This window comes from Nonomuraea sp. CA-218870, from assembly GCF_050936535.1.
Classification (GTDB): Bacteria; Actinomycetota; Actinomycetes; order Streptosporangiales; family Streptosporangiaceae; genus Nonomuraea; species Nonomuraea corallina.
In genome coordinates, this window is sequence record NZ_JBNJMN010000001.1 from 1 (window position 1) to 55723 (window position 55723).

General features: G+C 71.8%; 52 protein-coding genes and 1 pseudogene (1 of these 53 cut by a window edge). 30 read left to right on the forward strand and 23 right to left on the reverse strand.

The window, feature by feature from the left end; all coding sequences use genetic code 11:
• Positions 1–194 precede the first annotated feature (194 nt).
• Both ACQEUU_RS00005 and mgrA read left to right on the forward strand, forming a co-directional pair.
• Positions 195–2243: a S9 family peptidase gene (locus tag ACQEUU_RS00005; RefSeq protein WP_433058445.1), complete on the forward strand. Its 2049-nt coding sequence runs from the start codon at positions 195–197 to the stop codon at positions 2241–2243.
• Positions 2240–3238, forward strand: a complete 999-nt coding sequence (gene mgrA / locus ACQEUU_RS00010; RefSeq protein ID WP_433058448.1) for an L-glyceraldehyde 3-phosphate reductase — start codon at positions 2240–2242, stop codon at positions 3236–3238. The genes ACQEUU_RS00005 and mgrA overlap by 4 nt, the downstream gene beginning before the upstream one ends.
• Here mgrA and ACQEUU_RS00015 read toward each other — a convergent pair.
• Positions 3207–5639 (reverse strand): flippase-like domain-containing protein, encoded by a 2433-nt coding sequence (locus ACQEUU_RS00015; RefSeq protein WP_433058450.1) that lies wholly within the window; start codon positions 5637–5639, stop codon positions 3207–3209. The genes mgrA and ACQEUU_RS00015 overlap by 32 nt on opposite strands.
• A gap of 116 nt (positions 5640–5755) precedes the next feature.
• Between ACQEUU_RS00015 and ACQEUU_RS00020 the strand changes: the two genes are divergently transcribed.
• A complete protein-coding gene (locus tag ACQEUU_RS00020) occupies positions 5756–7768 on the forward strand; it encodes a molybdopterin-containing oxidoreductase family protein (protein ID WP_433058452.1) in 2013 nt (670 codons plus the stop codon).
• On the opposite strand, the gene ACQEUU_RS00025 is transcribed toward ACQEUU_RS00020, so the two are convergent.
• On the reverse strand, positions 7746–8513 hold the full coding sequence (locus tag ACQEUU_RS00025) for an alpha/beta hydrolase (RefSeq protein ID WP_433058455.1): 768 nt from the start codon (positions 8511–8513) through the stop codon (positions 7746–7748). The genes ACQEUU_RS00020 and ACQEUU_RS00025 overlap by 23 nt on opposite strands.
• Before the next feature lie 69 nt (positions 8514–8582).
• On the opposite strand from ACQEUU_RS00025, the gene ACQEUU_RS00030 reads away from it, so the two are divergent.
• Positions 8583–9125 carry a PadR family transcriptional regulator gene (locus tag ACQEUU_RS00030; RefSeq protein WP_433058458.1) on the forward strand — a complete coding sequence of 181 codons (543 nt, stop codon included), beginning with the start codon at positions 8583–8585 and terminating at the stop codon, positions 9123–9125.
• On the opposite strand, the gene ACQEUU_RS00035 is transcribed toward ACQEUU_RS00030, so the two are convergent.
• Both ACQEUU_RS00035 and ACQEUU_RS00040 read right to left on the reverse strand, forming a co-directional pair.
• Positions 9104–9502: a GNAT family N-acetyltransferase gene (locus ACQEUU_RS00035; RefSeq protein ID WP_433071681.1), complete on the reverse strand. Its 399-nt coding sequence runs from the start codon at positions 9500–9502 to the stop codon at positions 9104–9106. The genes ACQEUU_RS00030 and ACQEUU_RS00035 overlap by 22 nt on opposite strands.
• A gap of 114 nt (positions 9503–9616) precedes the next feature.
• Positions 9617–10030: pseudogene (locus ACQEUU_RS00040) on the reverse strand (GNAT family N-acetyltransferase); the annotation flags it as partial.
• An 81-nt stretch (positions 10031–10111) separates the two neighbouring features.
• On the opposite strand from ACQEUU_RS00040, the gene ACQEUU_RS00045 reads away from it, so the two are divergent.
• Positions 10112–10558 carry a hypothetical protein gene (locus ACQEUU_RS00045; protein WP_433058461.1) on the forward strand — a complete coding sequence of 149 codons (447 nt, stop codon included), beginning with the start codon at positions 10112–10114 and terminating at the stop codon, positions 10556–10558.
• Between the two features lie 4 nt (positions 10559–10562).
• On the opposite strand, the gene ACQEUU_RS00050 is transcribed toward ACQEUU_RS00045, so the two are convergent.
• Both ACQEUU_RS00050 and ACQEUU_RS00055 read right to left on the reverse strand, forming a co-directional pair.
• On the reverse strand, positions 10563–10940 hold the full coding sequence (locus ACQEUU_RS00050; RefSeq protein ID WP_433058464.1) for a VOC family protein: 378 nt from the start codon (positions 10938–10940) through the stop codon (positions 10563–10565).
• A gap of 32 nt (positions 10941–10972) precedes the next feature.
• Positions 10973–11791, reverse strand: coding sequence for a class I SAM-dependent methyltransferase (locus ACQEUU_RS00055; protein WP_433058467.1), 819 nt, complete (start codon positions 11789–11791; stop codon positions 10973–10975).
• 91 nt (positions 11792–11882) lie between these two features.
• Here ACQEUU_RS00055 and ACQEUU_RS00060 point away from each other — a divergent pair, with 91 nt between their 5' ends.
• Together ACQEUU_RS00060 and ACQEUU_RS00065 are read left to right on the forward strand one after the other, a co-directional pair.
• A complete protein-coding gene (locus tag ACQEUU_RS00060) occupies positions 11883–13688 on the forward strand; it encodes an acyl-CoA dehydrogenase (RefSeq protein ID WP_433058470.1) in 1806 nt (601 codons plus the stop codon).
• 138 nt (positions 13689–13826) lie between these two features.
• On the forward strand, positions 13827–14051 hold the full coding sequence (locus ACQEUU_RS00065) for a hypothetical protein (protein WP_270158895.1): 225 nt from the start codon (positions 13827–13829) through the stop codon (positions 14049–14051).
• Here ACQEUU_RS00065 and ACQEUU_RS00070 read toward each other — a convergent pair.
• The 4 genes from ACQEUU_RS00070 to pdhA all read right to left on the reverse strand — a co-directional run bounded on the left by ACQEUU_RS00070 (position 14048) and on the right by pdhA (position 17936).
• Entirely contained in the window at positions 14048–14341 is a 294-nt protein-coding gene (locus ACQEUU_RS00070; RefSeq protein ID WP_433058473.1) for a Dabb family protein, read from the reverse strand. The two genes, ACQEUU_RS00065 and ACQEUU_RS00070, sit on opposite strands and share 4 nt — an antisense overlap.
• 76 nt (positions 14342–14417) lie before the next feature.
• Positions 14418–15851, reverse strand: a complete 1434-nt coding sequence (locus ACQEUU_RS00075) for a dihydrolipoamide acetyltransferase family protein (RefSeq protein ID WP_433058476.1) — start codon at positions 15849–15851, stop codon at positions 14418–14420.
• Positions 15852–15867: 16 nt separating this feature from the next.
• Positions 15868–16848 carry an alpha-ketoacid dehydrogenase subunit beta gene (locus tag ACQEUU_RS00080; protein WP_433058479.1) on the reverse strand — a complete coding sequence of 327 codons (981 nt, stop codon included), beginning with the start codon at positions 16846–16848 and terminating at the stop codon, positions 15868–15870.
• A complete protein-coding gene (pdhA, locus tag ACQEUU_RS00085; RefSeq protein WP_433058482.1) occupies positions 16845–17936 on the reverse strand; it encodes a pyruvate dehydrogenase (acetyl-transferring) E1 component subunit alpha in 1092 nt (363 codons plus the stop codon). Before pdhA ends, ACQEUU_RS00080 begins: the two co-directional genes overlap by 4 nt.
• 227 nt (positions 17937–18163) lie before the next feature.
• Between pdhA and purS the strand changes: the two genes are divergently transcribed.
• The 5 genes from purS (at position 18164) to purL (ending at position 22747) form a co-directional block, all read left to right on the forward strand.
• Positions 18164–18409: a phosphoribosylformylglycinamidine synthase subunit PurS gene (purS, locus tag ACQEUU_RS00090; protein WP_270154519.1), complete on the forward strand. Its 246-nt coding sequence runs from the start codon at positions 18164–18166 to the stop codon at positions 18407–18409.
• Between the two features lie 216 nt (positions 18410–18625).
• Positions 18626–19012: an ATP-binding protein gene (locus ACQEUU_RS00095; protein ID WP_433058485.1), complete on the forward strand. Its 387-nt coding sequence runs from the start codon at positions 18626–18628 to the stop codon at positions 19010–19012.
• A gap of 60 nt (positions 19013–19072) precedes the next feature.
• The gene (locus tag ACQEUU_RS00100) at positions 19073–19693 is read left to right on the forward strand and encodes an L-threonylcarbamoyladenylate synthase (RefSeq protein WP_433058488.1); all 621 of its coding nucleotides are present in this window, start codon (positions 19073–19075) and stop codon (positions 19691–19693) included.
• Between the two features lie 121 nt (positions 19694–19814).
• Positions 19815–20498 (forward strand): phosphoribosylformylglycinamidine synthase subunit PurQ, encoded by a 684-nt coding sequence (gene purQ, locus ACQEUU_RS00105; RefSeq protein WP_433058491.1) that lies wholly within the window; start codon positions 19815–19817, stop codon positions 20496–20498.
• A complete protein-coding gene (gene purL / locus ACQEUU_RS00110) occupies positions 20495–22747 on the forward strand; it encodes a phosphoribosylformylglycinamidine synthase subunit PurL (RefSeq protein WP_433058494.1) in 2253 nt (750 codons plus the stop codon). The genes purQ and purL overlap by 4 nt, the downstream gene beginning before the upstream one ends.
• Before the next feature lie 53 nt (positions 22748–22800).
• On the opposite strand, the gene ACQEUU_RS00115 is transcribed toward purL, so the two are convergent.
• Complete coding sequence (locus ACQEUU_RS00115; protein WP_433058497.1) at positions 22801–23604, reverse strand: hypothetical protein; 804 nt, start codon at positions 23602–23604, stop codon at positions 22801–22803.
• A gap of 201 nt (positions 23605–23805) precedes the next feature.
• On the opposite strand from ACQEUU_RS00115, the gene ACQEUU_RS00120 reads away from it, so the two are divergent.
• From ACQEUU_RS00120 to ACQEUU_RS00130, 3 genes are all read left to right on the forward strand, one after another.
• Positions 23806–25824 carry an adenylate/guanylate cyclase domain-containing protein gene (locus ACQEUU_RS00120; RefSeq protein WP_433058500.1) on the forward strand — a complete coding sequence of 673 codons (2019 nt, stop codon included), beginning with the start codon at positions 23806–23808 and terminating at the stop codon, positions 25822–25824.
• A gap of 33 nt (positions 25825–25857) precedes the next feature.
• On the forward strand, positions 25858–26520 hold the full coding sequence (locus ACQEUU_RS00125; RefSeq protein WP_433058503.1) for a Crp/Fnr family transcriptional regulator: 663 nt from the start codon (positions 25858–25860) through the stop codon (positions 26518–26520).
• Between the two features lie 67 nt (positions 26521–26587).
• Positions 26588–28027: an MFS transporter gene (locus ACQEUU_RS00130; RefSeq protein ID WP_433058506.1), complete on the forward strand. Its 1440-nt coding sequence runs from the start codon at positions 26588–26590 to the stop codon at positions 28025–28027.
• A gap of 4 nt (positions 28028–28031) precedes the next feature.
• Here the strand turns inward: ACQEUU_RS00130 and ACQEUU_RS00135 are convergent, their stop codons facing one another.
• Complete coding sequence (locus tag ACQEUU_RS00135; protein WP_433058509.1) at positions 28032–29903, reverse strand: ABC transporter ATP-binding protein; 1872 nt, start codon at positions 29901–29903, stop codon at positions 28032–28034.
• A 34-nt stretch (positions 29904–29937) separates the two neighbouring features.
• Positions 29938–31983 (reverse strand): PhoX family protein, encoded by a 2046-nt coding sequence (locus tag ACQEUU_RS00140; RefSeq protein ID WP_433058512.1) that lies wholly within the window; start codon positions 31981–31983, stop codon positions 29938–29940.
• 124 nt (positions 31984–32107) lie between these two features.
• Here ACQEUU_RS00140 and ACQEUU_RS00145 point away from each other — a divergent pair, with 124 nt between their 5' ends.
• A complete protein-coding gene (locus tag ACQEUU_RS00145) occupies positions 32108–32554 on the forward strand; it encodes a sterol carrier family protein (protein WP_433058515.1) in 447 nt (148 codons plus the stop codon).
• A gap of 10 nt (positions 32555–32564) precedes the next feature.
• On the opposite strand, the gene ACQEUU_RS00150 is transcribed toward ACQEUU_RS00145, so the two are convergent.
• Positions 32565–33773, reverse strand: a complete 1209-nt coding sequence (locus tag ACQEUU_RS00150) for a hypothetical protein (protein ID WP_433058518.1) — start codon at positions 33771–33773, stop codon at positions 32565–32567.
• A 796-nt stretch (positions 33774–34569) separates the two neighbouring features.
• On the opposite strand from ACQEUU_RS00150, the gene purF reads away from it, so the two are divergent.
• Positions 34570–36006 (forward strand): amidophosphoribosyltransferase, encoded by a 1437-nt coding sequence (purF, locus tag ACQEUU_RS00155; protein WP_433058520.1) that lies wholly within the window; start codon positions 34570–34572, stop codon positions 36004–36006.
• Positions 36003–37028: a phosphoribosylformylglycinamidine cyclo-ligase gene (gene purM, locus ACQEUU_RS00160; protein ID WP_433058523.1), complete on the forward strand. Its 1026-nt coding sequence runs from the start codon at positions 36003–36005 to the stop codon at positions 37026–37028. The genes purF and purM overlap by 4 nt, the downstream gene beginning before the upstream one ends.
• Here purM and ACQEUU_RS00165 read toward each other — a convergent pair.
• On the reverse strand, positions 37019–37627 hold the full coding sequence (locus ACQEUU_RS00165; protein WP_433058526.1) for a CGNR zinc finger domain-containing protein: 609 nt from the start codon (positions 37625–37627) through the stop codon (positions 37019–37021). The two genes, purM and ACQEUU_RS00165, sit on opposite strands and share 10 nt — an antisense overlap.
• 85 nt (positions 37628–37712) lie before the next feature.
• On the opposite strand from ACQEUU_RS00165, the gene ACQEUU_RS00170 reads away from it, so the two are divergent.
• Positions 37713–38591: an alpha/beta fold hydrolase gene (locus ACQEUU_RS00170; RefSeq protein WP_433058529.1), complete on the forward strand. Its 879-nt coding sequence runs from the start codon at positions 37713–37715 to the stop codon at positions 38589–38591.
• 97 nt (positions 38592–38688) lie between these two features.
• Here the strand turns inward: ACQEUU_RS00170 and ACQEUU_RS00175 are convergent, their stop codons facing one another.
• Complete coding sequence (locus ACQEUU_RS00175) at positions 38689–38910, reverse strand: DUF3073 domain-containing protein (protein WP_270154503.1); 222 nt, start codon at positions 38908–38910, stop codon at positions 38689–38691.
• Between the two features lie 153 nt (positions 38911–39063).
• Positions 39064–40143 (reverse strand): Glu/Leu/Phe/Val family dehydrogenase, encoded by a 1080-nt coding sequence (locus ACQEUU_RS00180; RefSeq protein WP_433058532.1) that lies wholly within the window; start codon positions 40141–40143, stop codon positions 39064–39066.
• 106 nt (positions 40144–40249) lie between these two features.
• Between ACQEUU_RS00180 and ACQEUU_RS00185 the strand changes: the two genes are divergently transcribed.
• From ACQEUU_RS00185 to ACQEUU_RS00210, 6 genes are all read left to right on the forward strand, one after another.
• The gene (locus ACQEUU_RS00185) at positions 40250–41113 is read left to right on the forward strand and encodes a hypothetical protein (RefSeq protein WP_433058535.1); all 864 of its coding nucleotides are present in this window, start codon (positions 40250–40252) and stop codon (positions 41111–41113) included.
• Positions 41114–41435: 322 nt separating this feature from the next.
• Entirely contained in the window at positions 41436–41639 is a 204-nt protein-coding gene (bldC, locus tag ACQEUU_RS00190) for a developmental transcriptional regulator BldC (RefSeq protein WP_013133571.1), read from the forward strand.
• A gap of 382 nt (positions 41640–42021) precedes the next feature.
• The gene (locus ACQEUU_RS00195) at positions 42022–43071 is read left to right on the forward strand and encodes a LacI family DNA-binding transcriptional regulator (RefSeq protein WP_433058538.1); all 1050 of its coding nucleotides are present in this window, start codon (positions 42022–42024) and stop codon (positions 43069–43071) included.
• Between the two features lie 120 nt (positions 43072–43191).
• On the forward strand, positions 43192–43440 hold the full coding sequence (locus tag ACQEUU_RS00200; RefSeq protein ID WP_148035189.1) for a hypothetical protein: 249 nt from the start codon (positions 43192–43194) through the stop codon (positions 43438–43440).
• A gap of 55 nt (positions 43441–43495) precedes the next feature.
• The gene (locus ACQEUU_RS00205; RefSeq protein WP_433058542.1) at positions 43496–44347 is read left to right on the forward strand and encodes an N-acetylmuramoyl-L-alanine amidase; all 852 of its coding nucleotides are present in this window, start codon (positions 43496–43498) and stop codon (positions 44345–44347) included.
• Positions 44344–45936, forward strand: a complete 1593-nt coding sequence (locus ACQEUU_RS00210) for a beta-N-acetylhexosaminidase (RefSeq protein WP_433058545.1) — start codon at positions 44344–44346, stop codon at positions 45934–45936. Before ACQEUU_RS00205 ends, ACQEUU_RS00210 begins: the two co-directional genes overlap by 4 nt.
• A gap of 4 nt (positions 45937–45940) precedes the next feature.
• On the opposite strand, the gene recD2 is transcribed toward ACQEUU_RS00210, so the two are convergent.
• The 4 genes from recD2 to ACQEUU_RS00230 all read right to left on the reverse strand — a co-directional run bounded on the left by recD2 (position 45941) and on the right by ACQEUU_RS00230 (position 50448).
• A complete protein-coding gene (gene recD2, locus ACQEUU_RS00215; RefSeq protein WP_433058548.1) occupies positions 45941–48115 on the reverse strand; it encodes an SF1B family DNA helicase RecD2 in 2175 nt (724 codons plus the stop codon).
• Between the two features lie 66 nt (positions 48116–48181).
• Entirely contained in the window at positions 48182–48736 is a 555-nt protein-coding gene (locus ACQEUU_RS00220) for a GNAT family N-acetyltransferase (protein ID WP_433058551.1), read from the reverse strand.
• Positions 48733–49791, reverse strand: coding sequence for a quinone-dependent dihydroorotate dehydrogenase (locus ACQEUU_RS00225; protein WP_433058554.1), 1059 nt, complete (start codon positions 49789–49791; stop codon positions 48733–48735). Before ACQEUU_RS00225 ends, ACQEUU_RS00220 begins: the two co-directional genes overlap by 4 nt.
• A gap of 6 nt (positions 49792–49797) precedes the next feature.
• Positions 49798–50448, reverse strand: a complete 651-nt coding sequence (locus ACQEUU_RS00230; RefSeq protein WP_433058557.1) for a response regulator — start codon at positions 50446–50448, stop codon at positions 49798–49800.
• A gap of 19 nt (positions 50449–50467) precedes the next feature.
• Here ACQEUU_RS00230 and ACQEUU_RS00235 point away from each other — a divergent pair, with 19 nt between their 5' ends.
• From ACQEUU_RS00235 to ACQEUU_RS00250, 4 genes are all read left to right on the forward strand, one after another.
• Complete coding sequence (locus tag ACQEUU_RS00235) at positions 50468–50854, forward strand: tautomerase family protein (protein ID WP_433058560.1); 387 nt, start codon at positions 50468–50470, stop codon at positions 50852–50854.
• A 40-nt stretch (positions 50855–50894) separates the two neighbouring features.
• Positions 50895–52274 carry a dihydrolipoyl dehydrogenase gene (lpdA, locus tag ACQEUU_RS00240; protein ID WP_433058563.1) on the forward strand — a complete coding sequence of 460 codons (1380 nt, stop codon included), beginning with the start codon at positions 50895–50897 and terminating at the stop codon, positions 52272–52274.
• Between the two features lie 103 nt (positions 52275–52377).
• Positions 52378–53607, forward strand: coding sequence for an acyltransferase family protein (locus ACQEUU_RS00245; protein WP_433058566.1), 1230 nt, complete (start codon positions 52378–52380; stop codon positions 53605–53607).
• Between the two features lie 106 nt (positions 53608–53713).
• Complete coding sequence (locus tag ACQEUU_RS00250; RefSeq protein ID WP_433058569.1) at positions 53714–54112, forward strand: hypothetical protein; 399 nt, start codon at positions 53714–53716, stop codon at positions 54110–54112.
• Here the strand turns inward: ACQEUU_RS00250 and ACQEUU_RS00255 are convergent.
• Positions 54097–54678, reverse strand: coding sequence for a hypothetical protein (locus ACQEUU_RS00255; protein WP_433058572.1), 582 nt, complete (start codon positions 54676–54678; stop codon positions 54097–54099). The genes ACQEUU_RS00250 and ACQEUU_RS00255 overlap by 16 nt on opposite strands.
• A 162-nt stretch (positions 54679–54840) precedes the next feature.
• Here ACQEUU_RS00255 and ACQEUU_RS00260 point away from each other — a divergent pair, with 162 nt between their 5' ends.
• Positions 54841–55317 carry a hypothetical protein gene (locus ACQEUU_RS00260; protein WP_433058575.1) on the forward strand — a complete coding sequence of 159 codons (477 nt, stop codon included), beginning with the start codon at positions 54841–54843 and terminating at the stop codon, positions 55315–55317.
• Here ACQEUU_RS00260 and ACQEUU_RS00265 read toward each other — a convergent pair.
• Positions 55302–55723 carry the 3' portion of a hypothetical protein gene (locus tag ACQEUU_RS00265; RefSeq protein WP_433058578.1) on the reverse strand. The gene runs 73 nt beyond the window's last position, so the window shows 422 of its 495 coding nt (coding positions 74–495); the start codon falls outside the window, past its right edge — the gene reads right to left on this strand; the stop codon is at positions 55302–55304. The two genes, ACQEUU_RS00260 and ACQEUU_RS00265, sit on opposite strands and share 16 nt — an antisense overlap.

Here is a 55723-nt window from a genome sequence, read left to right on the forward strand (position 1 = left end):
CGGGGCGTTTCATTTCTCTTCTATCCTCGCACCCTCTCGAATCCGTGTCAAATTGACTCGAATCTCTGAAAAGTGGAGAAATGTCGCCGGACCGCGCCGGCTCCATAAGATTAGCAGCGCCCCGGAGTGCTCAAGCCGCCCTCGCCCGCCCCGGCAGGCCACAAAACGATCACGGCCGACCATAGACTCCCCACGTGAGCAGCAATCCGCCTGTGGCGAAGAAGATCCCGGCCGAGCGCGTCCATCACGGCGACACCGTGATCGACGAGTACGCGTGGCTGGCCGGCAAGGACGACCCCGACACGATCTCCTACCTGGAGGCCGAGAACGCCTACCTGGAGCAGGAGACCTCTCACCTGACGGAACTGCGCGACAAGCTGTTCCTGGAGATCAAGAACCGCACCCAGGAGACCGACCTGACGGTGCCGAGCCGCAAGGGCGCGTGGTGGTACTACACGCGCACCGAGGAGGGCAAGCAGTACGCGGTGTCGTGCCGGGTGCCCGCGGACAGCGAGACCCCTCCCGACATCACCCCCGGCGAACGCCTGGAGAACGAGCAGGTCATCGTCGACGGCAACGAGCTGGCCGGTGACGGCCCGTTCTTCGCCATGGGCACCAGCTCGGTGTCTCCCGACGGCACGATGCTGGCCTACTCGACGAACTACAGCGGCGACGAACGGTTCACCCTGCGGTTCAAGGACCTGCGGACCGGCGAGCAACTGCCCGACGAGATCGAGGGCATCTTCTACGGCGGCGCCTGGTCGGCCGACGGCTCGACGTTCTTCTACACCCGGGTGGACGACGCCTGGCGGCCCTACCAGGTCTACCGGCACACCCTGGGCACCGGCGAGGACACGCTCGTCTACCAGGAGGACGACGAGCGGTTCTGGGTGGGCGTCGGGCTGACCCGGAGCGAGCGCTACCTGGTGCTGGGAGCCGGCAGCAAGATCACCAGCGAGGTGCGCATCCTGGACGCGGCCACGCCGTCCGGCGAGTTCCGGCTGGTGCGGCCCAGGAAGACCGGCGTCGAGTACGGCGTCGAGCACGCCGGCGACTTCTTCTACGTGCTGCACAACGAGAACGCGCGCAACTTCGAGCTGGCCACCGCGCCGCTCGACGACCCTGGCTCGTGGACGCCGCTGATCCCGCACCGCGACGACACCCGCCTGCTGGAGATCGAGGCGTTCTCCGGGCACGCCGTGCTCCATCTGCGCCGTGACGGGCTGACCGGCCTGCGCGTGCTGCCGCACAACGGCGAGCCTCCGTATGAGATCGAGTTCCCCGAGCCGCTGTACGACGTGTCGCCGGCGGGGAACCCGGAGTTCGTGACGAACCGGCTCAGGCTGGGCTACACCAGCATGGTCACCCCGCCCAGCGTCTACGACTACGACCTGGCCAGCAGGGACCTGATCCTGTTGAAGCGGCGGCCGGTGCTCGGCGGCTACGACTCGGACGACTACGAGCAGTTCCGCGAGTGGGCCACGGCCGAGGACGGCACCAAGGTCCCGATCTCGATCGTCAAGCGCAAGGACTGCACGCTCCCGGCGCCGACGGTGCTCTACGGCTACGGCAGCTACGAGACGTCGATCGACCCGTCGTTCTCGGTGCCGCGGCTGTCGATCCTGGACCGGGGGTTCGTGTTCTCCGTGGCGCACGTGCGCGGCGGCGGCGAGATGGGCCGTCAGTGGTACGAGGACGGCAAGCTCACCAGGAAGAAGAACACGTTCACCGACTTCGTGGCGGCGGCCCGGCACATGAAGCGGTCGGGCTGGAGCTCGAAGGTGATCGCCCGCGGCGGCTCGGCGGGAGGGCTGCTCATGGGCGCGGCGGTGAACCTGGCGCCGGAGGAGTTCGCGGGCGTGGTGGCCGAGGTGCCGTTCGTGGACGCGCTCAACACCATCCTCGACCCGTCGCTGCCGCTGACCGTGATCGAGTGGGACGAATGGGGCGACCCGCTGCACGATCCCGAGGTGTACGCCTACATGAAGGGCTACACGCCGTACGAGAACGTGGACGGCAGGACGTACCCGCCCATTCTCGCGATCACCAGCCTGAACGACACCCGGGTGCTCTACCACGAGCCGGCGAAGTGGATCGCGCGGCTGCGCGCGACCGCCGCAGGGGGGCCGTTCCTGCTGAAGACGGAGATGGGCGCGGGCCACGGCGGGCGCAGCGGGCGCTACGACGCCTGGCGGGAGGAGGCGTTCGCGCTGGCGTGGATGATCGAGAGGGGCACCGCGTGACCTATCTCGCCGACCCGGCGCGCTACGAGCGGCAGCCGTACAACCGCAGCGGACGCAGCGGGCTCAAGCTGCCGGCGGTGTCGCTGGGCCTCTGGCACAACTTCGGCGACGACCGTCCCCTGGCCACCTCGCGGGCGATCCTGCGCCGCGCCTTCGACCTCGGGGTGACGCACTTCGACCTGGCCAACAACTACGGCGTGCCGTACGGGTCCGCGGAGCGGAACTTCGGCCGGGTCTTCCGGCAGGACTTCGCGCCGTACCGGGACGAGCTGATCATCTCGACCAAGGCCGGCTATGACATGTGGCCAGGCCCGTACGGCGAGTGGGGCTCGCGCAAGTACCTGCTGGCCAGCCTGGACCAGTCGCTGGCGCGGATGGGCCTGGAGTACGTCGACGTCTTCTACAGCCACCGGCCGGACCCCGACACGCCGCTGGAGGAGACGATGGGGGCGCTGGACCGGGCGGTGCGCTCGGGCAAGGCGCTGTACGCGGGCATCTCCAACTACTCGGCGGAGAAGACCGCGCAGGCGGCCAGGATCATGCGGGAGCTGGGCACGCCGCTCCTCATCCACCAGCCGTCCTACTCGATGATCAACCGGTGGATCGAGGACGGGCTGCTGGACGTGCTGGAGGAGGCGGGCATGGGCTGCATCGTGTACTCGCCGCTGGCGCAGGGCCTGCTGACCGACCGCTACCTGAAGGGAGTGCCGGCCGACTCGCGGGCGGCCACCAGCCGGTTCCTCAGCGCCGACCGGATCGACACCGAGCTGGCCGGCCGGTTGAACGAGCTGGCCGCGGAGCGGGGTCAGACGCCGGCTCAGATGGCGCTGTCGTGGACGCTCAGGGACCCGCGGGTGACGAGCGTGCTGATCGGCGCGAGCAGCGTCAGGCAGCTGGAGGACAACGTGGCGTGCGTCGAGGGCCCGGCGTTCACCGAGGACGAGCTGAAGGCGATCGACGCGATCACAGCGCCTCGTGCCGCTGGAGGTAGGTGAACGCCGCCCAGCCGGGGAGCACCGGCAGCCAGAACGTGAGCAGCCGGTAGAGCAGAACCGCCGACGTGGCCAGCTCGGCGGGCACCCCGGCCACGGTCAGGCCCGCCGTGAGCGACAGTTCGACCGCGCCCAGGCCGCCAGGCGTGGGCGCGGCCGAGCCGATGGCGTTGGCCGTGAGGTAGACGACCGCGACGGTGGTGAAGCCGATCTCCCAGTTGAAGGCGTGCACGCACGCGTACAGGCAGAGCACGAACGTGAGCGTGATCATGAGCGTGCCGATCGAGCCCTCGATCAGCTTGCGCGGCGACTGGAGCACGTCCAGCAGCCGCGGCAGCACGTTGGAGAAAAGCCGCCGCATCCGCCGGGTCACCAGCCGGCGCAGCGGCGGCACCCCCATCAGCACCACGACCAGCAGGGCGACCGCCAGCAGGGCGACGACCAGGCCGCGTGACGGGGTGAACGTGCTGGCGGTGTTGGATCCGGTGATGTAGGCGAACAGCAGCAGCAGCGCGATGTGGAAGGCGAACATGACGAGCTGTGAGGCGCCGACGCTGGCCACCGCGAGGGCCGGCGCGATCCCGCGCTTCTGCAGGTAGCGGGTGTTGATGGCGACGCCGCCGACCGCGGCGGGCGCGACGAGCTTCACGAACGAGGCCGCGAACTGCGCGAGCGTGGTCCGCCACAGCGGCAGCGAGTCGGGCACGAAGCCCCTGAGCATGACCGCGGCGGCCACGAAGCTGACGAACGAGGCGGCCAGCGCCAGCACCGACCAGGCCCAGTTGGCCTGGACGACGACCTCCACCAGGTTGACCTTGCTGAGCTGGGAGAGCAGGAAGTAGGCGGCGAGCGCGCTGGCGATGATGGTGACCAGGGTGCGCGGCCGGAACCGCTCCAGCCGGATCTCCTCGACCGTGACCTCGGGTTCGAGTGCGACGATCTGTTCGCGGATGCCGCCGAGGAGGTTCTTGTCCTTGGCCAGGGCCGAGCGGGTCTCGCGGGTCAGCGCGATGCGCTGCAGCAGCGGCATGGCCCCGGCCAGCGACTCCGTCCCCATGACCGCGTTGGCCGTGCGGACCGCCCGGGCCGGGCCGACGCGCAGCGCCAGGTAGACCAGGAGCTGGGCGATGTCGAGCCGGAGCAGCAGGTCGCCGGCGGCGATCTCGCCGCTGCGGGCGTCGGTGAGCACGACCCGGCCGGCCGTGTCGAGGTGGATGCCCTCGCCCGTGAGCCGCCGGTGCGCGAGCCGCTGGATCTGCAGCAGCGACACCTGTTCCCAGATCTGGTGGAGGAGGTCGTCGTCGATCTCCTCGCTGGGCACCTCGTCGAGCGGTCTGGTGTCGATGTGCTCGTAGGCGAGCAGCGCGGCCTCGGTGCCGATCTCGCTGGTGCCGAGCAGCCGCGGCGTGCTGGCTCCCGCCGCCTGGGCGGCGTAGGCCATCAGCGCCTCGCGTTCCAGCTCGGCGCGGAGCGAGCGGATGGCTTTTCGCCTGGTCTCGGTGCTGAGCCGGAAGCGCCGCCACAGCCGGTACGGCAGGCCCGCCACCTGACGGTCGCGGTCGAGGACGGTGACGTCGAGCCGGGCGCCGTCGGCGAGCCCGACGGCGTAGCGGCGGCTGCCCTGGTGGTCGTCCTCGATGCGGCGGGCCGACACCGGCTTGAACGACAGCTTGCGCAGCGCCGCGAGCACCGCGCTCCCCGGCGGCCTGGTGTTGGGGCTGCCGATGCCGTACAGGGTGGCGAAGCCGATGGCCATGCCGACCAGGACGGTGACGATGGCCCCCGGCAGCGTGATCTGCCTGCCGGAGTAGAGGGCGAGGATGTAGAGGGCGATCACCGTCCACATGAGCGCCCGCCAGGTGGGACGGCGTGAGACGCGGACCGCGGTGGTGTAGGCGAGGACGGACGTGAGCAGCGTGTTGAGCGGCTCGATGTCGCGGCCGCCGGTGAGCAGCTGGCTGAGGTCGTCGGCGTTGCCCGCGATCAGCCACTGGCCGATCAGGAACGCGCCGACCATGCCGACGATGGCGGCGATCAAGCCCTCGGCGACGCGCAGGCCGTCACGGTGGAAGACGCGCTCCACGGCGAAGGCGACCGGGACGATCAGCACGGCGGCGCCGCCGATGAACGTGGCGACCCGGCTGAGCAGCGGGACCAGGGTGGTGCCCTCGGTGACGTCCCGTTCCAGCCCGTACAGGGTCTGCTTGGCGACCAGGGCCAGCAGGATCACCGCGCCCAGCGCGGCCAGCGTGACGAGCAGGCGCAGCAGGTCGGACGGGCGGCGCAGGCGCTGTGGCAGCAGTGGCTCCACCACGTGCACGTGGGGCTCGGCGCGCGCCTGTGTGGCGGGCGGGTTCCCGTGAGGGGGTCCCTCCGCATCCTCGGGTTTCTTGATTTCGGCCACCGACAGCGATTCTGCACCTTCCACGCGAGAGCGCGCGTTCCTGCGGCCCTAGTGTCCCAATCGTCACGTGAACGTGCGCACCGGGCAGCGAGCCTCCTGCCCGTAGGCTTTGACTTATGCCAGGTGATTTGAGGGTACTGGGCGCCTGTCCGCTCGATTGTCCTGACACGTGTTCCTGGGTGGTCACCGTGCGCGACGGCGAGGCCGTCTCCATGCGCGGCAATCCGGACCATCCTTACACCCGTGGCGCGCTCTGCGTAAAGGTGAACCGCTATCTGGAGCATTCCCGGTCCGCCGACCGCATCCTGTACCCGCTGCGGCGGGTGGGCCCTAAGGGGGCGGGGCGGTTCGAGCGCATCAGCTGGGACGAGGCGCTGGAGGAGATCTCCGTACGGCTGCGCGGCATCGTCGAGGAGCACGGCGGCCAGGCGATCTGGCCCTACCTCGGCACCGGGTCGCTCGGTTACCTCCAGGGCTGCGAGGGCGTGGCGGGACGGCGGTTCTGGAACATGCTGGGCGCGTCCCGGCACTGGCTGAACATCTGCTCGACCGCCGGCAACACCGGGCTGAGGCTGACCAACGGCACCCCCGGCGGCATGGACCCGGAGAACTTCGCGCTGGCCAGGCTGATCCTGCTGTGGGGCACGAACACCCTCACCAGCGGCCACCACCTGTGGAAGTTCATCCAGGACGCGCGGGCCGACGGCGCGTACGTGGTGGCCGTCGACCCGATCCGCACCCGTACGGCCGACCAGGCGGACGAGCATCTGGCGATCCGCCCCGGCACCGACGCGGCGCTCGCCCTCGGCCTGCTGCACGTGGTGCTGGCGGAGGGCGCCCAGGACGAGGAGTTCCTGGCCGCGCACACCGAGGGCTGGGAGGACTTCCGGGCGGAGATCCTGGAGTGTCCGCCGGAGCGGGCCGCGGAGATCACCGGCATCCCGGCCGAGGCCATCCACAGGCTGGGGACGAGGCTGGCGCGCACCCGCCCCACCGCGATCCGCGCCACCATGGGCATCCAGCGGCACGCGGGCGGCGGCACCGCCCTGCGCACGATCGCCTCGATCCCCGCCGTGACCGGCGACTGGCGCCACCCCGGCGGCGGGGTGGCCTACTCGACCAGCGGCCACGTGCACCTCTCCATCGACACCCGCGACGACCTGCTGCCCGGCCCGGTCCGCACGCTCGCCATGACCCGGCTCGGCTCGGAGCTGGCGAACCCGGACTCGGTCAAGTGCCTGTGGGTCTACGCGGCCAATCCGGCGGGCTCGACCTCCGACGGAAACGCGGTGCGGGCGGGCCTGGCCCGGGAGGACCTGTTCACGGTGGTCATGGAGCAGTTCCCGACCGACACCGTCGACTACGCCGACATCGTGCTGCCCGCCACCATGCAGACCGAGCACCTCGACCTGCACGCCGGTTACGGGCATCTCTACCTGCTGTGGAACGAGCCCGCCACGGCGCCGCCCGGCGAGTGCCTGTCGACGACCGAGACGTTCCGGCGGCTGGCCGCGCACCTGGGGATGACCGAGCCGTCGCTGTTCGCCTCGGACCTGGAGCTGGCCGAGGAGCTGCTGTCGAGCGGTCACCCGTCGCTGGAGGGCGTCACGCTCGACCGGCTGCGCAAGGAGGGCTGGGCGCGGCTGAACTACCCCACGCCCTTCGCCCCGTTCGCCGAGGGCTTCCCCACCGGCTCCGGACGGATGCGCTTCCCGCCGCGGGGCAAGGCGTACGTGCCGCCGCGCTCCTCCCTGACCGACGACGGGCTGGTGCTGATCACCCCGGCGGCGCACACGTTCCTCAACACCACGTTCGGCAACAATCCCGAGCTGCTACGGCGGGCCAAGGACCCGGTGGTGCTGGTCAACCCGGCCGACGCGGCGGCGCGCGGGCTGACGGACGGGCAGCGCGTGCGGGTGCGCAACGCCTTCGGCGAGTTCCTGGCCGACGTGGAGGTCAGCGACCGGGTGGCGCCCGGCGTGGTGGCCTCGCCCAAGGGCCGCTGGCCCAAGCTCAGCCCGGGCGGCGCGAACGCCAACGCGGTGGTCGAGGAGCGCGACGCCGACCTGGGCAGGGGCGCGGTCTATCACGACAACCGGGTGGAGCTCATCCCTTGTGCCGGTCCATGAACGCGATGATCCGGTCGATGACCTCGCCGCTGTAGGAGCTGCGGAACAGCTCCGAGGCGTGCGTGCTCTCGCCCCGGATGACGTGGAGCTGCCGGTCGGGGGCGCGGGTGGCGGCGTCGTGGGCCTCCTGGAGGTCCTGCGCGCCGCCGTAGGTGTCGTTCTCGCTGCCGATCTGCAGCAGCGGCACGGTGAGCCGGGCGGCGTCCTCGGCGTCGACGGCGCCGGACAGGGCGACGACGCCGGCCGCGCGGTCGCCGAACCTCGTCGCGGCCGGGACCGCGGTGGTGGCGCCGATCGAGCCGCCGGCGAAGAACACCCGCTCGGCGCCCTTCTTGGCGAGCCTGCGGGCCATCGCGAGCGCGGTGTCCTCGGGGGCGGCGTCGAACTTCCTGGCGTAGAGCAGCACCCGGTAGCCGGCGGCGACCAGCCGGTCGGAGAGCGGGCGCCACGTGCACACGTTGCCGTTGTTCTCGTAGGAGATCACCACGGCGGTCGCGCCGTCGCCGGTGATGACGCCCGGCAGGTCGTCGTCGCCGTAGGTGAAGATCTCGCCGTCGTCGCGGGTGTAGCAGCCGCTCACGTTCGGCCCCTTGGCCTTGGCCTTCGTGGGGGTGGGCGTGGGGGTGGGCGTAGGGGTCGGGGTAGGCGACGGGGTGGGCGTGGTCGCGGGCGGCGCGGCGCCGACCGTGCCCCCGCAAGCGGTCAGTGCCAGTACGAGTACCACCGAGCCCGCGATCGCGCGCATGGCCGCCCCCTCTCCATCAGCACTATGTCTGAAGTGACATAGCCCCTGGGACAATACCCTGGGGGGACCATGACCTCAACGCTGGGATTCGCGATCCTCGCCGTGCTGGCCCGCGGCGAGCGCACCGGGTACGACATCGCCGCCTCCATGCGCCGGCCGGTCTCCTACTTCTGGACGGCCGGCCACAGCCAGATCCACGCCGAGCTGCAGAAGCTGCTGGCCGCCGACCTGGTGACGTACGAGAAGGAAGCCGGCCCGGGGCCGCAGGACAAGAAGATCTACCGCCTGACCGGCGACGGCACCGCCGCGCTGCGCACGTGGATCACCGAACCGCCGCGCGAGCGGCCCGAACGCGACGAACTGGTGCTCAAGACGTACGCCGCCGGGCTCGCCGACCCGGCGGCGCTGCGCCGGCTGTTCGCCGACCAGCTCGCCCGGCACGAGGCCCGGCTGGTCGAGTACGCGCGGGAGGAGGAGGCCATCGGCGGGCCGCCCGCGTTCGGGGACCCGCGCTGGGGCAACTACGCGGCGCTGCGCTGCGGGCTCGGGTACGAGCGGCACCGGGCCGAGTGGTGCAGGTGGATGCTCGATCAGCTCAACGCGAGCTTGTAGCCCTCGTGCGAGGCGGTGAAGCCGAGCGAGTCGTAGAAGCGGTGCGCGTCGGCGCGCGACTTGTCCGAGGTGAGCTGCACCATCGCGCAGCCGCGGGCGCGCGCCCGGTCGATCCCCCACTGGATCATCCTGCGGCCCAGGCCCTGCCCGCGGGCCGGGGCGGCGACCCTGACCGCCTCGATCTGGCAGCGTTCCGCGCCCAGCCGTGACAGCCCGGCCAGGTAGGTCAGCTGCATCGTGCCGATCACCTTGCCCTCGCGCTCGGCGACGATCAGCTCGTCGTACGGGTCGGCGTCGATCCGCTCGAACGCCGCCAGGTAGCGCGGGTCGGCGGGGTCACCCTCGCGCCGGGCCCCCAGCGGGTCGTCGGCCAGCATCGCCACGATCGCGGGCACGTCGTCCCTGCGGGCGGCGCGGAAGAGCAGCGACAGCAGGTAGTGGGACTCCGGGATCTCCGGGTTCGACGGCAGGCCCATGGTCCTGCCGCTGGGTGTGAACCCCTTGGCCGTGTAGAGCGCACGGGCGGCCGTGTTGTGGTCGACGCACCACAGCTCGACCTCCTCCACGCCGGCCTGCCGGGCCCGCTCCACCGCCGCGTCCACCAGCCGCGAGCCGACGCCGCGGTTCCTGGCCTCCGGCGCCACCCACATGGCCAGCAGATGGGCCCTGCCCTCCTCGATCCGCACGCAGACCAGCCCCACGTCGCGGCCCTCCAGCACGGCCACCCGCCACCAGGACCCGGTCAGCCGCTCGGCCCAGGTCTCGGGAGTGAACCCGCTCTCCCGTTCGTACGAGGACCCGAACGCGTCCGGCGCGTCCCGCAACGCCCGCAACCGGACCGTCTTGAGCCGCTCCCACTCGTCCGCGCCGAACCGCTCGATCATGACTTCATCCATGGGCCGCATCTTCCCAAGAACTTCGTACCAGGGTCGAAATCAGGTGCATCCCCGATGTGGGCAAGGGACACGTCCAGGCACGCTGAGGACATGAACGAAATCACGCGACGCGATGAAGTCTCTCTGGCAGGCGCGGCGCTGCGCGGGGCCCCGTGGAAGGCAGCCGCCATCGGCGGCGGCGCGGTCGCCGCGGCCGGCTTCGGCGTCGGGCTGATCACCGGAGGCGGCGACCTCAGCTGGGCGCTCGGCCTCGGCGTCGCCCTGTTCACGTTGATCGCCGCCATCGGGGCGGTGGCCAAGCCGCACGAGGGCGACCGCGTGACCCGGCAGGCGCGGCAGTGGGGGCTGCGCCATCCGTGGAGGTTCGCGCTGATGCCGGCCGGCCTCGCCGCGGTGCTCGACTATCCGGTGCAGCTCATCTTCGACGGTGAGGGCGTGTTCGGCGCCGGCTTCGACGCCCTGTGGCACGGCCTGCTGGTGTACGTCATCGCGGGCATCCTGACCCTGACCGTGAAGGGCCGCGCCGTGACCCGGTGACCTGTCACGCCTCGCGCTCGGCCTGGCTGCGGCACACGCAGAACTCGTTGCCCTCCGGGTCGAGCATCGTGACCCAGCCCGCGCCGCCGGCGACGCGGTGGTCGGCGTGCAGCCTCGCGCCGAGTTCGAGCAGCCGTTCGACCTCCTGCTCGCGGGTGCTCCCGGGGGTGGCGCTGACGTCGAGGTGCAGCCGGTTCTTCACCGACTTGCCCTCCGGAACGCGGATGAACAGCAGGAACGGGTAGCCCTCCGTGCGCAGCATCACCTCCTCGTCACCCGGCTTGTCGCCCTCGCCGAGCGGCAGGCCGAGCGCCTGGCCCCACCACGTGGCGAGGGTGTACGGATCGGCGCAGTCGACGGTCACGCACTGGATCTCGATCATTCGTCCACCCAATCTCGGCACCGACGAGCCCGTCAAACCGGCCGGTCCCACCAGATGGTGACCCAGCGGTCGCGGGGCAGCGGCCACATGCCGAGCTCCAGCGCCGTCCGCCCGACCTCCTGGGCCCGGGACGGGTCCAGGCAGAGGCGGTGGCAGGCGCTGGCCGCCAGCTCCTCCAGCGAGCCGAACCGCTCCAGCGGGGACTCCCGCTCCTCGACGTGGACGTCGAAGCCGAGTGCGGCGGCCAGCGCCACGCAGTCCTCGGCGATGGGCCGCACCGGCCGCACGAGGTCGTGGAAGTGCTCCCACAGCGGCGCGAGCCAGCTCATCGGGTGGCGGTTGGGCAGTTCCAGCACCACCCGGCCGCGGCTGCGCCCTGCCAGGGCGAGCAGGAAGCGGTCGAGGTCGGGCACGTTGTAGACCACGTGGGCGGCGACGGCCACGTCGACCTCGGGCACGGCTCCGGCCACGTCGGGCCAGCGGCCCGTGACCGTGGTGACAGGCACGCCCAGCTTGTCGGCGCGGGCCGCCAGCTCCTCCAGCATCTCGCCCGAGGTGTCGACCGCGTACAGGTGACCGATCCGCGCGTGCAGCGGCAGGGACGCGGCCCCCGGGCCGGAGCCGACGTCCAGCAGCGTGCCTCCGCCGGGCAGCGCCTCGGCCGTCCGGGTCAGCGTGGGGCCCTCGTCGGGCCGGGCCAGCGCCTGGTCGGTCCGGGTGGTGAAGCGCGCCAGCGGATAGGACCAGGGGTCGGCCGGCGCGGCGGCCAGGATCTCCTCCGGGATGGCCCAGGATTCCAGGCGCTCCCGCCAGAGCGCGGCGAGCTCTTCGGCGTCCATGGAGTCGAGCATGCCATGCATGGCAGTGGTTACCCGCGGGTAGCATTCCCGGTAAGGTTACTGGCCAGTACATGACGCACCGGGTTCAAGGAGAGCTGCACCCATGGGCCACTACAAGAGCAACCTGCGTGACCTCGAATTCAACCTCTTCGAAGTCTTCGGGCGACGCGAGATCCTCGGCAGCGGTCCCTACGCGGAGATCGACGAGGACGTCGCACGCGGCCTCCTGGAAGAAGTCAACCGGCTGTCCACCACGGTGCTGGCCGACTCGTTCGAGGAGGGTGACCGCCACCCGCCCGTGTTCGATCCCGCGACCGGGTCGGTGACCCTGCCCGACGGCTTCAAGAAGTCGTACCAGGCCATGATCGACGGCGGCTGGGCCCACCTCGACCTGCCGCAGGACCTGGGCGGCCCCGGCGTGCCGCGCTCGCTCGCCTGGGCGACGGCCGAGCTGGTGCTCGGCGCCAACCCTGCGGTCTACATGTACGCGGCCGGGCCCAGCTTCGCCTACACGCTGTGGAAGCTCGGCACCCCCGAGCAGAAGCGCTTCGCCGAAATGGCCATCGAGCGCAACTGGGGCGCCACCATGGTGCTCACCGAGCCCGATGCGGGCTCCGACGTCGGCGCCGGCCGCGCCAAGGCCGTCCAGCAGCCTGACGGCACCTGGCACATCGAGGGCGTCAAGCGCTTCATCACCAGCGCCGAGCACGACATGACGGAGAACATCTTCCACCTGGTCCTGGCCAGGCCCGAGGGCCACGGGCCCGGCACCAAGGGCCTGTCGATGTTCCTGGTGCCGAAGTACCACGTCGACCTGGAGACCGGCGAGCTCGGCGAGCGCAACGGCGCGTACGTGACCAACGTCGAGAAGAAGATGGGCCTGAAGGTCTCCACCACCTGCGAGCTCACCTTCGGCGAGAAGCACCCGGCGATCGGCTGGCTGGTCGGCGAGGTGCACGAGGGCATCAAGCAGATGTTCATGGTCATCGAGCACGCCCGCATGATGGTCGGCACCAAGGCCATCGCGACCCTGTCCACCGGCTACCTCAACGCCCTGGAGTACGCCAAGACCCGCGTGCAGGGCGCCGACCTGACCCGTCAGGCCGACAAGACGGCCCCCCGGGTCACCGTCATCCACCACCCGGACGTGCGCCGCGAGCTGATGCTGCAGAAGACGTACGCCGAGGGCATGCGGGCGCTGGTGCTCTACACGGCCACCTTCCAGGACGCCGTGCAGATCGACCCGGACGACCGGCACGCGCAGGAGATGAACGACCTGCTGCTGCCCGTCGTCAAGGGCGTCGGCTCCGAGCGCTCGTACGAGATGCTGTCGCGCTCGCTGCAGACCCTCGGCGGCTCCGGCTACCTCCAGGACTACCCGATCGAGCAGTACATCAGGGACGCGAAGATCGACTCCCTGTACGAGGGCACGACCGCGATCCAGGGCCTGGACCTGTTCTTCCGCAAGATCCTGCGCAACCAGGGCTCCGCCATCGGCAAGCTGATCGCCGAGATCAACGCGTTCGCCTCCTCCGAGGCCGGCAACGGCCGGCTCAAGGAGGAGCGCAAGCTGCTCGTCGAGGCCGCGGCCGACGTCAAGGCCATGGGCGACACCATGGCGGCCTGGGCGATCGGCTCGATGGACAAGCCGGAGGAGGTCTACAAGGTCGGCCTGAACACCACCAGGTTCCTGCTCGCGCTGGGCGACCTGGTCATCGGCTGGCTGCTGCTGCGCCAGGCCGAGGTGGCCCTGGCCAAGCTGGCGGACGGCGAGGACCCGTTCTACCAGGGCAAGGTGGCCGCGGCCGGGTTCTTCGCCCAGACCGTGCTGCCGCGCCTGGCCGCCGAGCGGCGCATCCTCGACGCCACCGGCCTGCAGGTCATGGAGCTGCAGGAGGACGCCTTCTAGCGGATCCCGGTCCGGACGCACCACCCGGACGCCCGTTCCGTACGCGGAGCGGGCGTCCGGCGTTCTCAGGCGCGGTAGTGATCGTCCATACTCGGGTATGACCGTGGGCGTACGGACTGTTTGCCAATGGAGGCCGTCATGGGTGTCGGGGTCAGCATCTTCTTCCTCACGCTCGGCGCCATCCTGAGGTTCGCGATCGAGCCCGACGTGTTCGGCGACAGCGTCCACATGGACGTCATCGGTCTCATCTTCATGATCGTGGGCGGGGTGGGCGTCGTGCTGAGCCTCGTGCTGGCGCCCAGGCGCGGCAGCACCTCCGAGAACCGGCTGATGCACCGCGAGAACAACCCGCCCGAGGTCTAACAGGCGTACTGCACGGCGGCCCGGCTCGCCAGGATCGGTCTGATGTGGTCGGCGATCACCGCCTGGTGTGCCGGATGGTCGCGATAGGCCGTGTAGGCGTCCTCGTCGTCGAAGTCGGCCACGACGGCGAAGTCGTGGTTGCCGGTGTTGATGCCGGCGTCGGGGCCGAACGCGTAGGAGCGGATCTGCGGGATCTGGCCGGGAAGCGCGCTCAGCTCGGCCGCGACCGCGGCCTTCTGCTCCTCGGTGGCCTCGGGTGACCAGGTGAAAAGCACCACGTGACGAATCATGGCCGCACCCTATCGACCTGATCAGGCCCGGTCCGCCGCGGCCCGGCAGACGGCCGCGGCGGGTCCGGACCCGGGGTCAGCTCCAGGCGAGCATGCGGAGCGGGTCCTCCAGCATGGCGCCGACGTCGCGCAGGAACTTCGAGCCCAGCTCGCCGTCCACCACCCGGTGGTCGAAGGAGACGGCCAGCGTCGTCACCTTGCGCACCGCCAGCTCGCCGTCGACCACCCAGGGCAGGTCACGCACCTGACCGAAGGCGAGGATGGCGCTCTCGCCCGGGTTCAGGATCGGCGTGCCGGTGTCGACGCCGAACACGCCGACGTTGGTGATCGTGATCGTGCCGCCGGCCATCTCCGCCGGTTGGGTGCGGCCCGCCCGCGCCGTCTCCGCGAGCTCGCCGAGCGCGCGGGCCAGCTCGGGAAGGGTGAGCCGGTGGGCGTTCTTGACGTTGGGGACGAGCAGCCCGCGTGGGGTGGCGGCGGCGATGCCCAGGTTCACGTAGCGCTTGACCACGATCTCCTGGCTCTCCTCGTCCCAGGTCGAGTTGATCATCGGGTGGCGGGCCGCCGCCACCAGGACGGCCTTGGCCACCAGCAGCAGCGGCGAGACCTTGACCTCGGCGAAGTCGGGCATCTCGCGCAGGCGGCGGACGGCGGCCATCGTCTCGGTCACGTCCACCTGGAGGAACTCGGTGACGTGCGGAGCGGTGAAGGCGCTGCCGACCATGGCCTGGGCGGTCATCCTGCGCACGCCCTTGACGGGGACGCGCTCCTCCTCCTGGAGGGGAGCCTCGCGGAGCTGAGCCTCGCGGGGCGCCTCACGGACCCCCTCGGCGGCCGCGTGCACGTCCTCCCGGGTGATGGAGCCCTGCGGACCGGTGCCGGTGAGGGTGGTCAGGTCCACCCTCAGGTCCTTGGCCAGCTTCCGCACGGGCGGCTTGGCCAGCGCCGCCACCCGGGCCGGCGTCGCGGGGGCCCGCGGGCCGGCCACGGCGGGCTCGCCCTGCGCGGCGGTCCTCGCGGGGTCGGCCACCGGCGGGGACGGGATCGTCGCGGGGGCGGAGGTCTTGCGGGGGCGGCGTCTGGTGGCGCCGGCCTTGACCCCGTAGCCCACCAGGACCGCCTGGCGCTTCTCCTTGGGGGCGGGGCTGCCGTGGGCGCCGGGTTCGACCGCGCCCTCCTCGGGCGGGTTGGGGACGAGGTCCTCCGCCAGCGCCTCCTGGGCGTCGGCTTCCTCCCTGCCTTCCCCGGCCTCCTGGAGGGCGCCGCCTTCCTCCAGCGTGTCGACGGCGATGACGGGGACGCCGACGTCCACCGTCTGCCCCTCCTCCGCCAGCAGGTCCGTCACCACGCCGTCCCACGGGATGGGCAGCTCCACGATGGACTTGGCCGTCTCGATCTCGACGACGATCTGGTTGACCTTCACCTCGTCGCCCGGCCGGACGTGCCAGCGGACGATCTCCGCCTCCGTCAGGCCCTCGCCGACGTCGGGGAGCCGGAACTCGCGTCTCATCTGCACAACCCCCCTGTCAGTACGCGAAGGCGCGGTCGACGGCGTCGAGCACCCGGTCCAGGTCGGGGAGGTAGTGCTCCTCCAGCTTGGACGGCGGATAGGGGGTGGAGAAGCCGCCGACCCGCAGCACCGGCGACTCCAGGTGGTAGAAGCACTGTTCGGTGATCCGCGCGGCCAGCTCGGCGCCGAGCCCCTGGTTCACCGGCGCCTCGTGCACGACGACGGCCCGGCCTGTCTTGCGTACGGACTCCATCACCAGCGGCTGGTCGAGCGGGTTGAGCGAGCGCAGGTCGACGACCTCCAGGGAGCGGCCCTCCTCCTCGGCGGCCCGGGCGGCCTCCAGGCAGGTCTTGACCATCGGGCCGTGGGTGAGCAGCGTCACGTCGGTGCCGGGGCGCACCACCAGGCCCCGGTCCATGGGGGTCCACCAGCCGGTGTCGGCGGTGTCGACGTCGGCCTTCTCCCAGTAGCGCCGCTTCGGCTCGAAGAAGATCACCGGGTCGTCGCTGCGGATCGCCTGCTGGATCATCGAGTAGGCGTCGGCGGGGTTGGAGCAGGCCACCACGCGCAGCCCGGCGGTGTGCGTGAAGTACGCCTCGGGCGACTCGCTGTGGTGCTCGACCGCGCCGATGCCGCCGCCGCACGGGATCCGCACGACCACCGGCAGCTTGATCGCGCCGAGCGAGCGCATCGGCATCTTGGCCAGCTGGGTGATGATCTGGTCGGCGGCCGGGAACACGAACCCGTCGAACTGGATCTCGCACACCGGCCGGTAACCGCGCAGCGCCAGCCCGATCGCGGTGCCGATGATGCCGGACTCGGCCAGCGGCGTGTCGATCACCCGGTCCTCGCCGAAGTCCTTCTGCAGGCCGTCGGTCACCCGGAACACGCCGCCGAGCTTGCCGACGTCCTCGCCCATGATGAGGACCTTGGGGTCGTCCTCCATGGCCTTGCGCATGCCCTCGTTGAGCGCCTTGGACAGGCTCATCACGGTCATCTCTCGAACCCCTCCAGGTACGCGGCGAACTGGGCGCGCTCCTCGTCGATCAGCGCGTGCGGCTCGGCGTACACGTGGTCGAAGATGGCCAGCGGCTCGGGATCGGGCAGCGCCAGGCAGCGCCGGCGCAGGTCGGCGCCGAGCTGGTCGGCCTCGGCCTCGACGCCGTCGAGGAACGCCTGGTCGGCCAGCTCGTTCTTGAACAGGTAGGCCTTGACGCGCTCGATCGGGTCCTTCAGCTTCCACGCCTCCAGCTCGCCGGCCACGCGGTAGCGGGTGGGGTCGTCGGTCGTGGTGTGGGCGCCCATCCGGTACGTGAACGCCTCGATGAGCGTGGGGCCCTGGCCCTCGCGGGCGTTCTTGAGCGCCTGGCGGGTGACGGCCAGGCAGGCGAAGACGTCGTTGCCGTCGACCCGAACGCCGGGGAAGCCGAACCCGGAGGCCCTGCGGTAGAGGGGGATGCGGGTCTGCCTCTCCAGCGGCTCGGAGATGGCCCACTGGTTGTTCTGGCAGAAGAACACGATGGGCGCGTTGAACACGCTGGCCCAGATGAAGGACTCGTTCACGTCGCCCTGGGAGGTGGCGCCGTCGCCGAAGTAGACGATCGTGGCGGCCGCGGCGTCGTCGCGCTGGATGCCCATGGCGTAGCCGACGGCGTGCAGCGTCTGGCTGCCGATGACGATCGTGTAGAGGTGGAAGTTGTGCTCCTTGGGGTCCCATCCGCCGTTGTTGACGCCGCGGAACAGGCCCAGCAGCTTGATCGGGTCGACGTCGCGGCACCAGGCCACGCCGTGCTCGCGGTAGGTGGGGAAGGCCATGTCGGAGTCGGTCAGCGCGCGGCCCGAGCCGATCTGCGCGGCCTCCTGCCCGAGGAGCGAGGCCCAGATGCCCAGCTCGCCCTGCCGCTGCAGGGCGACGGCCTCCAGGTCGACGCGTCTGACGAGGACCAAGTCGCGGTAGAGGGACCTGACCTCTTCCGGTGTCAGGTCGATGTCGTAGTCGGGGTGCTGGATCCGCTCGCCCTCAGGGGTGAGTAGCTGGACGAGCTCAGGGGGTGCTTCGGCACCACGAGAGGCGTCGATGGTCACGTGCCACTCCTGTGCGGTCAGGGCCGGATTCGATGGGTTTGCCACCAATGACCGGCCTTTGGTGCGTCCGACCATGTGGTGGTGGTTCGTACGCGCTTACGGCCATCGTGGCAGACGTCACAGCCCTTCGCGCAAGCCCCATGGTCTCCCCGTTCCCCGCGTCACGGGGGCGAACACGCGCCGGTAGGCTGTGGTTTGCCAACCCCGCCTTACCCAGGAGGAACGCAGTGGCGCGCGTGATCGTTGACGTGATGCTGAAGCCCGAGATCCTCGACCCCCAGGGCCAGGCCGTCGCCCGCGCGCTGCCCCGGCTGGGCTTCTCCGGCGTGTCGGCCGTACGCCAGGGCAAGCGCTTCGAGCTGGAGCTCGACGGCCCGGCCGACGAGGCGGCCATTGCGGACGTCCGAAAGATGGCCGAGACGCTCTTGGCCAACACCGTGATCGAGGACTTCACGGTCAGAGTGGAACAGTAGGACAGCACATTTCACATGTGCTCTGACGTGGATAAAGCCGGATTCCGGCGTACCACAATGCCACGGGCATGCCAACAGTAAATAACAACCGCGTGATTTTGCGGTTAGCCCCGATTTCACGGGGAAACCTACTCCAGGTGACATTCCGGAGCCCGGAGGAGTCCGGTGGACATTGAGTTCTCGTTGGCACTGCCACGGGATGCTATCGGCATCCCGATGGTGAGGCGAGTGCTTGGCGATGCGATGCGTTCGCTGAACGTCAGCGAGTCGTGCATCGCCGACATGCTGCTCGCTGTCTCCGAGGCCTGCTCCAACGCGGTCCGGCACGGAGGCCCCGCCAACCGTTACGAGGTGTCCGCGTCGATCGGCTACGGCCGCTGCGACGTCCGCGTGGCCGACAACGGCGGCGGCCTGCCGTCCATGCCCCTGCGCTTCCCGCCCCCCGACACCGAGAACGGCCGCGGGCTGCTGATCATGCGCTCGGTGGTCGACGAGATCTCGTTCGGGATCACACCCGGCCGCGGCACCACCGTCCACCTGCGCAAGCAGCTCGCCTGGGAGGACGAGGCCGACACCCGCTCCCGCCAGCTCGCCGCGGTCTGACCCCCGTCCGCCCGGCGCCCCGCGTCAGGTCATGCCCCGCCCGCTCCTAGGATCCAGGGTGTGGCGAAGTACTTGGACGTGCATCCGGACAATCCCCAGCCCCGCCTGATCGGCCAGGTCGTCGACCTGTTGCACGCGGACGGGCTCATCGCCTACCCGACGGACTCGGGCTACGCCCTGGGGTGCCGGCTGGGCAACAAGAACGGCATCGACCGGATCAGGGAGATCCGCCGCCTGGGCGACGACCACCACTTCACTCTGGTGTGCCGGGACTTCGCCCAGTTCGGCCAGTTCGTGCTGGTGAACAAGACGGTCTTCCGCCTGATCAAAGCGGCCACCCCCGGCGGCTACACGTTCATCCTGCCCGCGACCAAGGAGGTGCCGCGGCGGCTGCTGCACCCCCGCAAGAAGACGGTCGGCGTCCGGATCCCCGATCACGTGGTCACCCAGGCGCTGCTGGCCGAGCTCGGCGAGCCCCTGCTGTCGAGCACGCTGCTGCTGCCCGACGAGTCCGAGCCGATGACGCAGGGCTGGGAGATCAAGGAGACGCTGGACCACGCGGTGGACGCCGTCATCGACTCCGGCGAGTGCGGCGCCACCCCGACCACCGTCGTGGACTTCTCGCAGGGCGAACCCGAGATCCTCCGTCACGGCACCGGGCCCACGTCCCTCTTCGAATAGCGGCCGGGCCTCCTCGTGCCGGAGGTTGATGAGGAGCATGGGGGCGCACCCGATAACCTGAGATGACCGCCGCCCGCCATGGTGATGGCGGCTGCGCAACTCCTCGAAGGGGACGACAGTCATGAGCGCTGCCCGCGTGGGCGTAGTGACGTTTCCAGGCACACTCGACGACCAGGACGCCGCCAGGGCCGTTCGCCTCGTGGGCGGGGAGGCGGTGCCGCTGTGGCACGCCGACCGCGACCTGAAGGGGGTCGACGCGGTGTTCCTGCCGGGCGGCTTCTCCTACGGCGACTACCTCCGGTGCGGGGCCATCTCCCGGTTCGCGCCGCTGATGGAGGAGATCGTGCCCGCCGCGCGGGCGGGGCTGCCGGTGCTGGGCACCTGCAACGGGTTCCAGATCCTGTGCGAGGCCCACCTGCTGCCGGGCGCGCTGACCCGCAACGCCTCGCTCCACTACGTCTGCCGTGACCAGCGGGTGCGGATCGAGACGGCCGACACCGCGTGGACGAACGCGTACGAGGCCGGCCAGGAGATCACGCTGCCCGTCAAGCACGGTGAGGGCCGCTACGTCGCGGACGCCGAGACGCTGGCCGAGCTGGAGGCGGAGGGCCGGGTGGTGGTCCGCTACGTGGGCGGCAACCCCAACGGCTCGCTCAACGACATCGCCGGGGTCCGCAACGAGGCGGGCAACGTCGTCGGCCTGATGCCGCATCCCGAGCACGCCGTCGAGGAGCTGGTCGGCGCGCCGGGCACCGACGGCCTCGGCTTCTTCACCTCCGTTCTCAAGAAGCTGGTGGACGCATGAGCACCGACTCCGTCAAGCGCGCGGAGGCCACCCCCGACGAGCCGATGCCCTTCGCCGAGCTGGGCATGAAGCAGGACGAGTACGACCGGGTCCGCGAGATCCTGGGCCGCCGCCCGACCGGCTCCGAGCTGGCCATCTACAGCGTCATGTGGTCCGAGCACTGCTCGTACAAGTCGTCCAAGGTGCACCTCAAGCAGTTCGCCACCAAGGCCCCCCATTCCGACGCCCTGCTGGTGGGCATGGGCGAGAACGCGGGCGTGGTCGACATCGGCGACGGCTGGGCCGCCACGTTCAAGATCGAGTCGCACAACCACCCGTCCTACGTCGAGCCCCACCAGGGGGCGGCGACCGGCGTCGGCGGGATCGTCCGCGACATCATGTCGATGGGCGCCCGGCCGATCGCGGTGATGGACTCGCTGCGGTTCGGCGGCGCCGACCAGGCCGACACCCGGCGGGTGCTGCCGGGCGTGGTGGAGGGCATCAGCCACTACGGCAACTGCCTGGGCCTGCCCAACATCGGCGGCGAGGTCGTCTTCGACCCGTGCTACATCGGCAACCCGCTGGTCAACGCGCTCTGCGTGGGCCTGCTGCGCAAGGACCAGATCAAGCTGGCGACCGCGCCTGGCCCCGGCAACAAGGTGGTGCTGTTCGGCGCCTCGACCGGCCCCGACGGCATCGGCGGCGCGAGCGTGCTGGCCAGCGCCACGTTCGAGGACGAGTCCCAGGCCAAGCGGCCCGCCGTCCAGGTCGGCGACCCGTTCATGGAGAAGCTGCTCATCGAGTGCTGCCTGGAGCTGTACGCGGCCGACGTCGTCGTCGGCATCCAGGACCTCGGCGCGGCGGGCGTGTCGTGCGCCACCACCGAGCTGGCCGCCAAGGGCACCGGCGGCATGGACGTCGACCTCAACCTGGTCCCGCTCCGCGATCCCTCCCTGCGCCCGGAGGAGATCCTGATGAGCGAGTCGCAGGAGCGGATGATGGCCGTGGTGCGGCCGGACGACGTCCCGGCGTTCATGGCGATCTGCGAGAAGTGGGACGTCCCCGCCACGGTGATCGGCGAGGTGACCGACACCGGCCGCCTCGTGATGACCTGGCACGGCGAGGTCATCGTCGACATCCCGCCGGGCACCGCGGCCGACGAGGGCCCGGTCTACGAGCGCCCCTACCGTGAGCCGGCGGGGCAGGCGGAGCTCAACGCCGACACCCCCGACCGCCTGGAGCGCCCGTCCGACCTGCGCGCGACGCTGCTGCGGCTGCTCGGCTCGCCCAACCTGGCGTCGAAGGAGTGGGTGACCGGCCAGTACGACCGTTACGTACGCTCCAACACCGTCCTCGCGCAGCCCGCCGACGCGGGCATGCTGCGGGTCGCGGAGGACATCGAGGGGGCCGAGCCGACCACCCGCGGCATCGCGCTGGCGACCGACGGCAACGGCCGCTACGCCAAGCTCGACCCGTACGCGGGCGCGCAGCTCGCGCTGGCCGAGGCGTACCGCAACGTGGCCGTCACCGGCGCCAGGCCGCTGGCCGTGACCAACTGCCTCAACTTCGGCTCGCCGGAGGACCCCGAGGTGATGTGGCAGTTCGCCGAGGCGGTGCGCGGCCTGGCCGACGCCTGCCGGACCCTGGGCGTGCCGGTGACCGGCGGCAACGTGTCCTTCTACAACCAGACCGGCTCGACCGCCATCCACCCGACTCCGGTGGTCGGCGTGCTCGGTGTGATCAACGACGTGGCCAAGCGGGTGCCGACCGGCTTCACCGCCGAAGGGCTGCGGGTGGCGGTGCTGGGCGAGACCCGTGAGGAGTTCGGCGGCTCGGAGTGGGCGCACGTCGAGCACGGCCATCTGGGCGGCCTGCCGCCCGAGGCGGACCTGGAGGCCGAGCAGGCGCTGGGCCGGGTGCTGGTCGAGGCGGCCGCGCGGGGCCTGCTGGAGGGCTCCCACGACCTGTCCGACGGCGGCCTGGCGATCGCGCTGGCGGAGTCGTGCATGGCGCGCGGCGTCGGCGTCTCGGTGACGCTCACCGGCGACCCGTTCACCGAGCTGTTCAGCGAGTCGGCGGCCAGGGCGCTCGTCGCGGTCCGGCCCGAGGCGTTCGACGAGCTGGCCAGGCTCTGCGCCGAGCACGAGGTGCCGTGCTACGGGCTGGGCGCGACCGGCGGGACGTCGCTGGTGGTCGAGGACGTGCTGGAGGTGCCGGTCGAGGAGCTGCGCGAGCGGCACGCGGCCACGCTTCCCGCCCTGTTCGGCTGACGCCACGCACGCGAAAGGGCCGGCACGTCCCGCGTACCGGCCCTTTCGTGGTGTCAGGAGGCCTTGAGGCAGACCACGTAGACGGTGCCGTTCGTCCTGCCCTGGCCCTGGACCTGGACGCTCCAGGAGCCGTTGCCGGCGGGGGCGCTGCTGGTCACCTGGCCGCCGTTGCTGACGGAGAAGCCGCCGCCGGTCGCGAGGTCGCCCGGGTTGCAGGAGGCGGTGCCGCCGTTGCGCTCGAACGACACGGACTTCGTGTAGGACGTGTAGGTCGTGCCCTTGCCGTCCTTGCCGTCCTTGCCGGGGTCGCCCTTGTCGCCCTTCGGCCCCGGGACGCCCTGCTTGCCCTGAGGCCCTGCCGGACCGGTGTCGCCCTTCGGCCCCGGGAGACCCTTGTCGCCCTTCGGCCCCTGGGGACCGGTGTCGCCCTTGGGACCGGCGGGGCCGGTGTCACCCTTGTCGCCCTTGGCGCCCGTCTCCCCCTTCGGGCCGGTCGGCCCCGTGTCGCCCTTCGGGCCCTGGAGGCCCTGCTTGCCCTGGGGGCCGCGCAGGCCGCGCGGGCCCTGGGCGCCGGGGTCACCCTTGGGACCCTGCGCTCCGGTGTCGCCCTTGGGGCCGGCGGTGACCGCGGTCTGGGTCACCGACTCGCCGCCGCCTATCTTCATGCGGATCTCGGTCGTCCGGCACTTGCTCGTCGGGTTGACGATGCGGACGTACCGCGTCTTCTTGTGCACGCAGGCCGTGACCTCGCCGGCCGCGACGGCGGCGGTGCCGGCGGACGAGGCGGCGGCGGCGCCGCCCACCGTCAGGATCGAGGCGGCCAGCGCGCCCACCGCGGCCACGCGCAGAATCTTCATCGTTGGTCCCTCTCGGATACAGGTGGTGTGACTCACGTTTCTCACGCTTCAGAAGAGGCCAAGGATGACAGGGTTCACATAACGTGTCTATTACGGAACAGAACGTGACAGGAAAGCCTGACGTTACTTGACTCGTCAAGAATGTCGATGCCGGTAAAAGGACGCATTCATCGGCCCGTTCCCGCGTGGATAATCGTGGGCGTGCCGACGTCCCCGCCGTACCTTCCCCCCGCCACCCAGCCGGTGCGCGGTGTCGTCTGGGTGATCCACCTGTCGTTACCCCTGCTCGGGTTCTGGCTGCTCATCGCGCAGCCGCACCTGAACATCGAATGGCAGCACAATCCCAGCCACTTCTGGATGATCGTCCTCGTCGCCGGGCTGAACGTCGGGCTCGGCACCCTCATCAGCGAGGCCTCGCGCAGGCGGCAGGACGCCCGACTGTTCCTGGTCTCCATGGTGTTCATCAGCAGCGCGGGCTTCTTCTTCCTGCACGGGCTGGCCACCCCGCGGGTGATCCTGCCGACCGGGTCGCTCGGGTTCGACCTGGGGCAGGTGGTCGGGCTGACGATCGCGTCCGGGTTCGCCTTCGTCTCGGCGCTGCCGCTGGGCGAGGGGGCGGCCCGGCGCGTGTTCCGGGCCCAGCATCTGATCCGGGGCGTGCTGTTCGGGTTCATGGCGCTGTGGGGGCTCGCCTCGCTGGTCCCCGACATCACCCCCCTCAGCCGGCCGCCGATGACGGACCCGGCCGCCTGGGTGGTGTGGCTGTCGGTGCCCGGACTCGGGCTCTACGCGGCGGCCGGGGTGATGATGTTCCTGCTCCACCGGCGGCGTCCGTCGCCGATGCTCATCAGCCTGATCACCGCGTACGCGCTGCTCGCCGAGGCCATGATCGCCGGGATGCCGCAGCTCAACTGGCACCTGACGTGGTGGGAGTGGCACGTCCTGCTGACGTTCGCGTTCGTGTTCGTCGCCTACAGCGCCTACCTGCAGTTCAGGCGCGAGGGGTCGAGCGCCGGCCTGTTCGACTCGGTGGCGCTGGCGGCGACCGTCCGGCGCATCCAGCGTGACTACGACCGCGCGCTGGAGGAGCTGGTCGAGCACGTGCGGCGGGGCGAGCCGCTGGCCGCCTCGCGGCTGTCGGGCAAGTTCCGGCTGAGCGAGGGGCAGGCGGCGGTGCTCGACCGGGCCGGCCGCGCGCTGGCCGACGAGCGCGAGCTGTCCGAACGGCTGACGGCGCTGGTGGACGTCAGCACCCAGACCCGCGTCGGCCTGCCCGAGCAGGAGCTGCTCTCCACCGCGCTGGAGCGGGTCAGGCAGGCGTACGGGGACGTGCGGATCGGGCTGGTGGCCGACGGGGTCGTGGAGATCGGCTCTCGCTCGTACGAGTTCGCCGGCGACGACCCCGTCCGGCGGGACGGCCGCCTGGCGTTCCCCCTGACCGTCAAGAGCCGGCTGGCCGGTGTGCTGGAGGTGCCGGTCGGGCGCACCGGGCAGGACGAGGCGCTGGCCGCCACCCTGGCCGGGCAGCTGTCCATCTCGCTGGAGAACGCCCGGCTCTACAGCGAGCTGCACACGCTCTTCCGGCAGTACATGTCGCCCGACGTGGCCAACGCGCTGCTCGCCGACCCGTCCCAGGCGGAGCTGGGCGGGCAGGTCAAGGAGCTGACCGCGCTCTTCGCCGACCTCAAGGGGTTCACCTCGTTCTCCGAGCGGGTCTCGCCGGGCGAGATCGTGGAGATGCTCAACCGCTACCACACGGTCGCGGTGCCGTGCGTCCTGGCCAACGGCGGCACGATCGTGCAGTTCGTCGGCGACGCGATGCTGGCCCTGTTCAACGCCCCGGCCACGCAGGCCGACCACGCCAGGGCCGCCTGCCGGGCGGCGCTGGAGATGCAGCGGGCCGCCGCCGAGGTGGCGGAGGAGATGGCCTGGAAGCGGGCCGACCAGGAGCCGTGGCCGACGTTCCGGGTCGGGGTCAACACCGGGCCCGCGCTGGTGGGCAACATCGGCAGCCCGGAGCTGCGCGGCTTCAACGCGATGGGCGACTGCGTGAACGTGGCCGCCCGGCTGGAGTCGATGGCCGAGCCGGGCACGGTGGTGATCGGCGCGGCCACCCTCCGCGGCCTCGGCGACGACGCCACCGTGCGGCCGCTGGGCGAGCTGAGCCTCAAGGGCAAGCAGGAGCTCGTCGAGGCGTACGTTCTCACTGCCATGCGATAGCTACGGCGCTGCCGTGCGGACATAATCGGGCGCATGAAAGCAGAGTCCGGCGAGTTCCTCTCCATGCTCACCGACGAAGAGATCGAGGCCCTGCGCGCGGCCGGCCGGCCGCGCAAGTGGGAGCGCGGGACCATGGTCATGTCGGAGGGCGACACCTCCGACTGGGTGCTCGTGCTGACCGAGGGCAGGGTCAAGGTGTCCTCCCACACCAGCAGCGGCACCGAGGTGGTGCTGGCGGTGCGGGGGCCGGGCGGGCTGCTGGGCGACATGGGGGCCATCGACGGCTCGCCCCGCTCGGCCACGGTGACCGCGCTGGAGCCGATCTCCGGCATCGTCGTCCGCGACTTCACCGGCTTCCTTCAGGAGCACGGGCGGGTCGCGGTGCTGCTCATGCGGATGGTCACCGGCCGGCTGCGCGACTCCGACCGCAAGCGCATCGAGTACGGCGCGTTCGACACCACCGGCCGGGTGGCGACCCGCCTGATCGAGCTGGCCGAGCGCTACGGCGAGCAGACCAGCAGCGGGGTGCGGGTGGCGCTGCCGCTGTCGCAGGACGAGCTGGCCGGGTGGACCGGCGCGTCCAGGGAGGCGGTCAGCAAGGCGCTGCGCACGCTGCGCGACCGGGGGCTGATCGAGACGGGGCGGCGCCGGGTGGTCATCCACGACCTGGAAGGGCTGCGCAAGCGCGCCCGCTGAATCAAATTCTAGAACAACCCTCCACCCATCCGACCGCGACCGTACAACGTACGTCATAGTGGAGGGCATGGTCGCCGTCACCACCGATCGGTCCCGGTTACGTCACGCGTGGCGCGTGTGCTCGGTCACCAGTCTCGGGCTGATCCTCATCGGCGTGGCGGGCAGCACGCTCAACGTGGCTCTGCCCACCGTCGTACGGCACTTCCACGCCACCCCGTTCCAGTCGGGGTGGATCCTGCTGGCCTTCCTCCTGACCAACACCGCGAGCCTGATCCTCTTCGGCCGGGTCGCCGACCTGCTCGGCAGGCGGGAGGTCTACCTGACCGGGTTCGCCCTGTTCACCCTGGCCTCGCTGCTGGCCGGGTTCTCGCCCGACGTGTGGTTCCTGATCGCCATGCGGGTGCTGCAGGCCGTGGGCGCGGCGATGATCCTGGCCAACGGCACCGTCATCATCACCGAGGCGTTCCCGCCCGAACGGCTCAGCCAGGGCATGGGCGTCTACATGGGCACCCTGTCGGTGGCCCAGCTCGCCGGGCCCACGCTGGGCGGGCTGATCGCGTCCACCGCGGGCTGGCAGTGGATCTTCTGGGTGAACGTGCCCGCCGGGCTGGTCGCCCTCGTCTGGGGAGCGGTCACGCTGCGCAGGATGCCGCGCGGGCCCAGGCGGCCGGTGGACGCGCTCGGCAACGCGCTGGTGTTCGCGGCGCTGTCGGCGGTGCTGCTCGCCCTGTCGGAGGCCGGGTCGGGCGGCCTGTCCAGCCCCGTGGCGCTGACCGGGGCCGCCGTGTTCGCGGTGCTGGTGCCGCTGATCGTGGTGGTGGAGCGGCGGGCCTCCCACCCGGTGCTCGACGGGCGCCTGTTCGGCGGCCGGATGCTCGCTTGCGCGAACCTGGCCTCCTTCTGCAACGCGATCGCCAGGGCCTCGCTGATCCTCGTGGTGGCGCTCTACTTCCAGGCGGCCCGGGGCGTGGACCCGTTCGAGGCCGGGCTGAGCGTCCTGCCGGTGCCGGTGGGCATGGCGCTGGCCTCGCCGATCGTGGGCGCGCTCGGCCGCAAGGTGTCACCGTACGCGCTGGCCGTCGGCGGGGCGCTGATGAGCTCCACCGGACTCGGCGTCCTCCTGCTGACGACCGGCCCCGGCACCCCGTACTGGATGATCGGGCTCGGCCTGTTCGTGGCCGGGTGCGGCAGCGGCACCTTCCTGACCGGCAACACCACCCAGGTGATGGGCGCGCTGCCGAGCGGGAGCCTGGGCGTGGTGAACGGGTTCCGGCTCATGGTGATGAACGTCGGGGTCGTGCTCAGCGTCGGCCTGTCGCTGAGCGTGCTGGGCAGCGCGGTCGGCCCGCAGGTGCGGGCCCAGGTGTACGCGGGCACCCTGTCCCGGCTCTCGCCGGTGGCGCTGGACCAGCTCATGGCCGGCTTCCAGCGGACGTACGCGGTGCTGTTCGCGGTGGCGCTGGCCGGCGCCGCCCTCGCCGCCCTGGCCCGCTCCCCCCGCCGTTAGCGTCTCAGGCGGCGACGGCCGGCTCGGCGAACTGCGTGCGGTACAGCTCCTCGTAGCGCCCGCCGGCCGATAGCAGCTCGGCGTGGGTGCCGCGCTCGACCACCCGGCCGTCCTCGACGACCAGGATGACGTCGGCGGCGCGGATCGTGGACAGCCGGTGCGCGATCACCACCGCGGTCCGCCCGTCGAGCGCCTCGGCCAGCGCCTCCTGCACGGCGGCCTCGTTGGTCGAGTCGAGCGCGGCCGTCGCCTCGTCCAGGATGACCACGCGCGACCTGGCGAGCAGCAGCCGGGCGATCGTCAGCCGCTGGCGCTCGCCGCCCGACAGCCGGTAGCCGCGCTCGCCCACCACCGTGTCCAGCCCGTCGGGCAGCGACTCGACCAGGGCGCCGAGCCGGGCGCGGCGCAGCGCGTCCCACAGCTCCTCCTCGGCCGCGTCCGGCCGGACGAACAGCAGGTTGTTCCTGATCGTGTCGTGGAACAGGTGACCGTCCTGCGTCACCATGCCGAGCGTCTCCCGGATGGAGTCGGCGGCCAGGTCGCGCACGTCGACGCCGCCGATCCGCACCGCGCCCGCGTCCACGTCGTACAGCCTCGGGATGAGCTGGGCGATCGTCGACTTGCCCGCCCCCGACGAGCCGACCAGGGCCACCATCCGGCCGGGCGCCGCGGTGAAGGAGACGCCGTGCAGCACCTCGACGCCGCCCCGGGTGTCGAGCGCGGCCACCTCCTCCAGCGAGGCGAGCGACACCTTGTCCGCCGCCGGGTACGCGAACCGCACGTCGTCGAACTCGACCGACACCGGCCCGTCCGGCACCGCCCGCGCGCCCGGCTTGTCCTTGATGAGCGGCTCCAGGTCCAGCACCTCGAAGACCCGCTCGAAGCTGACCAGCGCGCTCATCACGTCCACCCGGGCGCTGGCCAGGGCGGTCAGCGGCGAGTAGAGCCGGGTGATCAGCAGCGCAAGGGCCACCACCGAGCCCGCGTCCAGCCGCCCGGCCAGCGCGTAGAAGCCGCCGAGCCCGTAGACCAGCGCCAGGGCCAGCGAGGAGACCACCGTCAGCGCGGTCACGAACGCCGACTGGGTCATGGCCGTGCGCACCCCGATGTCGCGCACCCGCCGGACCCGCGCCGCGAACTCGGCCGACTCGCTGGCGGGCCGGCCGAACAGCTTCACCAGCGTCGCCCCCGGCGCGGAGAACCGCTCGGTCATCTGGGTCCCCATGGCCGCGTTGTGGTCGGCGGCCTCCCGCCGCAGCCGGGCGATCCTGGTCCCCATCCGGCGGGCCGGCAGCACGAACACCGGGAGCAGCAGCAGCGCCAGCAGCGTGATCTGCCAGGACAGGGAGATCATCACGGTGACCGCCAGCACCAGCGTCACCACGTTGCCCACCACGCCGGAGAGCGTGTCGGTGAACGCCCGCTGCGCCCCGATCACGTCGTTGTTCAGCCTGCTCACCAGCGCGCCCGTACGGGTCCGGGTGAAGAAGGCGACGGGCATGCGCTGCACGTGGTCGAAGACCGCCGTGCGCAGGTCCACGATCAGCCCCTCGCCGAGGCCCGCCGAGAGCCAGCGGGCCACCAGCCCCAGCCCCGCCTCGGCCAGCGCCAGGCCGGCGATCAGCCCCGCCAGGCCGGTCACCACGCCGATCGGCTCCCCCGAGCCGATCGCGTCGAGCACCCGGCCGGCCAGCACCGGCGGGGCCACCGCCAGCGCGGCCATCACCACGCTCAGGACCAGGAACAGGGCGAGTTTCCGGCGGTGCGGCCGGGCGAACCCCCAGACGCGGCGGAGCGTCGCCTGCGAGATCCGGCGACGCTCCTGTTCGTTGTTCATCGAGTACAGCTGATGCCAGGCGGTCACTTCCATGCTCATGGCATGGAGGCTAAAACCTCGACTTATATTGAGGTCAAAAGCCGATCTTCTTGCCGCGCTCGTGCCAGACCACCGCCACCGACGGCCGCGGCTGGCTGCCCTCGCCGTCGGGCCAGCGGCTGGCGGGCAGGTCCGGCGTCGCGCCGTCCGCCTCGCCCGGGTGCTGCACCGCGACCCACACGCTGCGCCGGTCCGCGCTGATCAGCGGACCGCAGGTCTCGGCGGCGACCGGCACGCTGAGGAACTGGCGTACGTAACCGCGCTCCCTGCCCCTGACCGGCATCACGAACAGCCCGTCGTTGGCCCCGAGCGCGTTGCCGTCGGTCGAGATCCACAGGTTGCCGTCGGGGTCGAAGGCCAGGTTGTCCGGGCAGGAGATCGGGGACACCCTGCTCTTGTCGAATCCGGCGAAGTAGGTCGAGGCGTCGTTCGGGTCGCCGCACACCAGCGGGACCGACCAGGAGAACGTCCTGGCCGCCGCGTCGTCGCGCCGCTCGACCAGCTCCAGCACGTGGCCGTGCTTGTTGGCGGCTCGCGGGTTCGCCTCGTCGGCCTGGGCCGGCGTGCGGTTGGAGTTGTTGGTCAGCGCGACGTAGACGGCCCCGGTGACCGGGTTGCGCTCCACGTCCTCGGGACGGTCCATCTTGGTGGCCGCCACCTTGTCGGCGGCGCTGCGGGTGTAGACCAGCACCTCGGCGGCGGTCATACCGTCGACGAACGACGTGTCGCCGCTGACCAGCGGGATCCACTCTCCGACGCCGTCGAAGGCGCCGTCGGACGGCAACCTGCCGGAACCGTCGAGCTCCTCCTCCGGGCTGTCGCCGGTGAACCTCGCCACGTACAGCGTGCCCTCGTCCAGCAGGCCGCGGTTGTGCCGGTCGTTGCCGCGGACGTAGCGGCCCCTGGAGACGAACTTGTAGACGTACTCGAAGCGCGAGTCGTCGCCCATGTAGACGACCAGGCGGCCGTCACGGGCCAGCGTCGTGGTCGCGGCCTCGTGCGCGAAACGGCCGAGCGCGGTCCGCTTGACCGGCGTGGAATCGGGGTCGAACGGGTCGATCTCCACGATCCACCCGAACCGGTTGACCTCGTTCGGGTGCTTCTCCAGGTCGAACCGCTCATCGACGCGGTCGAACCGGCGGCCCGCCACACCCGACGGGATCGCGTACCGGGCGAGGTACGGCTGCTGCGCCTCGGGGGCCCTGGCGCCGTTGACGAAGTACTGGTTGAAGTTCTCCTCGGCGGTCAGCACCGTGCCCCACGGCGTGGTGCCGCCCGCGCAGTTGTTCAGCATGCCGATCGGCTCGACGCCCTCGGGGTCGGCGGCCGTCCTGAGCAGGTCGCTCCCGGCGGCGGGGCCGGTGAACCGCATCGGCGTCCGCACCGTGATCCGCCGGTTGTAGCGGCGGCGGCCCCGGGTGACGAGCCTCCACTCGCCCGTGCCGCGGACCCGCTCCACCTCGACCACCGAGCCTCCGTGGGCCGCCATCGCGATCTCGATCTGCTCCTCGGTGGCGGCGGCGCCGCCGGCGTAGCCGCGGAACATCAGGTTCTCGTCGGTGTACTCGTGGTTCACCCAGAGCAGGCCCCGGTCCCGGCCCATCGGGAAGAACGTCACAAAGTCGCAGTTGTAGCCGAACTGCATGGCCTGGGCCGCGGCCGTCTGGTTGTCGAAGTCGAACTCCGGCGCGCCCGGCAGCACCGGGTCGCCCCAGCGCACCACCGCCGACGACCGGTAACCGGCGGGCACCCGCAGCGCGTCGTCCTGGTTGGGCGCCACCGGCTCGAACCGGAGCCCGCCGCCGCCCTCGTGGGCGGAGCCCGGCCCGGCCGCCGCGGGGGCCGAGCCCATCGCCACGCCGGCGCCGGCCACCAGCGCGCCCAGCGCCCCGGCGCGCAGCGCGCCCCGGCGGGACAGCGCCCGCTCCGCCACGTCTCCGAAGTACGGGTTGGCGCTGGTGTTGGCCACGTCGTGCGCGCACTGGTTGCCGCACCGGAACTGGCAGGTCATCGCGGATCGGCCACCCTTGTGCGGGGTGGAAAGCAGCGGCAGCAGCCGGCGCGGCGACAGGTTCGCCACAGGTCCTCCAAGGTAGTGCGCGGTTCTCCCGCCGGGACGTTACGGTCGCCGCCCCAACCCGAGGTGAACGAATGCCACCGCCTCGATGAACGCTTTACGCACCTGCCCGGAGCACAATGGACCTGTGCCACCACGCAAACTCGACCCGGAGAAACTGAGAGCCGCCCTGGACGACCAGCTCGTCGCGCTCGACCAGCCGCCCTACGACGGGCCCGCCGGCGCCCTCGCCGACGCGCTGGTCGCCGCCGTGCAGTCCGCCTACGACCGCGGCCTCCGGCCCGAACGCGCCGGGGCCCGCCTGGCCGTGCGCCACCTGCTCGACCGGCTCGCCACCACCGCGCCCGGCCGCACCGTCGAGGTCCGCGTCCCGCCGTACGCCGCCGTCCAGGCCGTCGACGGCCCCCGCCACACCCGCGGCACCCCGCCCAACGTCGTCGAGACCGACCCGCGCACCTGGATCGACCTGGCCACCGGCCGCCTCACCTGGGCGGAAGCCGTGGCCGCCGGCGCCGTCTCGGCCAGCGGCGCCCGCGCCGACCTGTCGGCCCACCTGCCGCTGCGGGCGGGCTGACCAGGCCCTGCTATCTGGCGGGCCCCCGCATCCACGGGATCCGCTCCTCGAAGCACCGGTCCGCCAGCTCGCCGGGCAACTGGCCGCAGTCCTGGACCACGGTCCAGAACCAGATGGCCGCCGCGCCGAACAGCAGGAACGCCAGCACACTGAAGGCGATCCCGGTGATGGCCCGGCCCTTGCCGACCCGCCGCACCAGCGCCACGATCCCGAACACGATGGACAGGATCGCCGTGAGCAGCCCGGTGAAGCACACGAACACCAGGAACGGGCTCGCCACCCCCAGCACCAGCGACGCGGTCGCCAGCCCGCTGCCGGGCCGCGCCGCCTGCCATCCGCCGGGATACCCGCCATAGGGCGCGCCTCCGCCGGGCGGCCCGCCGTACGGGCTAGACGGCGACGTCCCCGGCACCGGCCCCTGATCCCCGTACGGCAGCGCACCGCCCTCCGGCCGCTCACCTTCCGGCCGACCGCTCTCAGGCCGGCCACCCTCGGGCCGGCCGCTCTCGGGGCCGCCGTGTGGCGAGGCGGCGCTCTCAGGGCCGCCATAGGGCGACGTCCCGGACTCCGGCCTGCCGTAGGACGGCGTCCCACTGCCCGTCCCGCCGTACGGCGACGGTCCCCCGAACGCGCTGGGCCCGCTCACCCCCTGCCCGCCGGACGGCCCGAACCCGGACGGCGTCCCCCCTTCCCCAGGCCACCCCCCGTACGGCTCCTCCCTGCCGCCTTCCTCACGGTGCTCGCCGGACGGGCCTGAGTCCCGGGCGGCGGCGCTCTCCGGAGGCATCCAGTCTTCGCCGTACGTGGAAGTGTCCTCGCCGGGCTGGACCCGGTGGGTGCCGTAGGGCTGGGTGCCCTCCTCCGGCTGGGCGCGGTGTTCACCGTAGGTCTGGGCCTCACCTGCCGGGCGCACGCGGAAGGAACGGGTCTCCTCTGAGGCCCCGGGCTCCTCGTGGGGAGACGGGCCGGCGGCGCTCGGCTCCTCGTAGCGGGATGGCGGGCGGGTCCCGCCGGGGGCGGCCTGTCCCTCGGGGGTGCCCTCCCAGCCGGGGTACGCCGGGGTGCCGCCGGGGGTGGGATAAGCGCGGCCCTCCTCGCCCTGGGCCGGGGGCTTGAACACGGCGGTCTGATCGGCGTCGCCCTCACCGGCCACCTGGGCGGGCGGCGGCGTCTCGGGCGACTCCGGCAGGTCAGGATGGTGCGGCTCGGCGGGCCCCACCCCAGGCGCGGGCCCCGGTGACGGCTCGGGCCCGGGAACGGGCTCCGGACCGGGAACCGGCTCGGGCCCGGGTGCCGGTTCGGGACTCGTGGGCTCCGGACGCGGCGTTGGTTCCGGACGCGGAGTGGGTTCGGGACTCGGCGTGGGTTCGGGACTCGGCGTGGGTTCGGGACTCGGCGTGGGTTCGGGACTCGGCGTGGGTTCGGGACTCGGCGTGGGTTCCGGGCGTGGGGAAGGCTCCGGCTCCACGGGGCCAGGGCCCGGGACCGGCGGGCGGTCGGGGTCGGGCACGACGGGAGGCTTCGGCGTGAGAGGTTCCTCACCTTCGCCGGGCTCCTCCGTCCGGCCTCCCTCGTCCCCCGCGCTTCCGCTGAACCGACCCGCCCTGCCACGATCGCCCGCACCCCCTGAAGACTCCCCAGGACGCCCGGTGCCCGCGCCTTCGGAGGAGTTCCCCGAGGGCCCGGCCGTGGCGCCGGGGCGGGTGGGGGCGTCCTCGTGCGGCCCTTCGGCGGGGTCGTCCGGGGTGCCCTCCGCCCACCAGGGCCGGTCCTCCGGGGGCTCGGGCTGGTGGTTGGGGTCGCCAGGTGTGGTCACGTCTGCTCTCCCGACGGGTCTGCATGCCGGATACTTCACCTTTTCGCGGGAGAGGGACTTGAAACCTGACGACACGGGTAAGTCGCCGGTCATCCTTCAGCCAAGGACGCCCCCGGTAGGAGGCCGGGTGGGACGGGTCCGGCGGAGGATCCGTACCCGGGTGCGCGAGCACGAAGTGGCCCGACCTAGACTGAAGCACGTGCTGAAGGGCGACGGCCGGCTCGGCCATGACCTGGACCCCCACGACCGCGCGCCGCAAGACGCCTGCGGCGTGTTCGGCGTTTGGGCGCCAGGCGAGGAAGTGTCCAAACTCACCTACTACGGGCTGTACGCGTTGCAGCACCGCGGCCAGGAGTCCGCGGGCATCGCGGTCAGCGAGGGCAGCCGCATCCTCGTCTACAAGGACATGGGCCTGGTGGCCCAGGTCTTCGACGAGTCGGTGCTCGGCACCCTCCGCGGCCACCTGGCCATCGGCCACTGCCGCTACTCCACGACCGGTTCCAGCGTGTGGGAGAACGCGCAGCCCACGCTCAGCTCGACCGACGTGGGCGGGCTCGCGCTGGCCCACAACGGCAATCTGATCAACACTCCGGCGCTGGCCGAGCGGCTGGCTCCGGGCACGACCCGGGCGACCACCGACACCGACGTGCTCACCACGCTCCTCGCCCAGGACCGCACCCGTTCCATCGAGGACGCCGCCGCCGAGCTGCTGCCGCAGGTCAAGGGCGCCTATTCGCTGGTGTTCATGGACGAGCGGACGCTGTACGCGGCGCGTGACCCGCAGGGCATCCGCCCGCTCGTGCTGGGCAGGCTGGAGCGCGGCTGGGTGGTTGCGTCGGAGACGGCGGCGCTCGACATCGTGGGCGCCACGTTCGTCCGCGAGATCGAGCCGGGCGAGCTGCTGACGATCGACGAGCGCGGCGTCCGGTCGCGCCGGTTCGCGCTGGCGGAGCCGAAGGGCTGCCTGTTCGAGTACGTCTACCTCGCCCGCCCCGACACGTCGATCGCCGGGCGCGGCGTCCAGGTCACCCGGGTCGAGGTGGGCCGGGTGCTGGCCCGCGAGCATCCGGTCGAGGCCGACCTGGTGATCCCCACGCCCGAGTCCGGCACCCCCGCCGCCGTGGGCTACGCGCAAGAGAGCGGCATCCCGTACGGCCAGGGTCTGGTGAAGAACTCCTACGTCGGCCGCACGTTCATCCAGCCGTCGCAGACGATCCGCCAGCTCGGCATCCGGCTCAAGCTCAACCCGCTGCGCGAGGTGGTCGAGGGCAAGCGGCTGGTCGTGGTGGACGACTCGATCGTGCGCGGCAACACCCAGCGGGCCATCGTCAAGATGCTGCGGGAGGCCGGGGCGAGAGAGGTGCACGTACGCATCTCGTCGCCGCCGGTCGCCTGGCCGTGCTTCTACGGCATCGACTTCGCCACCCGCGCCGAGCTGATCGCGGGCTCGCTGTCGGTGGAGGAGATCCGGGCCTCGCTGGGCGCCGACTCGCTCGGCTACATCTCGCTCGAAGGGCTCACCAAGGCCACCACGATCCCCGCCGAGCGGCTGTGCAGGGCCTGCTTCGACGGCTCGTACCCGATTCCGATCGACGAGGACAACGTCGGCAAGTTCGTGCTGGAGAGCAAGGCGTGACCACCTACGAGGCCGCGGGCGTCGACATCGAGGCGGGCGAGCGCGCGGTCGCCCTGATGAAGGAGAAGGTGGCGCGCTCGCGCCGGCCGGAGGTGGTCGACGACGCCAGCGGCTTCGCGGGCCTGTTCGACGCGTCGGCGCTGCTGCGTTTCCGGCGGCCGCTGCTGGCCACGTCCACCGACGGGGTCGGCACCAAGGTCATGATCGCGCAGCGCTACGGCAAGCACGACACGATCGGCGTCGACCTGGTCGGCATGGTCCTGGACGACCTGGTGGTGTGCGGGGCCGAGCCGCTGTTCATGACCGACTACATCGCCTGCGGCAAGGTGGTGCCCGAGCGCGTCGCGGAGATCGTCGGCGGGGTGGCCGAGGGCTGCCGGCTGGCGGGGGCCGCCCTGGTGGGCGGCGAGACGGCCGAGCATCCCGGCGCGATGGGCGCCGACGAGTACGATCTGGCGGGCGCGGGCACGGGCGTGGTCGAGGCCGACGCGATGCTGGGCCCCGGCCGGGTCCGCGAGGGCGACGCGGTGCTGGGGCTGGCGTCGTCGGGCGTCCACGCCAACGGTTACTCGCTGGTGCGCCACGTGCTGAAGCAGGCCGACCTCTCGCTCGACGCGGTGCTGCCGGAGCTGGGCCGCCCGCTGGGCGAGGAGCTGCTGGAGCCGACCCGGATCTACTCGCGCGACTGCCTGGAGCTGGCCCGTACGGTCGAGGTCCACGCCTACGCGCACATCACGGGCGGCGGCCTGGAGGGCAACCTGTCGCGCTCGCTGCCCGGTCACCTGGACGCGGTGCTCGACCGTTCGTCCTGGACGCCTCCGCCGATCTTCGAGGTGCTGGCCGGTCATGGCGGCATCGCGCAGGCCGACCTCGACCGCACGTTCAACCTGGGGGTGGGCATGGCGGCGATCGTCCCCGCCGAGGTCGCCGACGAGGCGGTACGCCTGCTGGAGGAGCGCGGGCTGCCCGCGTGGGTGCTGGGCGAGGTCGTCGCCGGCGAGGGCCGGGCCCGCTACAGCTGACCGTCTTCCCGGTCGTCCCCGGCCGTCCGCCGGGGCCGGCCGACCCTGGCCCGCCTGTAGTGGCGGGCGACGCGGACGCGGTTGCCGCACAGTTCCGGCGAGCACCAGCGGCGGCGCGGGTGCGCGGGCAGGAAGAACATGCGGCAGCCGGGCGCCTCGCATGACTTGATCTTCGCCGCTTCGGAGCCGCCGAGCAGGGTGATGGCCGACTCGGCCAGCTCGGCGAGCAGCCGGTCCAGCGGGGGCGCGGCGCGGCGGGAGATGACGCCGGACGGGCCGAGCGAGAGGGAGGACGGGGCGCGCAGGGCGGCCTCGTTCAGCGCGGCGACCGCGTCCGCGGGGAGCGGCGCGCCGTCGGCGACGGCGGTGACGGCCGACTCCACGTGCTCCCTGAGCGACCGGACCGCCGCGACCCAGCCGTCGGAGACCGCCTCACCGCCGGGAGGGCCGCCCGGGATCGCGGGCAGGCGCGCGGACTGCAGGGCGAGCCAGGCGCTGAGCCCTTCGGCCGTCTCCAGGAAGTCCACGTCCCCGTCGGGCGTGTGCGCCCGCGTGTTGATCAGATCGAGGGCCAGCGGCTCCCCCGTCAGCGCGTCCACGAAATCTAACGGTACATCACCCCATTGACCCATTAGTAACCCGGTGTTAGAACTAATGCGTCTTCGAGCGAGAAAGGCATTAGCGATGGACCTTCCCTCAGTTCGGCACGGCTTCGCCGACGTCGGCGACGTGCGGGTGTTCTACCGGGAGACGGGCCCGGCGGACGGCGTGCCGGTGCTGCTGCTGCACGGCTTCCCCTCGGCGTCCCACCAGTACAGGCGGCTGATGGACGCCCTCGGCGGCGGCCACCGGCTGATCGCGCCCGACTATCCCGGCTCCGGCCACACCGAGGTCCCTGACGGGTTCACGTACACCTTCGACCGGCTCGCCGACGTGGTCGAGGGGTTCGTGACGGCGCTGGGGCTGCGGCGGTTTGTGCTGTACGCGTTCGACTTCGGCGGCCCCGTCGGGTTCCGGCTGGCCACCCGCCATCCCGAGTGGATCGCCGGGCTGATCGTGCAGAACGCGAACGCGTACGAGGAAGGCCTGTCCGAGCAGGCCAGGGCCACCATCCAGGCGCCGGCCGAGGAGCTGGGGCCGCTGTTGACGCTGCCGGTCACCCGCGGCCAGTACGAGGGCGGCACGGCCGACCCGGCCCTCGTGGCGCCCGACGGCTGGACGCTCGACCAGCACTTCCTCGACCTGCCGGGCCGCAAGGACGCGCAGCTCGCGCTTCTCCTCGACTACCGGTCCAACGTCGTGTGCTACCCCGAGTGGCAGGCGTGGCTGCGCGAGCACCGGCCGCCGGCGCTGATCGTGTGGGGCCGCCACGACCCGTTCTTCCCGGAGCCGGGCGCGCACGCCTACCTGCGCGACCTGCCCGACGCGGAGGTGCACGTGCTCGACACCGGCCACTTCGCGCTGGAGGAGAAACTGCCGGAGATCGCCCCGCTGATCGCGGGCTTCCTCGACCGGCTCGCCCCGGCGCGCGTCGCCGTCGCCGCGGGAACGCCGGAAGCGTGACGAAGCCCCACGGTCACCCGTGGGGCTTGCCCGCTGCTGCGGAGGACCCGGCGGACGCCGGGGACCTCCCCGTGGTCAACGAGGAGTGTGGGAACGCCTAGCGGCGGCCGGACGATCGGCCGTCGTCGTCGTCTCCGTAGTCGTCGGCGTAATCGGCATAGCGATCCGCCAGCTCGTCGTTGAGGTCGTCGGCGTCGTCGTTGCTGGAGTCCTTGACCCCGAGTTCGTCGCGAAGTCGCTCAAGGTCCGTGCCACCGCTGTTGTACTTCAGCTGGCGAGCAACCTTGACCTGCTTGGCCTTTGCTCGGCCGCGCCCCATTGGCTCGACCCCCTCGTGTGGGGTCGTATCCCGACCCCTCGTCGCTAACGCACCACACGCTGACGCCACCCTGACTTCGGGCGTCAGCCTATCGTTCGCCTATTACCGTACCTGTTTTGTGCCCAGCTCGGTACGTCGTATGGGCGCGGGGCGTCAGCGCCCTAGCCATATGCCCCTAATCCGCCCGACTTCCGACATTCTGCGCTCAGCTAGCCTATCCGCTGCGACCGCCGGAGGTACGCCTTCCTCCGACGCCATCGCGAAGATCTTCAGCGTCGTGTCGTAGATCCGCGCGGCCTTGGCGCGGGCCCGTTCCATGTCGAAGCCCTCGAGCTCGTCGGACACCTGGATCACCCCGCCGGAGTTGACCACGTAGTCGGGCGCGTAGAGGATGCCGCGCTCGTCGAGCTGCTTCTCCACGCCGGCGTGGGCGAGCTGGTTGTTGGCCGCGCCGCAGACGACCCTGGCGCGCAGCCGGGACACCGTCTCGTCGTCCAGCGCCCCGCCCAGCGCGCATGGCGCGAACACGTCGATGTCGGCCCCGGTCAGCTCGCGCGCGTCGGCGACCACCTCCACCTCGGGGTGGAGCCGCCTGACCCGCTCGATCGCCCGTTCGCTGACGTCGCAGATCACCACGTCGGCGCCGTCCTCGCGGAGCAGCTCGACCAGGCGGTGGCCGACCTTGCCGACGCCCTCGACGCCGACTCGCCTGCCGCGCAGCGTCGGGGCGCCGAAGACCCGCTCGGCGGAGGCGCGCATGCCCTGGAAGACGCCGTACGCGGTCAGGATGGAGGAGTCGCCGGCGCCGCCGTGGGCGAGCGTGCGGCCGGTGACGAAGCGCGTCTCGCGGGCGATGAGGTCCATGTCCTCGCTGTAGGTGCCCACGTCGCAGGCGGTGATGTAACGTCCGCCGAGCGACTCGACGAAGCGTCCGTACGCGCGCAGCAGCGGCTCGCTCTTGTCGCGGGCGGGGTCGCCGATGATGACGGCCTTGCCGCCGCCGAGGTCGAGCCCGGCCAGCGCGTTCTTGTAGGCCATGCCCTTGGCCAGGTTGAGCACGTCGGCCAGGGCGGCCTGCTCGCTCTCGTACGGATAGAATCTGGTACCCCCGAGACCGGGGCCGAGCGCGGTGTTGTGGATGGCGATGATGGCACGCAGCCCGCTCTGCTCGTCGGCGCAGAAGACGACCTGCTCGTGGACGTCCTTGTGGGACGGTCCGAAGACGTCGGTCACGGTAGTGACTCCCTGTCCGGTCCGCCGCCCCTTCGCGGCGGAGATCGCTCCAAGCGTAATAGGCACGACGATGCACGGCGGGTTGGCTTCATGACACGATGCCTCCGTGCTGCCCTATGCCGCCTACCTCCGCGTCTATGAGCCGCTGACCGCGTTCGCCGAGTCTGAGCGCAAGGTCTGGGCCGACTACGCCGACTCCAGCGACCGCCCGCGCCGGGCCAACGCGCTCCAAGCCGAGCACGGGGAATCGGTCAGGCGCCTGCTCGGCATGCCTCCTCACCCCGTACCCGCGCAGGAGAGCCCCAACGCCTACCTGCGGCGGGTGGAGGACCGTCTGTACGTCTGCCCCTGGCAGACCCGGTTGCGTTCCTGGCTGGCCTTCTCACGGCTGCGGGGCAGCATCCCGGTGAAGCTGATGGACCGGTTCGTCCCGAACACCATCGCCGAGCAGACCGCCGACGACTTCGACCGCTACAAGCGGGCCGCCGGGTCCGACGCGCTGCGCACCCACATCCGCACCACGGCCTGGCACGTGCCGCCCTCCTGGTTCGTGCCGTTCGACGGCAACGAGCGCTGGCTGGTGCTCGGCGCCTCCGCCCCGGGGCAGGACGTGACGACCGCGACCGGCCGCAACCTCATCTACGTCACGTCCATGGCCCAGGCCAGGAGGCGCGCCGCGCGGGCGCTGCAGGTGCTGCGGCGCAACCTCGGCGACGCCGTGCCGAACATCGACGTGGAGGACGTGGCGCGGTGGCTGGAGGAGTTCCACCCGCACTCGCTGGTCGAGCTCGACTACGGCGGCCTGGTCCATCTGATGGACGACGAGGCGCTGCAGGCCGACCAGTCGGTGGCGGAGCTCTCGGCGGCTCTGACGGGGCTGGACACGGGTCAAGAAGAGCTTGCCTATGCCATGTACCAGAGGGTCATCCTGCGCTGGAAGTCAATGCAACTCCTAGAATCGTCCAACTGAGCCCCAATGCGGCCGTCTGACCTGCAAGAGACGGTCATGAGTCGCGGCTGCTCACTTCTGCGAACTGAGTAGTTTGCCGTTTTCACTGCGATACCACGAAACGTGTCGCTAGAATCACCGAGCGTGACATCGCCGCAGGAGCGGGCAGTTGGGTCAAAGAAGGGCTCGCCAATCGCTCTCCGTGGCGGTATGGTCACATCGGGTGATGCCGCATATGGCCCAGAAATGCCGCACGCTCTGGGTCATAGAGGGACATCCGTGACACGCGCAAAGGCAGTCGCAGGATCGCGAAGCCGGTCCACACGGAGGAGAGGCCGCACAAATGTCAGCTCGTACACCCGAGGCCGAGCCGCTGCTCACGCCCGCCGAGGTCGCCACCATGTTCCGGGTCGACCCCAAGACCGTCACCCGGTGGGCCAAGGCGGGCAAGTTGACGTCGATCCGCACCCTCGGCGGTCACCGGCGCTACCGGGAGACCGAGGTCCGCGCCCTGCTGGCGGGGATTCCGCAGCAGCGTTCGGAATGAGACAGGAGTCGTCACCGGCTAGGGGGGTTCTCACGGTGGGCCAGGCCGGCGCGGCCCGGTCCACCCGGAGTGACGACTCGGACGTCGTACAAGGGAGTTGGCGCCGCCCGCCCGGCGCCATCCTTCCCCCGTTCCATCCCATGGGTTCTTCCGTGGTCCATCCCGCGCCCCGCTGAGCGGCGCGACACAGGCGCGCGACCCGGGCGTCGCGCGGCCCGGAAGCGGTCATCGCAGCCGTCGAGCCTCTGAGTGCTCCGGCCCTTTCCTCCGGTGACCTGCGGATGTCCGGCGATTCCCCGGCTTCCGTCCCCGAGGCCGTACCCTGCGGCGAACTCGATCGTTTGGTGGTACAGGTGCCCCAACTTCGCAACGCGGGGGAGACATGCCAGGACCGCCAGTCAAGACATCGACCATCACCGAGCTGAGAGAGGTAGACGCGCTGCCTCGACCAAGGCCCACCATCCGCAACGTCGCCGAGAGAGCCGGCGTCTCGAAATCGCTGGTCTCACTCGTGCTGCGCGGATCCCCGCACGTGAGCGAGCACCGGCGCCAGGCCGTGCTGCAGGCGGCCCGCGAGCTCGGCTACCGGCCCAACGCCGTCGCGCGCAGCCTGGTGGAAGGCCGCACGCACCTCGTCGGCGCACTCGTCGCCGACCTGCACAATCCCTTCTACGCCGAGTTCCTCGACGGTCTGCAGGAGAGCCTGCACGGCGACGGGCTGCGCATGCTGATCGGCAACAGCCAGTGGGACCCGGCGTTCGAGGACGAGGCCGTGGAGGCCTTCCTCGAACTGCGGGTCGACGGGCTGGTGCTGTTAGGCATCGCCCCCACCAGCGAGACCCTGATCGAGGCCACCTCGTACACCCCCACGGTGGTCGTCGGGGAACGTGACATCGAGCTCGACGGCGTCGACATCGTCGTCGACGACGACCAGCACGGCGCCCGGCTGGCGATCGACCACCTCGTCACCGCCGGGCACAAGCGCATCGCGCACATCGAAGGGCCGCGGCCCTCACGCTGCGAGGGCTATCTCGTGGCCATGCGCAGGCACTCGCTCGCCCCGTACATCATGGTCGAGGCGGCGGACTCGTCGGAGGACGGCGGCAGGACGGCGGCACTCGCCCTGCTGACCCGCGAGCCCAGGCCCACCGCGATCTTCGCGGCCAACGACGTGCTCGCGCTCGGCGTGCTGACCGCCGCCGAGGAGCTCGGGCTGCGGGTGCCGGAGGACCTGTCCGTGGTCGGGTACGACAACACCCACCTGGCGGCGTCGGAGCACATCTCCCTGACCTCGGTCGACCAGCCCCGCCGCGCCATGGGGCGGACCGCGGCGACGCTGCTGAGCGACCGCATCTCCGAGCCGGGCAAAGCGGCCCGGCTGCGCGAGGTCACCCCGGAGCTGATCGTGCGGCGCAGCACCGGCCCCGCCTAAGAGGAGGCCAAGGGTGGGTCAACACGCTCCGTGACGGCCGCGCCCGGCGGTTTACTCACAGGGTCATGCTCATTGTGGCCGGACTCGCCGTCCGGCCACGATCTGATCCGGGGGACAGCCATGCGTGATCCGGAACTGGTGTCGTGCGCCCAGCGTGCCGCGGCCGAGCTTGAGCGGGCCTGGGCGCAGTGGCGCGCGGGGCGCGGCCGGGGCACCGACGTCGGCGTGGAGTCCGTCGCCAGCTACGTCGCCCACTCGCTCGACCACCCTTGGGGCCGCCCCCGCGTCGTCCTCGGCCTGGACGCCGAGGACGCGCGGGAGCTGGCCGCGCTGCTCCAGCGCCAGGAGGTCGGCGAGCACGTGTGGTGAGCGGGGTTCGCGGCATACCGCTCCCGCCGGGCGAGGTTGTCGTAGGTTGGAGCGCATGCGTGCTCTTCCCGTCTCCGCCCTGGCCGCCTGCGGCCTGATCGTCTCCGCCTGCGGGGGCGCCGCGCCCGGTGTCCCCGCGGCGGATCAGATGGCGCGCCGGGACGCCGGGCCCACGGCGAGCGCCACCGCCGGCGAGGCCGGGCCGGGCGGCTCGGCAAGGCCCGCCGACAAGGCCCCCGCCGCCCGGCCGCTCGCCGGCAGGGTCGTCGTCATCGACCCGGGACACAACGGAGGCAACGCCCGCGCCCCCAAGGCCATCAACCGCAAGGTCAACGTGCTGACCCAGTGGAAGGCCTGCGACACCACCGGCACCGCGACCAACAGCGGCTACCCGGAGGCGGCGTTCACCTGGGACGTGTCCAAGCGCCTGGCCAGGATCCTCAAGAGCCGCGGCGCGACGGTGAAGCTCACCCGCTCCAGCAACACCGGCGTCGGCCCGTGCATCACCGAGCGGGCCGCGATCGGCAACGACAGCAAGGCCGACGCCGCGATCTCGGTGCACGCCGACGGCTCCAGCCCCGGCAACCGCGGCTTCCACGTCATCATGCCGAAGAAGATCGGCGGCCCGGTCGACCCGGTGGTGGGCGCCTCGGCCCGGCTGGGGAAGTCCGTGCGCGACGCCTTCCGCGAGGGCACCGGGCTGCCGTACTCGACCTACATCGGCGACAAGGGCCTCGACTACCGCAACGACCTGGGCGGGCTCAACCTGTCGACGGTGCCGAAGATCTTCATCGAGGCCGGCAACATGCGCAACGCGGGCGAGGCCGCCAAGTTCCGCGACCCGAAGTTCCGCCAGCGCATCGCGGTGGCGCTGGCGAACGGTTTGCAGGACTATTTGAGACCGTGATCCCTTCCCCCAAGCTGCGCCGGTCCCTGTCCGCCTCCTACGACCTGCCCGCCGGAGCCACGGTCTCGGGCCCTGCGGACCTGGTCGCCGCCGTCCGCACCGCGCTGCCGGGGCTCGACCTGCTGCCGGGCGACCACGGCGCCGTCGACCTGCGGCTCGACCCGGCGCTCGGCCCCGAGGCGTACCGGCTGACGGTCGGCTCACGCGGGGTGGAGATCGCCGCGGGCGGCCGGGCGGGCGCGTTCCACGCCGCCCAGTCGCTGCGCCAGCTCCTGCCCGACGAGGCCTTCCGGTACGGCGCCGCGACCTCGTGGACGGTGCCCGGGATGCGGATCGAGGACGAGCCCCGCTTCCCGTGGCGCGGCCTGCACCTCGACGTGGCGCGCCACTTCTTCCCCAAGCGGGAGGTCATGCGGCTGGTCGACCTGATGGCGATCCACAAGCTCAACCGCCTCCACCTCCACCTGGCCGACGACCAGGGCTGGCGCGTGGAGAGCCGGGCCTACCCGCTGCTGCACGAGGTGTCCTCCCACCGGCCGCGCTCGGCCGTGCACCCTCACGGGCGGCCGGAGGCGTTCGACGAGATCCCGCACGGCGGCTACTACACGCTGGCCGACCTGACCGAGATCGCCGCCTACGCCCGCGCCAGGGCGGTGACGGTGGTGCCGGAGATCGACGTGCCGGGGCACGCCTCGGCGATCCTGGCCGCCTACCCGTCGCTGGGCGCGACGGGCGAGCCGCACGACGTGCTCGACCGGTGGGGCATCTCCCCCGCGATCCTGTCGCCGCTGCCGCCGACGGTCGAGTTCCTCACCACGATCTTCGACGAGCTGCTGGGGGCGCTGGGCGAGACCCCGTACGTCCACATCGGCGGCGACGAGGTGGTGCTCGACCAGTGGGCCGCCTCCCCCGAGATCGACGCCTACCGCGAGTCGCTCGGCCTGGCCACGGTCAACGACCTGCAGGCGTGGTTCCTGCGGCGGCTGGCCGACGCGCTGGCCGAGCGGGGCAGCCGCGCGGTGGTGTGGGACGAGGCGTTCGTCAGCGGCGGCCTGCGGCAGGACACGGTGGTCATGCCGTGGCGCGGCCAGGGCGTCGGCCGCCGCGCCGCCGCCGCGGGCCACGACGTGGTGGCCACCGCGGTCTTCCCGCTCTACTTCGACTACGCGGAGGCGGCCTCGCCGGACGAGCCGCTGGCCATCGGCGAGACGATCACGGTGGCGGACGTGGCGGCGTTCGACCCGGCACCGGCCGGCTGGGCGCCGGAGGAGCGCGAGCGGGTGATCGGCGTGCAGGCGCAGCTGTGGACGGAGCGCGTGGCCGACCCCCGCACCCTCGACTACAGGATGTGGCCCAGGGCGTGCGCACTGGCCGACATCGCCTGGGGCGCCCGGGACGACTTCGCCGGGCGGCTGGAGGCCCACCTGGGACGGCTGGACGCGCTGGGCGTCGAGTATCGCCCGCCGGCCGGGCCGCACCCGTGGCAGCGCCGCAGGCCGCACCTGCCCGGCGTCGTCCGGCTCGACGAGGCGATGCCCCGCCTGGAGGCCATGACCCTCGACCCCGAGTCGACCCGGCCCAGCATGTGACCCGTCAGGCCAGCGCGAGGGCCAGCCGCCGCGGCAGCGCGGTGTTGCGCCGGCGGCCGAGGGTGTGCACCGCCGTCTCCAGGGCCTCGCGCTGGCCCACCAGCACCACCCACGACCTGGCTCTGGTCACCAGCGTGTAGAGCAGGCTGCGGCGCAGCATGATGCCGCCGGACTCGGCGACGATCGGGGCGACCACGAACGGGTACTCGCTGCCCTGGGAGCGGTGCACGCTGATCGCGTACGCGTGGGTCAGCTCGTCCAGCTCGTCGAAGGCGTACTCGACGGTGCGGCCGTCGTCGGTGCGGAGCTCCACCAGCCGCTCGCGCGGGTCGATGGCGGTGACCGTGGCGGTCTCGCCGTTGAAGACGCCCTTGTCGTAGTTGTTGCGGATGGGCAGCACCCGGTCGCCGGCGCGGTAGACCGACGAGCCGTACCAGTGCTCGTCGACGCCGTCGCCCGGCGGGTTGAGCCTCTCCTGGAGACGGCGGCCCAGCTCGACGGTGCCCGTGACGCCCTTGCGCATCGGGCACAGCACCTGCACCTGGTCGGGGCGGATGCCCTGTTTGCGGGGGATGGCCTCGGTGGCGAGGTGGATGACCCGGTCGGCCACCGCCACCGGGTCGTCGAGCTCCTCGAACCAGAACCCGCCGCCGCCGGGCAGGCCGGGCAGCTCGCCGCCGCGGACGCGGTGGGCGGCCCGGATGATGCCGCTGTCCTGCGCCTGGCGGAAGACGTGGGTGAGCCGGACGCGGGGGACCTCCTCGACGCTCAGCAGGTCGGCCAGCACCCTGCCGGGGCCGATGCTGGGGAGCTGGTCGCTGTCGCCGACCAGGAGCAGGTGGCTGCCCGACGGGACGGCAGAGGCCAGCCGGGTGGCGAGCTGAAGGTCGAGCATGGACGCCTCGTCGACCACGACGAGGTCGGCCTCGACGGGCCGCTCCTGGAACAGCGCGCCGTCGTCCTCGGGCTCCTGGGCCAGCATGCGGTGGACGGTCATCGCGGGCAGCCCGGTCAGCTCCGACAGCCGCTTGGCGGCCTTGCCGGTGGGCGCGCTGAGCGTCACCCTGCCGCCCATCGCCCGCACCGTGGCGGCGATGGCGGACACCGTGTGACTCTTGCCGCAGCCGGGGCCGCCGGTCAGCACCGTGACCGTGCTGGTCAGCACCAGGTTGACGGCCGCGCGCTGGTCGTCGTGGAGCGCGTCGTCCTCCTGGTAGGGGCGCAGCCGCAGCGCTGACGGGGCCCGGAGGAGCCGGGCCAGGTGGCCGGCCAGCGCGACCTCGCGGCTGTGCTCCTGCTTGCCGTAGACGACCAGGCGGCCCGGGTCGTCGGGGGCGGTCTCGACGACCACCCGCCGGTCGGCGTGGAGCGCGTCGACGGCCTGCCTGATCGCCGGCTCGTCCTGCTCGACCAGCGCCGCCACCTGGGCGACGAGGGCGCGGTACGGGACGAAGCAGTGGCCGCCGCCGGCCGCGGCCGCCTCGATCCGGTCGACCACGGCCGCCTTGACGCGCTGCGGGCTGTCCTCGGGGACGCCGGAGCGCAGCGCGATGCGGTCGGCGCTCTGGAAGCCGATGCCGCGCACCCGGCCCACCAGCTGGTAGGGGTCGGTGGTCAGCACGCGGAGCGACTCGTCGCCGTACGTCTGGTAGATCTTGGCGGCGAGCAGCGGGCTCACCCCGAAGCCCTGCAGGGCCACCATGAGGGCGGCGACGGCCTTCTGCTCGGCCCACGCCTCGACGATCTGGGCCTGGCGGATGGCGCCGATGTTGACCACCTCGCGCAGCCGGGCCGGCTCGGTGTCGATGACCTTGAGCGTCTCCTCGCCGAAGTGGCTGACGATGGCGTGGGCGAGCCGCGGGCCGACGCCGCGGATCAGGCCGGAGCCGAGGTAGAGGGCGATGGCGCGGACGGTGGACGGCGCGACCCGCTCGCACCGCCGGACCTGGAGGCGGGCGCCGAAGCGGGGATGCTCGCCCCACTCGCCGGACAGCAGCAGCCGCTCCCCCGGCTGCGCCCCGGCCAGCGCCCGCCCGGCGGCGACGAAGACGGCCCCGTCGTCGGCGCTGGCGCGGGCGACGGTGTAGTCGTCGTCGCCGACGTGCACGAGCTGCTCGACCGTCACCTCGACCGTGGCCTCGTCCGTGTTCCCGGACTCGTCGGGTCTCGCGCGCGCCACCACTCAACTCCCGGCCGTCGTGTCAGGCATCCGACGCTCGGACCCTAGCCTTCCGTGCCGACAGTCCTACCCGGCAGGGCCGTCGTCCAGGATCTTCTCGAAGAGCAGGTGGTCGCGCCACTCACCGTCGATGCGCAGGTACTTCCTCGCCACGCCGATCTCCTCGAACCCGCACCTGCGCAGCACGCGCTGGGACCTGTCGTTGTCGAGGAGGGTGCCGGCCTGGACGCGGTGCAGGCCCAGCGTCGCTGCCGCCTCGCGGCACACCTCGCGCACCGCGGCGGTGGCCAGGCCGCGGCCGGCGTGCCCGGCGTCCACCCAGTAGCCCAGGTGGCCGTTGCGGAAGGCGCCGAGCACGATGTCGTTCAGGTTGACGACGCCGGCGATGAGCGGGCCGTCGGCGAGCACCCACGGGAACATCCGGCCCTCGTCGCGGGACTTCAGCATGTCCTCCACCCGGGCGACCTGCCCCGTGGCGGTGAAGAACTCCTCGGCGCGGCGCGGCTCCCAGCGGCGCAGGTGGTCGCGGTTGCGGACGTACGCCGCCGCGAGCGCCTCGGCGTCGTCAGGGGCCAGCGGGCGCAGCACGACCCCGCCGCCGAGCGCGACCTCCCCGCTCACCGGGGCGCCGTCCGGCCGATCGCCTCGCCGATGGAGGTCATCCCGTGCCGCCGGACCCGCCGGGCCAGCTGCCGGTGCACGCGCGCCGCCCACAGCGGCCCGCCGTAGATCCAGCCCGTGTAGCCCTGCACCAGCGTGGCCCCGGCCAGCAGCCGCTCCCACACGTCGTCGACGTCCTCGACGCCGCCCACCGACACCAGCGTCAGCCGGTCGCCGACGCGAGCGCGCAGCCGCCGCAGCACCTCCAGCGAGCGCGCCTTGAGCGGCCGGCCGGACAGCCCGCCGGTGGGGCCGTCGTGCGCGATCGTGGTGTTGGTCGCGATGATGCCGTCGAGCCCCAGCTCCAGCGCCAGGTCGGCGACCGCGTCCACGTCGTCGTCCGCGAGGTCGGGCGCGATCTTGACGAGCAGCGGGGTGCGCCGGGGGGTGCTGTCGCAGACCTCCTTGACCGAGGTCAGCAGCGGTCGCAGCAGCGACACCGCCTGCAGGTCGCGCAGGCCGGGCGTGTTGGGCGAGCTGACGTTGACCACCAGGTAGTCGGCGAGCGGCGCCAGCTCCTTGGCGCTGGTGACGTAGTCGGCGGCCGCCTCCGACTCGGGCACCACCTTGGTCTTGCCGATGTTGACGCCGACCACGGCGGGCACGCCGCGGGTGCGGCGCAGGCGGCGGGCCGCGGCCTGGGCGCCGGCGTTGTTGAAGCCCATCCGGTTGACCACCGCGCGCTCGCGTACGAGCCGGAACAGCCGCGGGCGCGGGTTGCCCGGCTGCGCGTGCGCGGTGATCGTGCCCACCTCCACGTGGGAGAAGCCGAGCGCGGCCACGGCCTCGGCGCAGGCGGCGTCCTTGTCGAACCCGGCGGCCAGCCCGAGCGGGCCGGGGAAGTGGACGCCGAACGCGGTTATCCGCAGCGCCGGGTCGTGCGGGGCGAGCGCCCGGTGGAGCAGGCGTTTGAGCAGGGGCGTCCTGGCGAGCAGGGCCAGGCCCCTGACGGTGCGGTGGTGCACGGTCTCGGCGTCGAGCCGCCGCAGGACCTGCGTGAAGACGAGGCGATACATCACGCGTCAGGCTACCAACCCGGCCTCGTAGGCGATGATCGCCGCCTGCACCCGGTTGCGCACGCCCAGCCGGGTGAGTATGGCGCTCACATGGGCCTTCACCGTGCCCTCCACGAGATGCAGCCGGCCGGCGATCTCCGCGTTCGACAGGCCGGAGCCGAGCAGCGCCAGCACCTCGCGCTCGCGTTCGGTCAGCGACGCCGTCCGGTCACGGGCGTGCGCGCCGCGCGCCATCCGGCCGCCGGAGAGCTGGGTGATCACCCTGTGGGCGACCTTCGGCGACAGGTAGGCCGCGCCGCCGGCCACCGCGCGCACGCCCGCGAGCAGCTCGCGCGGGTCGCCCGACTTGAGCAGGAAGCCGCTCGCGCCCAGCTCCAGAGCCTTGGCGATGTAGTCGTCCTCGCCGAACGTGGTCAACATCACCACCCCCGTGCCGGGCGCCGCCCGCCGCAGCTCGGCCGCCGCGGCCAGCCCGTCCAGCCGCGGCATGCGGATGTCGAGCAGCGCCACGTCGGGGTGGTGGCTGATCGCCAGGTCCACCGCCTCGCGCCCGTCACCGGCCTCGGCCACCACCTCCAGCTCCGGGTCCGACGCCAGGATGGCCCGGACGCCGGCGCGGATCATGGTTTCGTCGTCGGCCAGCAGGATGCGGATCATGCCTTCTATAGTGGCCGACATGGCACAGGTGAAGGTCTACGGGCGGCGCGACGTGTGGGCCGGACGGCAGCGCGAGGTCTCCGACCTGCTCCAGGGCTGTCTGGTCGACGCGTGGGGGCTGCCGGAGGGCAAGCGGTTCCACCGGTTCCTGCTGCTCGACGCCGACGACCTGATCTGCCCGCAGCGCTCCGACGCCTACCTGATCGTGGAGATCGTCTGTTTCACCGGCCGCGACGACGACGCCAAGCGCGCGCTCATCCGTACGATCTACGAGCGGCTCCCGTACGACCCGGAAGACGTGGAAATCACCATCATCGAGATGCCGCAGGTCAACTGGGGTATCCGAGGTATGGTGGCCGACGAGCTGGTGCTGCCCTACCGGGTGGACGTCCAGCCGCGGGGGTGACGGTCAGGCGCGCCCCCCGGCGGGCGGTATGGTCCGACTCATGAGCACTCACTACGACGTCGTGGTCCTGGGCGCGGGTCCGGGGGGATACACGGCCGCCGTCCGTGCCTCCCAGCTCGGGCTCCGCACGGCGGTCATCGAGGAGAAGTACTGGGGAGGCGTCTGCCTGAACGTGGGCTGCATCCCGTCCAAGGCGCTGCTGCGCAACGCCGAACTGGCCCACATCTTCACCAAGGAGGCCAAGATCTTCGGCATCCAGGGTGAGGTCACGTTCGACTACGGCGCCGCCTTCACCCGCAGCCGCAAGGTCGCGGACGGCCGGGTCAAGGGCATCCACTACCTGATGAAGAAGAACTCCATCAAGGAGTACGACGGCCGGGGCACGTTCCTCGACGCCAACACCATCCAGGTGAACGACGAGACGATCACCTTCGACCACTGCATCATCGCCGCCGGCGCGACCACCCGGCTGATCCCCGGCACGTCGCTGTCGGACCGCGTGGTGACGTACGAGGAGCAGATCCTCTCTGAGGAGCTGCCCGGCAGCGTCATCATCGCGGGCGCGGGCGCCATCGGCGTGGAGTTCGCGTACGTGCTGCACAACTACGGCGTCAAGGTCACGATCGTGGAGTTCCTCGACCGGATCGTGCCGCTGGAGGACGAGGAGGTCTCGGCCGAGCTGGCCAAGCGCTACAAGCGGCTGGGCATCGAGCTGCACACCTCCACCCGGGTGGAGAACATCGAGGACACCGGCTCCTCGGTCAAGGTCACCGTGTCGCGCGACGGGCAGCAGCAGGTGCTGGAGGCCGACAAGGTGCTGCAGGCGATCGGCTTCCAGCCGCGCGTCGACGGCTACGGCCTGGAGAAGACGGGCGTCGAGCTGACCGACCGGGGCGCCATCGCGGTCGACGGCCGGCTGCGCACGAACGTGCCGCACATCTTCGCGATCGGCGACGTCACGGCCAAGCTGATGCTGGCGCACGCCGCCGAGGCGATGGGCATCATCGCCGCCGAGACCATCGCGGGCGCCGAAACCATGGAGCTCGACTACGTGATGATCCCGCGCGCCACCTACTGCCAGCCGCAGGTGGCCAGCTTCGGCTACACCGAGACGCAGGCCCGCGACCTGGGCTATGACGTCAAGGTGGTGAAGTTCCCGTTCACCGCCAACGGCAAGGCCCACGGGCTGGGCGACCCGAACGGCTTCGTCAAGATCATCAGTGACAACGAGCACGGCGAGCTGCTGGGCGCCCACCTGATCGGCCCCGAGGTCACCGAGCTGCTGCCGGAGCTGACGCTGGCCCAGCAGTGGGACCTGACGGTGCACGAGGTGGCCCGCAACGTGCACGCCCACCCGACGCTGGGCGAGGCGGTCAAGGAGGCGATCCACGGCCTGGCCGGCCACATGATCAACATGTGAGCGTGAACGGGTGATCGGTATGGGCGGGACAACTCCCGCCCTTCGCTCGATCTTCTACGGTTCCGGCTAAAAAGGGCGTACCACGCGGTAGCCTCGGGCCTCGATGGCCAACTCCACCGGGACCCGGGAGACACTCGCGCCCGTTCCTCCTCGCGAGAGCCGCCTGGGCTGGCTGGACGCGCTGCGCGCCGTCGCCGCGCTCGTGGTCGTGTACGAGCACGCGCTCGACCCGCTCTACCCGGAGCTGCGCGCCGTCACCGGGCCCTGGTTCGACGCCGGGATCTACGGCGTCATGGTGTTCTTCCTGGTGAGCGGTTACGTGATCCCCGCCTCGCTGGAGCGGCGGGGCAGCGTGGCCGGGTTCTGGGCCGGCCGGTTCTTCCGGCTCTACCCGCTGTGGGCGGTGGCCGTGGCGGCGGCCCTGCTGCTGGCCGTCTCCGGCGTCGACCCGATGCACGTCTGGCTCACCGACCGGCCGGCGTCGGCGGTGCTCGGGCATCTGACCATGCTGCAGGACCTGCTCAACGTGCCGAACGTGCTCAACGTGCTCTGGACGCTCTCGTACGAGATGGCCTTCTACCTCCTGGTCACCGCCCTGTACGTGGCCGGGGCGCACAGGCGGAGCGCGGAGGTCGCCTTCGGGTTCGGGGCCGCGGCCGTGCTGCTGGGCGGGGTGCTGCCGTCGGTGCTGCTGTCGCGCGGGGCCGGGGCGACGCTCGGCACCGTGCTCGCCGTGATCGCGCTGGTGGGGTGCGGGCTGGCCGGGGTGCTGAGCGGGCGTCCGGGTGCGCGTCGGGCCGGGGCGCTGGCGCTCGGGGTGGTGGTGCTCGGGCTGATCCTGGTGAACGGGCGGATCCCGGCCTGGCAGAGCCTGACGATCCTGGCCACCATGTTCGCCGGCACGGCCCTGTACCGGGTGCGGGACGGGCAGGTCGCGCCGTGGCGGGCGGCGGCACTGGCGGGGAGCGTGCCGGTCGCCGCGGTGGCGGCGGCGCTCTGGCACGGCGACGGCGTCCCGTGGCCGTGGGTGAGCGCGGTGCTGGCGGCGTGGGCCACGTTCGCGGCCGGGATGCTGCTGGCCGGGCGGCGGGTGCCGGCGTGGTGGGCCTGGCTGGGCATGGTGAGCTACTCGGTCTACCTGCTGCACCCGATCCTGCTGGAGATCGTGGACGGGCTGCTGGCGGATCCGGCCGCCGTCGCGTGGCCGTACCGGGCCGGACTGGGCCTGGTGGTGCTGGGGGCGCTGCTCGGCTGCGCGGCTCTGACGTACCGGCTGGTGGAGGCGCCCGCCCAGCGCGCGGGCAAGCGGATCGCGGCGAGATTCGTCAAGTAGGCCGATATATTTCGACCGCCGGGCGCGCGCCGGATCATCGGCTGACGGACGATAAGCCTTCACAAAAGGCGGGGCCGGGGGCGGGTGGGGCCGCTACGGTCGTGCCATGGACGCAGCCACCCCTGTGCCAGGACCGGTGCTGACCGCTCAGATCCTGCTCTGGATCGACATCGCGCTGATGGGCGTGGCCGTCGTCGTCCTGCTGTTCACCGCCGCCGGTGAGGCCGGCCAGACCCCGCAGGAGGCCACGCGGCTCGTCATGGTCATCCTGTGGAGCGCCGTCCTGGTCGTGCTCATCGCCTTCCTGACGGTCAAGCTCGCGGCGCGCAGGCGCTGGGCCCGCGTCAGCCTCGTCGTGGTCATGGCGCTGAACGTCCTGGGCTACCTCGTCAACCTGCTGGCCAACGGCGGTCTCGCTCTCAGCGCCATCCTGGGTCTCGCCCTGGCCGTCTCCGTGATCGTCTGCCTGGTGCACCAGGACGCCAGGGCCTACCTCGACCAGTAGCGGGCCATCTTGGCCGCCATCTTCGTGGCGTCCGCCCGGTGCCTGGCCAGGGTGCGCAGCGGCTCGGCGGCGTTGTGCATGTCCCAGTAGATCGCCACGGCGGAGCCCTCGCGCACGGCGACGAACTTCTGCGTCTGCGGGAACGGCGTCCTCTTCGTGGCCTTGATCGTCCGCGCGGCCTGCAGGGCCTCGTCGCCGATGCGCAACCGCTTGGACTTGACCGTCCCGCCGCACTCCTTGATCAGCGCCCGCATCCGGTCCATCATCTTCCCCGCGCCCTTGGCGGAGCCGAACACGAACAGCTGCTCGCCGCGTCTGCGGTCGGTGCGCTGACCGCCGCCGATCCGGGTGTCGTACGCGGCGTCGCGCCTGGCCTTCCACCCGGAGAACATGACGGGGGAGCACTGGATGTTCCAGACCTCCTCCATGTCGTCCTGGCTGACGAACCAGTGCTCGTTGTCCTGCCGCGCCTGCTTCTCGTACAGCAGGAAGTTCTTCGGGATGGCGGGGGCCTGCGCGGGCACCAGCATCGCGCCCGCCACCACCAGCACGATCGTCTTCAGCATGCGCCGACGTTATCGGAGTTCGTCACGCTTTGACCGGCGTCCCCGGCGACCGCACAGCGAACCGGGAGCAAGGGGGTTGAAAGCCGCGTATTCCACACGGCAAGGGTCCTGCAAGCGGTGCGACGGACAGTGCGCTCAACACCTCCCGAAAGGACCGCACCGATGTCGCTCTCCCGCCCCGTCGCCGCTCTCGCCCTCGCCGCCGGCGCCATGCTGCTGATCGCCCCCGCCGCCCAGGCCGCGACCGCCTCGGCCGAGGCGTCCTCGCCCTGGGGCCCCCGCTACGCCCCCGGCCAGAAGGCCAAGGCCGTCGGCACGCTGACGGCCAAGGGCGAGGACCACGCCGACCTCCCCACCGCCGACTCCGTGAAGATCACCGGCAAGGTCTACGACTACGCCGCCTCGTCCAAGGTCTGCGGCTGGGCCGTGTTCCGCATCACCTACCGGGACGGGAACCAGCTGCCGTTCAAGCACCGCAGCATCCGCGACTGCACCTACCGGACGGCCAAGAAGTTCTCGTTCACCGACCACGACGTCTACCAGGTCGAGCTCAAGGTCTGCTCCGAGGGCAAGCGGACCCAGCCGTCCGACGTCTGCCTGTACGTCGGCACCTGGAAGACCCTCTACCTGTCCAAGTGAGCCCGCTTGTGGTCACGCCACACCCGGCACGCCCCGTCGACCCGCACCCGCACGGCCGAGCCGGCGGCGACCGTGACGGCGTGGCCGGGCACCCGGGCGGTGACGAGGAGCGGCTTGACCAGCGACTCGCTGCGGCCGCTGCAGACAGTGATCTTCTTGTCGCCGCCGGCGGCGGGCTCGCTCTCGGGCGTGCCACCGCAGGCGGCGAGCATCAGCGCGGTCGCGCGGGTCCTCCCGACGCGGGGACCCTCGGCAGGCTCGTCGTACCGCTGCTGCGCTCCGCCGGGCACGAGGTGCGCGTCCTCGCCCGGCGGGGCGGCGACGTCACCGCCGACCTGCTCACGGGCGAGGGCCTCCAGCCGGCCGTGGACGGCGCCGGGACCGTCCTGCACCTGGCGGGCGGCCC

What these genes read in the sequence shown, in the direction of transcription:
- ACQEUU_RS00245 (WP_433058566.1), top strand. Translation starts at nt 52,378, where the DNA reads ATGGCCAACTCCACCGGGACCCGGGAGACACTCGCGCCCGTTCCTCCT.
- ACQEUU_RS00075 (WP_433058476.1), bottom strand. Translation starts at nt 15,851, where the DNA reads ATGAGACGCGAGTTCCGGCTCCCCGACGTCGGCGAGGGCCTGACGGAG.
- ACQEUU_RS00235 (WP_433058560.1), top strand. Translation starts at nt 50,468, where the DNA reads ATGGCACAGGTGAAGGTCTACGGGCGGCGCGACGTGTGGGCCGGACGG.
- ACQEUU_RS00260 (WP_433058575.1), top strand. Translation starts at nt 54,841, where the DNA reads ATGTCGCTCTCCCGCCCCGTCGCCGCTCTCGCCCTCGCCGCCGGCGCC.
- ACQEUU_RS00070 (WP_433058473.1), bottom strand. Translation starts at nt 14,341, where the DNA reads ATGATTCGTCACGTGGTGCTTTTCACCTGGTCACCCGAGGCCACCGAG.
- ACQEUU_RS00060 (WP_433058470.1), top strand. Translation starts at nt 11,883, where the DNA reads ATGGGCCACTACAAGAGCAACCTGCGTGACCTCGAATTCAACCTCTTC.
- ACQEUU_RS00170 (WP_433058529.1), top strand. Translation starts at nt 37,713, where the DNA reads ATGGACCTTCCCTCAGTTCGGCACGGCTTCGCCGACGTCGGCGACGTG.
- ACQEUU_RS00025 (WP_433058455.1), bottom strand. Translation starts at nt 8,513, where the DNA reads ATGCGCGCGATCGCGGGCTCGGTGGTACTCGTACTGGCACTGACCGCT.
- ACQEUU_RS00095 (WP_433058485.1), top strand. Translation starts at nt 18,626, where the DNA reads ATGGTGAGGCGAGTGCTTGGCGATGCGATGCGTTCGCTGAACGTCAGC.
- ACQEUU_RS00035 (WP_433071681.1), bottom strand. Translation starts at nt 9,502, where the DNA reads ATGCTGGCCGACGACCCGCTGGGGGCCCGGCGCGAGGGTGACCCCGCC.
- purQ (WP_433058491.1), top strand. Translation starts at nt 19,815, where the DNA reads ATGAGCGCTGCCCGCGTGGGCGTAGTGACGTTTCCAGGCACACTCGAC.
- ACQEUU_RS00125 (WP_433058503.1), top strand. Translation starts at nt 25,858, where the DNA reads ATGAAAGCAGAGTCCGGCGAGTTCCTCTCCATGCTCACCGACGAAGAG.
- ACQEUU_RS00250 (WP_433058569.1), top strand. Translation starts at nt 53,714, where the DNA reads ATGGACGCAGCCACCCCTGTGCCAGGACCGGTGCTGACCGCTCAGATC.
- bldC (WP_013133571.1), top strand. Translation starts at nt 41,436, where the DNA reads ATGTCAGCTCGTACACCCGAGGCCGAGCCGCTGCTCACGCCCGCCGAG.
- ACQEUU_RS00175 (WP_270154503.1), bottom strand. Translation starts at nt 38,910, where the DNA reads ATGGGGCGCGGCCGAGCAAAGGCCAAGCAGGTCAAGGTTGCTCGCCAG.
- ACQEUU_RS00230 (WP_433058557.1), bottom strand. Translation starts at nt 50,448, where the DNA reads ATGATCCGCATCCTGCTGGCCGACGACGAAACCATGATCCGCGCCGGC.
- ACQEUU_RS00255 (WP_433058572.1), bottom strand. Translation starts at nt 54,678, where the DNA reads ATGCTGAAGACGATCGTGCTGGTGGTGGCGGGCGCGATGCTGGTGCCC.
- ACQEUU_RS00020 (WP_433058452.1), top strand. Translation starts at nt 5,756, where the DNA reads ATGCCAGGTGATTTGAGGGTACTGGGCGCCTGTCCGCTCGATTGTCCT.
- ACQEUU_RS00055 (WP_433058467.1), bottom strand. Translation starts at nt 11,791, where the DNA reads ATGCTCGACTCCATGGACGCCGAAGAGCTCGCCGCGCTCTGGCGGGAG.
- ACQEUU_RS00135 (WP_433058509.1), bottom strand. Translation starts at nt 29,903, where the DNA reads ATGAGCATGGAAGTGACCGCCTGGCATCAGCTGTACTCGATGAACAAC.
- ACQEUU_RS00205 (WP_433058542.1), top strand. Translation starts at nt 43,496, where the DNA reads ATGCGTGCTCTTCCCGTCTCCGCCCTGGCCGCCTGCGGCCTGATCGTC.
- ACQEUU_RS00130 (WP_433058506.1), top strand. Translation starts at nt 26,588, where the DNA reads ATGGTCGCCGTCACCACCGATCGGTCCCGGTTACGTCACGCGTGGCGC.
- ACQEUU_RS00065 (WP_270158895.1), top strand. Translation starts at nt 13,827, where the DNA reads ATGGGTGTCGGGGTCAGCATCTTCTTCCTCACGCTCGGCGCCATCCTG.
- ACQEUU_RS00200 (WP_148035189.1), top strand. Translation starts at nt 43,192, where the DNA reads ATGCGTGATCCGGAACTGGTGTCGTGCGCCCAGCGTGCCGCGGCCGAG.
- purL (WP_433058494.1), top strand. Translation starts at nt 20,495, where the DNA reads ATGAGCACCGACTCCGTCAAGCGCGCGGAGGCCACCCCCGACGAGCCG.
- ACQEUU_RS00045 (WP_433058461.1), top strand. Translation starts at nt 10,112, where the DNA reads ATGAACGAAATCACGCGACGCGATGAAGTCTCTCTGGCAGGCGCGGCG.
- ACQEUU_RS00115 (WP_433058497.1), bottom strand. Translation starts at nt 23,604, where the DNA reads ATGAAGATTCTGCGCGTGGCCGCGGTGGGCGCGCTGGCCGCCTCGATC.
- lpdA (WP_433058563.1), top strand. Translation starts at nt 50,895, where the DNA reads ATGAGCACTCACTACGACGTCGTGGTCCTGGGCGCGGGTCCGGGGGGA.
- ACQEUU_RS00030 (WP_433058458.1), top strand. Translation starts at nt 8,583, where the DNA reads ATGACCTCAACGCTGGGATTCGCGATCCTCGCCGTGCTGGCCCGCGGC.
- ACQEUU_RS00195 (WP_433058538.1), top strand. Translation starts at nt 42,022, where the DNA reads ATGCCAGGACCGCCAGTCAAGACATCGACCATCACCGAGCTGAGAGAG.
- ACQEUU_RS00050 (WP_433058464.1), bottom strand. Translation starts at nt 10,940, where the DNA reads ATGATCGAGATCCAGTGCGTGACCGTCGACTGCGCCGATCCGTACACC.
- ACQEUU_RS00080 (WP_433058479.1), bottom strand. Translation starts at nt 16,848, where the DNA reads ATGACCGTGATGAGCCTGTCCAAGGCGCTCAACGAGGGCATGCGCAAG.
- ACQEUU_RS00225 (WP_433058554.1), bottom strand. Translation starts at nt 49,791, where the DNA reads ATGTATCGCCTCGTCTTCACGCAGGTCCTGCGGCGGCTCGACGCCGAG.